Source organism: Paraburkholderia rhynchosiae, assembly GCF_002879865.1.
Taxonomy (GTDB): Bacteria; Pseudomonadota; Gammaproteobacteria; order Burkholderiales; family Burkholderiaceae; genus Paraburkholderia; species Paraburkholderia rhynchosiae.
The window spans coordinates 57,672-115,342 of sequence record NZ_PNXY01000022.1; the positions used below are offsets into that span (position 1 = coordinate 57,672).

Here is a 57,671-nt window from a genome sequence, read left to right on the forward strand (position 1 = left end):
TCCCTGGTTGCGCCCGCAGAGAAACGACGCAAGCTGCTACTCGGTCATAGAGCGTGTTGCTGCGGCAATGTCATCTGCCAAACGTGCCAATGCACGACTGTGGGCCATCATGATCGCGTCATAGCCGGACTCATCGTGCATTAACTCGCGGGCTGTCGTGCGTCCGTTGACCGTCCTCGTAGCCGAGCGCACGGACCAGGCGGCGACGAGAGTCATGCCTTGGGTCGTCGCCTGTCGACCAACTCGGGGACCGTGACAGCACCCATTGCGATTTCGATTGCGCCCGGACGGACGCTCTTCTGCTCCTGCGCGGCGCCCTCCACCGCGGTCAACGTATAGAGCGTCGGACTGGGCGACGTTGCGCATCCTGCTAAGAGTGCCGGCACCATAGCCGTTAAAGCCAACAAATGGAACCGGCGCATCATTTGTCTCCCGTCTTGCCGCGAATCAGCGATTCTGGATGGCGCTCGAGGTACTCCGCTAACGAGCGGATCGACACTGCAGCTCGCGACAATTCCCGCATCGTATCGGTAGTGCTTTGTTGCAATGGCGAGTCGCTTTGCAGCGCGCGATTCGCGGACGTGAGCGCCTCGCGCGCCGCGGCCAGCGTTGCTTTGGTGTCGGGAGCGAGATCGGTGTTAACCGTATTCAGCAGCGCATCTGCGTCATTGAGCGTTTTGCGCAGATCCTTGCTGATGCCTTCGAACGGGATCGCGTTCAGCCTCGCCACCAGCGTCGTAATGGAATCCTGCAAGCCCTGTAGATTGCCCGGCACCGTGGGCAATTCGGGATGTTCGTTACTCCAGTTCATCACCGCTTTGGGCGCGTTCGGAAAGAAGTCGATCGCGACGTAGAGTTGGCCGGTAAGCAGACTCGCGGTCCGCAATTGCGCGCGCATTCCCGTCGATACAAGGTAGTCCGCCATGAGTTTTCGTTCGGATGGAACACGCTCCGCGCTCGTTTTTCTGTCGTCAGTCGAAATCAGACGCTCCGGAAAAATGCTGACGTGGACCGGAATGCTGAATTCCTTGGTAACCGGATCGAAGTGCGTGCGAATCGCAGTCACTTCACCGATCACGATTCCGCGAAAATCGACCGGCGCACCCACGGTCAAACCGCGCACCGACTCCTTGAAATTCAGCACATATTGATCGACGATCGCGTCGTGCGTTTTCATCGCCTCGGTGCGGTCGGAGAATAGCCGATACGAATGCCGCGCCTTGGCCGGTGTTTTGTCAGTGGCTTGTGGCGAATCCTCGAATGCAAGTCCGCCGATCAGTACCGACACCAGCGACTCGGTATTCACCTTGACGCCGCTCGTATCGAGCGTCACATCAACGCCGCTGGCCTGCCAGAACCTCGTGTCGTTCGTGACGTATTTGTCGTAGGGCGCATTGACGAAGATATGAATCGTCATTCCCGCGCCGTCGGCATCCAGTGCATATGACACGATCTGACCGACCTGAAGGCGTCGAAAGAAGACGGGCGAGCCGATATAGAGCGAGCCGATGTTCGCGCTTCTGAGCAGGAACTCTCGTCCAGGCGTGCCGGAGGCGAACACGGGCGGCGACTCAAGACCGGCAAAGTCGCGCCGCGCCGTTCGGGATGCACCGGCGTCCATTCCAATGTGCGAGCCCGAAATCAGTGTGCTGATGCCCGAGACAGTACCGCCTGCAATGCGCGGGCGAACGACCCAGAAACGGGTGTCGTCAACGAGCATGTTGGTGGCGCTGCGCGACATTTCCGCGCTGGCGAGCACGGTCTTATGGTCATCGGAAAGCGAGAGACTTTTGATGATCCCAATGTCTACGTTCTTGAACTTGATTTTTGTTTTGCCGGCCTCGATGCCGTCGCCTGTCGCAAAGCTGATCGTAATGGTCGGCCCACGTTGCATGAAAGGCTGAACCGCCAGCCAGCCGGTTATCAGTACGGCGATAAGCGGCACACACCACACGAGTTGCACGGCCCACCGCGGGCGCTTGATGTCGACGGCGAGTGGAAAAGAAGGCGTGCCTGAGTCGTCTCTTTGTCCAGCGGGTTTATTCAACTTCTGTCTCCACTGCGTCCCATATCAGTCGTGGATCGAACGAGAGCGTGGCGAACATCGTCAGCACGACTACCCCGCCGAATGCAATTGCGCCAGGCCCCGCATCTATCGTTGCAACTGAGTCGAATTGCACGACGGCGACGAGAATGGTGATGACGTAGATATCGAGCATCGACCATCGGCCGATAAGCTCGATGAGCCGATAAAGACGCGTTCGCCTGGTCGGTACCGATGGCGAACGCAATTGAGTACTGCAAGCGAGATAAGTCAGCGACAACACCTTGAGCATCGGCACCACAATGCTCGCCATGAAGACAATCGCCGCAAGCAACCACGATCCCGAGGACCAGAGATAAACAACGCCACTCAGAATCGTGTCGGACTGCGCGTTGAACAATGTGCCCGTAACCATGATCGGCAGAAGAAGCGACGGAATATAAAGAACGGTCGCGGCGAGAATGAATGCCCACGTGCGAGTCAAACTGTTGTGTTTGCGTGGATGCAGGCTCGAGTTGCAACGCGGACAGCTCCCAGCTTGGCTTTGCAACAGCGGCCTTGCAAGCAGCCCGCAGCCGTTGCAACGATAGAGACCTGCGCGAGCCGCGGTGCGGAATCGCTCGCTCGCGGTGGCGATCCAAGCGACATCGAGATGAACCTCGGGCCGAGCTTCAGGCCGACCTTCAGGCCAAGCTTCAGGCCGAGCGCGGTCGATATGCGCCCATAGATCGAGCGGATCGAAGATAACGGCCACTATTGCGAGCAGCACCATGACGGCGCCCAACGCCCATAGTCCGATGCCGGGCATTACGGTCGCCACATGCTGAAGTTTGACGATCGCGACGAGCAACGCAAGCATGAACACTTCTATCATTCCCCACGGTGCGAAGTGGCGAAGCAGGCGCAGAACGAGTTGCGGCCCCGGCGGAGAGCGGCCGAAATACAACGGCAAAAGCAGATAGATCATGGCCGCCATGTTCAGCGCGGGCATGAGGAATGTCGTGACGAACACAAGGCCCGCAATCGGCCACATACCATCGGCGTAAAGCGACAAAGCCGCGTTGACAAGCGTGGTTTCGACGAGTGCTCCATTAACCCACACGCCGACAATCGGAAAGCAGTTGGCGACGACAAACAGCACCGTAGCCGCCAGGCTGAGCGCGAGTGTCAGGTCGCGGGTCGCGGACGCGCGCTGGGAAAGGGTCGCGCCGCAGCGTCCACACTTCGTGGCGCCGCGGCGGCTGCGGGGCGGTCTGGACTGAAGCAGGTCGCATTCGGGACAGGCAATCAATCTGGTTTCATTCATCATCGGCATCCGATCAATTGCGCGTGGTCTCGAAGAGCGAGTCCGCGTGCGTGCAATCCGCTCGTGGGGCGAGAAGGCTATTTGAATTGCTCTGCAAGCTCGTCGGCGCCTTTATCGATGCCGGTCTTTGCCGCACCCAGCGATCCAAAGGCGGCCGCGAGATTCATCGCATTCGGATACTGCTTCGTGACATAAGCCTGAAGAAGCTGGTTAGTCGACGCGTCGCGCAGTTCCACCGCATAGATCACGTAACCGGAAAACGCGGCTTCACGGCCGCGAATCGCCTGCACGCCGTTGTACAGATTGCCGCCAATATCGAAGTGAGTGAACGGGCCGAGGACCGGCGTCGTCGTGCCGGCGCCCGTCAATGTCACCTTCAACCGCAACGTGCTCGCGCCCGAATCGCTCGCGACTTCAAAGCGCTTTCCGAGCTTCTTTGCGAACGCGGATTGCGCGTAGTTAGCGAGCGTGGTTTTGTCCTGATCGCCCATGTCGCCGAACTGATCGTCGGCGCCGCGATAGATCGCGACCGGATCAATAACGATCCGTTTGTATCGGCGCCAGTCCACTTGCGTCGCATAGCGATACGGCATGCGGACCGAGCTGTTTTGCGGCTCGGTCTTCAATTCCGAGGACGACGCGAGTCCGGAATACGCGACCGGCTGGACGCTCGAACATCCCACCAAAGCCATGCAGAGCGTTGCAACTGCGAGTGTATGGGCGTTGCTAAACCTGTTCATTCAAAGCTCCATTTCGGATGACGCGCGGTTCGCCGCGCGGAAGTTGTCCACCGTGCATTGCAAGCGAACACGATCTGGCTATTAAAGACCGAACGTACGGTTTGTTTTAGAAACGGGCCTTGCCGTAGCATTTGACCCATGGCCGGGCAGGCGAATCCGGACGCGACCGGGACTGTGTTCTGAGCGGCCATTCCCCTGTTCAAACACGACAAAGCCGAGCGGCGCAAACCACCCGACGCCGCGAGGTCGCATTCAGCGTGCTATGCCGTGTGTTTTCCGGCGAATCGCCGCTGACGACACGCAAGTGCCCGATTCGGAAGCGATCGTAGCACCGTCGTAAACACAAGTAAACAGAACGTCCGGTTTGTTTATGGCTTAATCTGACCACGGACCTCTAACCGCGACGAACTGCACCGCACCTGGTAGACAGCTCGCGAGACATCAGCGTGTCGAAGCGTCATTTGAAAAAGCGGACGGCATGACAAGCAAAACCGAGATCATCCTCGCGGTGGCGGATTTCTTCGCACTCAGCGCACCGCCTGCGCTAATGGTCGCGCTCGTGTTCGCCGCGGCGTATCTGCTGATTGGCGTTCCGCTTCATTTCTGGCGTGGAGCCGTCGCCCGCGATACGTGGGGCACGCTTGCCGGTCTGTTCGCGGGTCTGCTGTATATGGCGTTTATCTTCGGCATCTACCCGAATCTGCGTGACGACCTGCATGTCATCGACGCGAAGGCGGCAAGCGCGCATCAACGGCAATGAATACGTGTCCAGCTAGCGAAAGGCAGACGGCACTGAGGCCGTCTCCGTTTGCATTTGAAAGCGCTTTAAAGGCGTTTAGAAAGGTTTGAAGATGTTTAAAACGTATCCCAGCCGTCCGTCCCCGTTGCCGCCGTTGCGACCCTTGCCGCCGTTGCGGCCGCTGTGGGGCGCAAGGCCCGCGCCGCAGCGCGTTTGCCAGCCACGCCGCCTGCTTTGCTGACAGAGGCGGTTCGCGCACGCGGCACCGCAGATTTTGCAACGGACGAAACCTGCGGCGCCGAAATCGCAGTGCCGTCCAGGCGGAAGAACGACACCGATTGATTCAACTGTCGGCCCTGATCTTCGAGCGACTTCGACGCGGCCGCTGCTTCTTCCACCAGCGCCGCGTTTTGTTGCGTGACCTCGTCCATCTGTGTGATCGCCAGATTGACCTGTTCGATGCCGCGACTCTGTTCTGCCGACGCCGCCGCGATTTCTCCCATGATGTCGGTCACGCGCGCGACGGCCTGCGTGACTTCGGCCATCGTCATTCCCGCTTTGTCCGCCAACGACGAGCCGTCATGAATCTTCTGCACAGACGTGTTGATCAGATCCTTGATCTCTTTTGCCGCGCTGGACGAGCGCTGCGCGAGACTGCGCACCTCGCTTGCGACCACCGCGAAGCCACGGCCCTGTTCGCCTGCGCGCGCCGCCTCGACGGCCGCATTGAGCGCCAGGATATTAGTCTGGAACGCAATGCCTTCGATCATCCCGGTGATTTCGGCGATTCGTGTCGAGTTCGCGCTGATCTCGCTCATGGTCCCCACCATTTCGCCGACCACGCCGTTGCCCTTCATTGCCACTTCCGATGCATTCGCCGACAGGGTGCTCGCCTGCTGCGCGTTCTCAGCGTTCTGCTTCACGGTAGCGGTCAGCTCTTCCATGCTCGATGCGGTTTCCTGAAGGGATGAAGCCTGCTGTTCGGTGCGCGACGACAGATCGACGTTGCCCGACGCGATTTCGCTGGAGCCGGTCGCGATGCTGTCCGCCGCATTGCGGACATTGCCGATCAGGCGGACGAGGCTCGACTGCATCTCAACCATCGATGCAAGCACGCTGCCCGCTGGCGCGTTGCTCGCGCCGGGAACGGAGCGCAGGTCGCCTTCGGCGACGCGCCGTGTTACTTCCGCGAGCGCGACGGGTTCGGCGCCGAGCGCACGCAGCAAGCCGCGCGTAATGATGATCCCGGCCGCGACTGCCAGCGCGATCGCGCCAAAACAGAAGGCGATCAGCAAATTGCGCTGATGTGCGAACTGCTCTTTCGACGCCTGCGCCATCTGCATGGCGCGTTCATGTGTCACGTCCACATATGCGTTGGTCGCCTTGATCAATGCAGTCAGCAACGGCCGGCATTTGCTGGCGATTGCCGCGATCGCCGCATCGCGTTGCCCACTCGCGGCCAGCCCGTCGATCTCCAGCGCGACCGGTCGATAGAGCTGTTCGATACGCGATATCTCGCCCGCGAGAGTACGCGCGTGATCGCTCATGTCCTGGGCGCTCGCGACCATCGCATTGAATTTTTCCAGGCTGCTCTCCACTCGCTTCTCCGCGTCGAGCACGGCGGCTTTTTCAAGCTCGATGTCGGCAGGCGACGAAACCAGCACGAGATTGCGCACCGCCATCGCGCGGTCGTCGACGGCGGCTCGCACCGATTCGGCCATTTGCGCGCGCGCATTGATGCCGCTGACGAAGCTGGCAAAACGTTGGTTCTCGTCGTTGAGCGCGTTCAGCGATATGGCGGAGACAATCAATACGACGACCGCGAGCGAACCGAACGCGACAGTCAGTTTTGCCTTTTCCGACAGGTTATTGAAATTCATGATTTTTGCTCCAGTCGCCACTTTTGCCCGAAGACTATTCAAGGGCTTTGGATGCCCGGAAAAATGCCGGGGATCAGCAGCACGCGATCGAAACCAGTTTGCGCCGGTGCTAAACGCGATAACGGCCCGCCCACCCGTTGCAGTAGGGCGGTTAGCCCTTGCACTTCGGGCGCAAAGGTTTGCGCATGATTGAAATTGGCTATGAAGCAGTCGCTCAATGGGGAATTGCCGGGTACCGGCGGTCATTGCACCAATACGACGTTCGCGTGACCTCATAATGGCGGCCATCGCGAGTTCATCTTCGGCTGGTAAATTGCGGGGTGTGATAAATCGGAAGCGGAAGCAAGCACTGAAAGACTTATGAAATCTGAACTGCTGATGCAAACCTATGGCTCGGATTCGTCCGGCATCGTGTGCGGCTTTATTTTTTCGCCCACGCAGCCGGGCCGGCCCATTTCCGCCGATGACGCGCTCGAGTGGCTGCATGCGCGGCAAAGCGCCGGCACCGCCACGCAAGCCGACGAATTTCTGTGGCTCCATTTCAATCTCGCGCATAGCGCGAGCGAGCGCTGGATGAGAGCGCAGCTCGACTTGCCCGAGACGTTCTTCGACGCATTGCGCGAAGGCTCGCATTCGACGCGCATCGAGCAGGCGGACGGCGCGCTGCGCGCCGTGGTCAACGACGTGATGTTCAATCTCGAGTTCACACCGTCCGAGATTGCGACGTTATGGATTTACGCGCATCAGCGGATCATTGTGACGGCGCGTTTGAAGCCGCTGCGTTCGGTGGACCGGCTGCGCGCATCGGTGAAAGAAGGGGAAATTTTCCGCTCGCCGGCAGAACTGCTGGTTCACCTGATGCGCGACCAGGCCGATCTGCTGATACAGATTGTCCGCCGCACGAGCGCCGATGTGGACCGTATCGAGGACCGCTTTCTCTCGCAGCGTCCGACCCAAAACCGGCTCGACCTCGGCGCGATGCGACGCATGCTGACGCGTTTGCAGCGGATGCTCGCACCGGAACCGGGCGCGATCTTCCGCTTGCTGGCAAGACCGCCTCGCTGGCTTCAACAGGAAGACGTGCAGGATTTGCGCGAGTCGACGGAAGAGTTCTCCGTAGTGCTCTCGGACATGGCGGGTCTCATCGAACGTGTCAGGCTGTTGCAGGAAGAGATTATTTCGCGGCTGGAAGAGCAGAACACCCGCACGCTGTTCACGCTGACTCTCGTCACGGTTCTCGCAATGCCGATCAACATCGTCGCGGGCTTCTTCGGTATGAACGTGGGCGGCATTCCGTTTGCCGAAAACCGTCACGGATTCTGGGTGATGGTGGTGCTCGTTGCATGCTTCACAGGACTGACCGCATGGTGGGCGTTTCGTCGAAGGAAGGAACGATAGCGTGGGGACCGTATGCGATTCGCGCGTACTGTTCGCGATGCCGCGCGCGAATTAACATAGTGCGACGGCACCAAGGAGTTTGTCCGTACGGGGGCTTTGCCAACGGACGCTATAGCTACATAAAGGCCGCATGTTCGCGCCAACAATAACGCCAAAAGACCATGTCCAGCTCTCTTGCGCTGCTTGCCACCGTATTCGTGTCATGCCTTTCCAGCGCGGCCGTGCTGGGCTACCTTGCACGGTATAGGGTCGCCGGATTGCGTCGCTGGCTTGCCGCGCATTGCCTGTTCGCCGCCGCATCGGGCGTACTTTTCCTCGCGCACGCTCGTCCTTCCACCGGTGCGATGCTGGCGTCGTGCATGTTCGTGCTTGCCGGCGCATGGCTCATGTTGCAAGGGTGCCGCGCATTCGTCAGTAAGCCGCCGTCAAAAAACTATGAGCACGTCGCCTTGGGCCTGTGCGTGTGTGCCGTTGTCTACTGGACATGGCTGTCGCCGGACGTCAGTGCCAGAGCCGCGATCATGTCGTTTGCGCTTGCGTATGCCCGCATTGCCGTAGGTTGGACGATCTGGAACTCGCGTGTGTGCGACCGGCGGCAATACGGTCATTGGCTGGTGTTTGGCGCGGCGCTTGTCGGTGGCATCGTCTATTTCGCACGGGGCCTACTCAACGCTTTTTTCGCCGACCCTTCGATGAAGTGGCAACACCACCAAACGCCGGATCTCGGCTTTCTCGGCATCAGCATTCTTTCGTTGCCGATTCTGTCGATCGGGCTCGTGATGCTGGCCAACGACCGGATGATGCAGCAGGTCGAGCACCTCGCCACTTTCGACGACTTGACCGGCGCATTGGTCAGGCGCGCGTTCATGACTCGCGGCGAGGCGCTTTTGCAAACGGCACGTGCCGCGCACGCCGAACTATGCGTTGCGATCATCGACATCGACGATTTCAAAACCATCAACGATAGACATGGGCACGCTGCCGGCGACCGCGTTCTGGCCGGCTTCGGCGCCGAAGTGCATCAGCACATTCGGCGCGGCGATGTGTTCGGTCGGCTGGGCGGCGAAGAGTTCGCGATACTTTTTCCGCATACGTCGGCGGCGGACGCGGCGGAAATCGTCGGTGAAATGCTCGCCGCGGTCACGTGCCCGTCGCCGGCTGGGAGCGGCAAATTGGCGTATGCGTTCAGCGCCGGCATCAACGAATGTGCTCTTGCACAGAGTCTGGGCGACGCGCTGGCCGGCGCCGACACGATGCTTTACCGCGCGAAAAGAGCCGGCAAATGCCGGATCGAGTTGGCGCGGACCGAACGCGTTCGCCACACCGCGAGCGACTTGGCCGGCTCGGCGCATTAAGGCGGCGCACGCGCTGACCACCGTCGTATTCCAAGCGAGAAAATGGGCAAGCTGACGCCCGTGGGCGGGTTCTATCGACGTGCTCGATGCGACGCCTTATTGTTCGAAACCCCGCTAAACGGCGCACTCTTCATCGCTTGCACCATCGGCGATCATCGACTGCCGGCATTCCGCGGCGCCGCAGTGACACGCATAGTGAGCGCGAATATCCTCATCCACTTCGCCGTCGACTGAAAGACCATAGTCGATAAACAGCTCGTCGCCGGGCAGAATGTCTCTGAGCGCGTAAATGAACACACGATTCCCGGCTTCGATCGCTTCACAGTTCGGGACGCATGCGTGGTTCAGGAAACGTGCGCTGTTGCCGTGTCGGCTGCCGTCGATCACGCGCCCGTCCGAAAGACCGAATACGAACGTGTGGCCCGCTTGCGACTGCTGCCGGGCCGCCGCGCGTCGCCAGCCGGTCAGTTCGCCCTTGTATTCGATGATCCGCTCTCCGGCAGCGATCTGCCGTAGCGCAAACACTCCCTTTCCATGAATGGTTGAGTTTCGGACAGCTATGCGTCGCATCTCGTGATTCTCCCCGGCTCGGATGTCTGTTGGTAAACCATTCGTCACCAGGAAGAAAGCATACCGTCGCAGTCGCACAGATTCAATCAACCCGGCGACGGAAAGTGATGGCAGAACGTTTTGCTCTCACACGCGCGGTGCCGACACCATCATCGCGGCGCCGTTGCGCTTCACTCCGCGTGCGGCGACGCGGCAGCTGGCGACAATTCGGCCAGCAGCGACATCAGATATTCGATGTCGACCGGCTTGACGAGATGATGATCGAAGCCCGCCGCCTGGACGCGCAGATGGTCGTCGGCCTGGCCATAACCCGTCACCGCGATCAGCATGGGTCTCGGCTCGCCCTTGAGGCGAATCATTCTGGCCAACTCGTAGCCGTCCGTATCCGGCAGGCCGATGTCGAGCAACGCGGCATCCACGGGCTCGGCCTCGGCTTTCGCCAGCGCGTCGTCGGCGCGGTACGCGACATCGACGTGATAGCCCTCGCTTTCGCAAAGCAGCGCGAGCGAGTCGGCGGCGTCCTTGTTGTCGTCGACGATCAGCACATGCAGCGAAGCACGCTCAGCATGCGACGGTCCCGCCGCGGGCGGCGCTTCATGCAATGTCGGTGGCGTTTCGGGCGGAACAGCCAGCGGCAGCCTGATCGAAACCGTTGCGCCGCGGCCGGGCCCGGGACTTGTGATGTCGATGGACCCGCCATGCAATTCGACAAGCTTCTTCACCAGCGACAAGCCAATGCCGAGGCCGCCGTGCGCCCGGTCGAGCGTGCGCTCGCCTTGCGCGAACAGGTCGAAGATATGCGGCAGAAGATCGGCGGAAATGCCGCTGCCGTTGTCTTCAATGGTGACGGTCGCGAACCGTTCGTCGGCAAGCGCGGTCACGCACACGTTGCCGCCTGGGTCGGTGTACTTGCACGCGTTGTTCAATACGTTGACGAGAATCTGCGAGAGACGCAGCGCGTCCGCGTGCAACCACACGGGTGCGGGCGGCAGTCGCACGGTGAGGTGCTGGCCGCGCGAAGTCGCCATCGACGACACCGTTTCCAGCGCGCCATATACCGCGGTGCCGAGCAGCAGCGGCTCACGGCGAAGCATGATGCGGCCATGCGTGATGCGCGACACTTCGAGCAGGTCGTCGACGAGCCGCGCCATGTGATCGACTTGCCGGCTCAGCATGCCGACCAGCTCGCCGGACCTCATGCCTGCCTCCTTCTCCCGGCGCAGTAGCGCGATTGCATTGCGCATCGGCGCAAGCGGGTTGCGCAGCTCGTGCGCGAGCATGGCGAGGAATTCGTCTTTGCGGCGGTCGGTTTCGCGCAATGCGAGTTCCAGCGTCTTGCGCTGCGTGATATCCACCGCGCTCGCAATGACGCGCCACGGCTTGCCGTTGTCGTCGCGCTGCAGCACGGCCTGGCTTTGCAGCCAGCTTTCCCTGTCACCCATGACGATGCGAAATTCGAGCGGCTTGTCGAATTCACCCGTGAGCGCGACGCGGCGCATCGCGGCGTCTACCACCGCGCGGTCCTCCGGGTGCACGCGGTGAAGCGCCGCGTCATAGCGCAACGCGGTCGGCGCGGCTTGCACGCCGGGCACCGCGTCCTCACTGTCCCAGCAGGCAGTCCATGAATCGAGCGACAGATAACCGATCGTCATTCTCGCGGCGCGCATGGCGACCTGAAGACGCAGGTTGCGCTCCTCGAGCGCGGCCGCGGCGGCGCGTTCGGCGGTCACGTCGGTCGCCATGCAGAACCATTCCCGCAAGGTGCCGTCGTCGTCGTGCAATGGCGCGGCTCGTGCAACCATCGTCCGCCAACTGCCGTCTCGCCGGCGAAGCCGGAAAGTCATCGAGCCTGGCACTTGCGCCCTGACGATTTTCGACCACTTCTCGCGCGCACTGTCCTGATCGTCGGGATGGACGAGGTCGAGCCATTCGCCGCCCGCATCCAGGCCGCCCTGCGGCGCGAACGACTGCCAGTTGCCGAGCTGATTTGTATGGCCCGCCGCATCCGCAATCCATGTCAGTTCGGAACTCGCTTCGACGAGCGCGCGATAACGCTGTTCGCTGCGTTCGCGTTCGGTCTGCGCATCGTGCTGTTCGGTGATGTCGTACGTCACGCCGAATACACGTTCGATTTCCGAGCCGGTCCCGCAGTCGGTTTCGCCACGGGTTCGTAGCCATAAGCGCCGTCCGTCTTCCAGCTCGATAGGAAAATCCAGCTCAAAGGGCACGCACTCGTGCAAGCGGCCGGTCAGTTCGCGCGCGAACCAGGCTCGATGGCTTTCGGGGATTCTGTCGAAGAGCCATTGCAACGGCACTTCTGCCTGCTGCGGATCGAGGCCGTAAATCTGCGCCAGTTGAGCGCTGATGCGCGCTGTGCGGCTGCCCATGTCCCATTCCCATGCGCCGACGCGCGCCGCGTCGAGCGCGAAGCGCAGCCGTCGTTCGCCGATCTCGTAGGCTTCGCCGGCCTTCACGAAGTCGTCGATGTCCATTGCGATGCCGCATGCGCCGGAGAGAACGCGCGCCTCGTCGAAGATCGGCTGTAGGCGTAGCTTATGCCAGCGGTATTTGCCGTCGAACCGCTTGAGGCGGGCGTTGACCTTCACGCTTTCCCCGACGGTCAGCGCGCTGCGCCATGCATCGAGCACCTTCTTGACGTCGTCTTCGAGAACGAATTGATCCCAGTGCAGCGTGGTGTTCGGCGCAAAGGGATTACCGAGGTACTTGCGGCTGGCAAGGTTGGCATAGGTGACGATCCCGCGCGCTTCCGCGGTCCAGACGAGAGCCGGGACGTGATCGGCAATATCGTTGTTGCTCATTGCGTTATCAATCGCACTGTTTGTACCGCTTGCAAGGGGACGCCTGATTACATCGTAAGTGAGATTGAAGCGCCGCGCTGCCTGTGCGCGGCGCTGCAATCCTCGTGTGCAGCCTGCTTTGCCGCTATTGGGGAAACCATGGGATTGCGCGGCGTTGCGGCTGGCCTCCGGCGGCAGAGCCTGGCGCGCGCTCGCCGCCAGTGCCGTGGCCAATTCCGCAGACCTTTAGGCGCAATACGTCGATATCCCGGTCACGTCGCATCATTGTGCGCCCGAAACCGGCTGCAATAATACGGGCGTGCGCGCAGCGGGGCCGGCGCGGCACAGTTGCATGACAGCGAGGCATGCGGCGCCCCTTGCGTGGGACAGGAGACGTGATGAACAGGACTGCATCGGCATCATATGTTCAAGATCGCTCACGTACGCGCGACGCGCGCCGAGCGCTGACGGCGCTGCTGCCGCTTGCCGCCGCCGTCCTGTTCTGCGTCGCTTCAATGGACGCGCGGGCCGCGGGTGCGCTGCCTGCCGGCGGACGCTTCGTCGGCGGGAGCGGATCGGTCGGCGGCGACGGCACGACGCTGACGATCAACCAGAGTTCGAGCCGGGGCGTCGTCGACTGGAACAGCTTTTCGATCGGCGGCAACAACCGCGTGGTGTTCGCCAACAACAACGGCGCGACACTCAACCGCGTCACGGGAGGCTCGCCGTCGGCCATCCTCGGCACGCTGACGGCAAGCGGCAGCGTGTATCTGATCAATCCACAAGGCATCGTTGTTGGACCGAAAGGCGTCGTCTTGACGAACGGACGGTTCGTCGCGTCGACGCTCGACGCCGTGGACACCGACGCCTTCATGAACGGCCGGCCGCTGACGCTCTCGGGCAACTCGACTGCAAGCATCGTCAATCTCGGCACGATTGCGTCCGGCGCGGGAGACGTGTTCCTTATCGCGCGGCAACGGGTGGGCAACGCGGGCACTATCAGCGCGCCGAACGGCACAGCGGAACTGGCGGTCGCGCAGCAGGTGTTGCTACAGGATTCGTCGTCGGGCAGACAGGTGTTCGTGCAGGCCAGTCAGGACAGTCAGGCCGGGCAGACGGGCAGCGGCGGCACGCTCGTCAATCGCGGCGTGATTCAGGCGGCGCAGGTCAGCCTGCAAGCCGCCGACGGTAACATCTACGCGCTTGCGGGCAACCATGAAGCAATCCGCGCGACGGGTACCGCCATGCGCGACGGCCACGTCTGGCTGGTCGCCGGACACGGCACGCTGCGGCCGGGCGGCTCGATAGAGGCAGCGGGCGGCACCGTCGACATGAGCGCGGACACGCTGTCGTTCCCGGCTGGCGGGACCACCGTGCGCGCCGGTCAATGGAACATCGCCACGCCGGCCTTCACCGTCGAGGACAGCGCGGCGCGTGCGCTTTCGACGAGTCTCGGCGCAGGCACTTCGGTCAATGTGCAGACGACGGGCGCCAACGGCATCGCCGGCGACATCGACGTGAACTCGGGAATCGGCTGGCAAGGGAACGCATCATTGACGCTCGCGGCGTATCGCCACGTCACGGTCGCGGAAGGCGCGACCATCGGCAATCGGGGCGGCGGCAACCTGACGTTGCGTGCCGATGCCGCAAGCATCGACAACGGCGGCGGAATCGCGAACCATGGCGTGATCGACTGGTCGGGCAGCACGGGGCTCGTCAGTGCGCTTTACGACATGAACGGGACTTACAGCGCTGGCACGTTGCTGGGCAATCCGGCATGGACAGCCGCGCCGGGCAGCGGCCGGCTCACGCAGATCACCGCCTACAAGCTCATCAACAGCGTGGCGGATCTTCAAAACATGTCGCAGGACCTTGCGGGCAACTATGCGCTGGGCACCGACGTCGACGCGACAGGCTATACCTTGACGCCGATCGGCGACCACACGACGCCCTTCACCGGCCAGTTCGACGGCATGTGGCACAACGTGCGCAATGCGAAGATCGTGATCGCCGACTTCAGCAAGGATTATTCGTCGGGACTCTTCGGCGTGGTCGGGCTGGCCGGCGTGCTGCGCGATGTCGGCGTGGAGAACAGCTCTGTGAGCACCAGCTACTTTGGCAGTGGCCTCCTCGCCGGCGTGAACCAGGGAGTCATTGCGAACGCTCACTCGACTGGCGTGGCCATGGAAGTCTTCCAGGACGGCACCACTTTCGGCGGACTAGTGGGCCGCAATGAAGGCGCCGTCGAGCGCTCGTGGAGCAGCGCCGCGGTATCGGGCTCGGACGCAAACGGCGGGCTCGTCGGCTACAACCTGGGTTCGATCGCGCAGTCGTATGCGACGGGCAGCGTCAGTCCGGTTTTCTCGACGGGATATGGCGGCGGACTTGTCGGCATCAACGATGGAACCGTCACACAGTCGTTCGCGACAGGCGCGGTCCAAACCAGAACCATGCCGACGCATGGTGTGATCGCGTTCGGCTCGGGCACGCTTGCGCCGGACGTTTACTGGAACAGAGAAACGACAGGGCAGGCCGTGAGCGGCGGCAATCTGCCGGCATCGAACGGACTGAGCACCGCGCAGATGAGCGACGCGGCCAGCTTCGCGGGTTACGACTTCGGACCGAACGGCGTGTGGGCGATGCCGTTCGCCGCGACGCACCCCGTCTTGCGCTGGCAGCTTGCGCATTAAGCGGCGCCGTTCATCCGCGGACGAACCGGCATGCGCCTCGCGCGTGCGTTGGGCGCTGCTGGCGTCATGCGTGGCGGTGGCCGTTCAGCCTTTGCCCGTCTTCGCGCAAGCGTGGCGCGACGTTGCCCCGCAGCCCGCGCCCCCGACTCCGCGAAGCGCGCCGCCGCAGCCTTCCGCGCCGCCCGATGCCAATTCCGCGCAGATTGCGGTGAGCAGACTCGAAGGCCTGGTGTTCGAAGCCGCGGGCGCAAGCGCGTCGGCAACGGCCGCGGCTAAACAACAAACCATTACCGCCGAAGCTCTGCCCCTACTCGACGCAGCTTTTCTGCACACGTTCGACGCCGATCTCGGCAAGCCGTTGACTTTCGGCCGCCTTGCTGAAATCCGCCGTGCGGTTGTCGAGCGTTATCGTGCGGCGGGCAAGCCACTCGTCGATGTCTACGTGCCCGAGCAGGACGTGAGCGCGGGAGTCGTTCACATCGCGGTCGCCGAATTCCGCCTCGGACAAGTGCGCACGAGCGGCAACCGCTTCTTCTCCGACAAGCTGCTGAAGCGCGAGATGCCGCTTGAGGCGGGCGGGCCGATTCTGCAATCGGACGTGTCGCTGGGACTGGCCGTGCTCAACGCGAATCCGTACCGGCGGGTGGATGCGATCTTGGCGCCCGGCGAAACCGCGAATTCGACCGACGTGATCTTGCAGACCGACGACCGCTTGCCATTGCGCGTGAACGCCGGATACGACAACGCGGGCGTGCGCGACCTCGGTCGCGATCGCTTTTTCGCGGGCATCGACTATGGCAATCTGTTCGGACTCGACCAGCACATCGCTTATCAATTCACGGCCAGCAACGATTTCTTCAGCGGCAATCCGGAGATCGAGGGCCGCGCGAACCGCGCGCGCTTCGCGGCGCATGCAGTGAGCTACATCGCACCGCTGCCGTGGCATGACAGCATCGAACTGTTCGGGGTCTATGCGCAAAGCACGCCACGTCTGCCGGACAGTTATGGGCAAACAGGCATTTCTGCGCAGATCAGCGTTCGCTACGACTGGCGTTTGCCGACCACGACCGATACCGCGCAGCTCGTCCAGTTCGGCTACGACTTCAAGCGCAGCAACAATGATCTGGAATTCGGCGGCTTTCAGGTGTTCAACTCGAACACGCACATGCATCAGTTCGTGCTGACCTACGATCTCAGCAAGCCGGGCGACGCGGGCGCAGGGCATGCGTCGGCGACGCTCGTCGGAAGTCCCGGCGGATTGGACAGCGCCAACAACGACCCTGCTTTCGGCGCCGCGCGGCGAGGCGCGACCGCCCGCTACGCGTATCTCCTACTCGCCGCACAACGCGCGTTCGCGCTCGGCGGCGGCTTCATATTGACGGCGCGAGGCGCGTTCCAGTGGACACCGAACACATTGTTGCCGAGCGAAGAAATGGGCCTGGGTGGAGAGACGAGCGTGCGGGGTTATGAACCATATGTCGTGCTAGGCGATCGGGGCTGGAATGTGCAGACGGAATTGCGCGCGCCCGCGCTGCCGTTCGGCATGAACAGCGCGGCGCTTCAGCCCTTCGTGTTTGTCGACGCCGGACATGTGTGGAACCGTATCGATCAGCCCGCGGAAATCAGTCACGGTTCTCTCGTCAGCATTGGCGCGGGCGTGCGCCTTCAATGGTCGCGCTTTGTCGATTTTCGCTGCACGTACGGCGTGCCGCTGCGTGCGCCGACGCCAGGTGGATCGAAAGCGCCGATGGTGCTTCTCTACGTTTCGATCGGCAGTTAAAGCGCGCCGAAGCCCTTCATAAATTTTTAAGTACACCGCTCGCGAGCTCACGCAGTTCGTCGAACTGGGTGACGAGTTCGAGGCAAAGAACAAATGCCAGCATCGCGGACGGTGCCGGGTAGCGTTCCATCCATCGCAACAGTGGAGTCGCAAAGCGCGCACGAACGACGTCCCGTGTCATGACATAGGCAATGGCGATTCCCACGGCGGCACCCACCAGCAAATCAGTTGGATAGTGAAAGCCGAGATAGGCGCGCGGAACGCAAATGACGAGCGTGGTGTACAGAAGCGCCAGCACGCCGATTCCCCGCCATACGCAGAAGATGCCTGTGGCGATCGCCATCCATAGCATCGCGTGATCGCTTGGAAACGAACTCCATGCTGTGAGCAAGGCGTCCTTTGTCGCACCAGTCGCAAAGTGCAGATGCAGTTCGGGGCTGTAGACAGGGCGCACTCTGAATGGCAATAAATGAGTCAGCGCTCTTCCCACGACGAGCGCCATGAGGCCGCTCGCGATTGTTGCGATGACCATTTCGCGCCGCCATTGGCAACGCTCGCCCGGTTCAAACCACATCCACCACAACACGGGAATGAGCACGAGGCCCTTGAATGTGTACAGATCGGCGACGGCTCGTATCGCACGCGTCATAAAGAAACCGAAGTGCAGGTTCGAAAGATATATCTCGATGACAGTATCGAAGTTATTCATTTTTGTGGGTATGTAAGAACTTGTTGCGAACAGAATAGAACTTCCTCCCTTTCTTGCTGGCAACTGGCCGGCAAGGCGCCCCGGCAAGGAAGCGGCAGCCAAAGCATAAACCATTCTTCGCAACACGCTTTTTCCCAAGGCACCGACTGGTTAGCGTACCTGATGACTAGCTATCGACGATTAATCACTACGTCCGCTGCCTATACTGGGGTTACGCGCCGGATGGCTACCAAGGGGCGCGAGCGCGGAGCGTTCGCGTTCGTCCTGCGCGTCTGAGTCCCGAGTGGAGGTAAGGGGAAACGTCATGGCGACTTATATCGTTCTTGCACAGTTCACTGACCAGGGCATTCGCAATATAAAAAATAGCCCGCAGCGCGCCGGTCAGGCGGCGGAAATGGCCAGGAGCTTCGGTTGCGAAATGAAGGAGATCTACTGGACGATGGGGCAATACGACATTGTCACTATCGTGGAAGCGCCGGATGAGCAAAGCTTCATGTCATTCGGTTTTGCGCTCGGCTCTGCGGGCAATGTCAAAACGCAGACGTTACGTGCGTTCACGAAAGAAGAATTCGGCGCGTGCCTCGGCAAGCTTCCGTGAACGGTGAGCTGCGCGATGATGCCAACGGGAGGCCTGGTTATCGGCACGTCAGCTGCATGCCAGGCGGGTGCGATGCGCGGGCGGTGCATCGCATTCAACAGTCGTCGCATTGGTCTTTCCAGGCAGGGAGATAGACGCAGCCCGGAGGGAACGCGTGCTTCCGTCGCGCAGTCACGAGTTTTGCTTCCTCGGCATGTTCATGGCCAACGGCGCGCGGCCGCTCTCGGGCGCCACATGAAAGGAGAGGCAAATGCTCACACAGAGAACCAAGGACGTTGTAAAAGCTACGGCACCCGTGCTGGCAGAGCACGGATTGCCGATCATCAAGCGCTTCTACACGAGATTGTTTGACGCGCATCCCGAACTGAGAAACGTATTTAACATGGCTCATCAGGATCAGGGGCAACAGCAGCAGGCCCTTGCCCGTGCCGTGTATGCCTACGCGGAAAACATTGAAAATCCGGCCAGCCTTGCGGCCGTGCTGAAAAACATCGCCAACAAACATGCAAGCCTCGATGTACGGCCGGAACATTACCCGATCGTCGGCGAGCATCTGCTAGGTGCGATCAAGGACGTACTCGGCGACGCCGCCAACGACGAGATTATCTCGGCCTGGGCGCAGGCTTACGGCAATCTCGCGGACCTGTTGATGGGGATGGAAAGCGAACTGCGCGAGAACTCGACGCAACGGCTCGGCGGCTGGACCGGCTGGCGGAACTTCGTGGTTAAGGAAAAGCGGCAGGAGAGCAGCGTCATCACGTCCTTTGTGCTGGAACCGTCCGACGGGCAGCCCGTCGTCAACTTCGAGCCGGGCCAGTACATTAGCGTCGCCGTAGACGTGCCCTCGTTGCACTTGCAGCAGATCCGCCAATACAGTCTGTCCGACATGCCGAATGGGCACAGCTATCGCATATCCGTCAAACGCGAGCATGGCGACGCTTCGCGGCCGCCGGGCTATGTGTCGTCGCTGCTTCATGATCATTTAAATGTTGGCGACGAAGTAAAGCTCGCCGCGCCTTACGGCACGTTTTATATCGACGTCGATGCCACGACGCCGATCGTGTTGATCAGCGGCGGCGTCGGTCTGACACCGATGGTGAGCATGCTCAAGCGCGCGATTCAGGACCCGCAGCGACAGGTCGTGTTCGTGCATGGCGCACGAAATGGCGCGGTGCATGCAATGCGCGACAGGCTCAGGCAGACTTCGGCGATGTATGCGAACTTCAAGGCGGTCGTCTACTACGAGAGCCCGCTGCCGGGCGATATCGCAGGACGGGACTATGACCGCTCCGGCTTTGTGAAGCTGGACGAGCTGCGCGAACTGATTCTTCTACCCAACGCGGACTACTACATCTGTGGGCCTATTCCGTTCATGCGTTTGCAGCATGATGCATTGCGCGCGATGGATGTCCCCGAGTCGCGGATACATTACGAGGTCTTTGGGCCAGACCTTTTCGAGGAGTAAGAACGGTGCTTTATTAGCGAACGTCATGGTCCGCTAATACTTCGGCACGTCCGGATAATTCTCGAAAGTGTCCTTGATGAGGTGGCGCAACCAGACATTGGCCGCGTCTGCGTGAAAGCGGGAATGCCAGTGCTGCCGAAGCGCGAATGGTGGAAGCGCCACCGGTGTCGGCAGGATCTTCACTGTGCCGAGCCTCGAAAAAACAGTCCCGAGTTCGAGCGGCACGGTTGCGATCAGATCCGGATGCGCGTCGATCAGCAGGGGCACGGCAAGGAAGTGCGGTGTCGTCAGATAGATGTTTCGTTTAATGCCGTAGGCGTCGAACGCGCTGTCGTATGCCGCATTGGCTCGTCCCGTCAATGAAACGGCGATTTGCGGCATCGATTCGAACTGTTCCCGAGTCAGCGTTTTTCCGACCTTGCGATTGCGCGCGCTGACTACGGTCACAAACGTGTGCATGAACAGTTGCTGCTGAAAGAGCCCTTCGGGCGCAGCATAAATCGATCCGAGCGCGAGGTCCGCTTCGCCGGAAGCGAGCAGGCCTTCGATCTGTTCCAGAGGGACCTGTATCGAACGCAACGTGCAGTGGGGCGCCAACTTTCTGAGGCGCCGGATCAGCGGCGGCAGAAAAACCAGTTCGCCCATATCCGTCATGGAAAGGACGAACGTGCGCTGCGCCGTCGCCGGGTCGAACTTCGCCTGCGAAACGACTTTTTCGCGCAGCGCTGCAATCACCTCGGTAATCGTCACTCCAAGCAGTTCGGCCTTGGGCGTCGGCGTCATGCCATTGGGCGCCTTGATGAACAGCGGGTCCTCGAAGAAAAGGCGCAAGCGGTTCAGCGCGTGGCTCATTGCGCCTTGCGTCAGACCGATGTCGTTTGCCGCGCGGGTCACGTTTCGTTCCCGCAGCAGCGCGTCGAAGATGACGAGCAGGTTGAGGTCCAGTTCTCGTATATGCATGTGGTGCATTCCTTGTATGTCCGCCATTAGCTTGACGCATGATGTCGACAAACCTATCTTGCCGTCAAGTAGCCCCGTTCGTGCACCGGGGCGCCGCTAAAACGTCAGGAGACACGCAATGCTCATCGAGAATACGTGGTACGTGGCCGCCTGGTCACATGAGGTACCCGACGGCGCCATGTTTCCGCGCGTCATTACCGGTCTGCCTATCGTGATGTATCGCAAGGCGGATGGCGAGATCGTCGCGCTCGAAGACCGCTGCTGTCATCGTGGAGCGCCGCTGTCGCTCGGAAGGCGGGAAGGTGATTGCGTGCGCTGCATGTACCACGGTCTCAAGTTCGACAGCGCGGGAACGTGTGTCGAAGCGCCCGCGCAGCAGCGCATTCCGCCGCGCGTCAAGGTCAGAACGTTTCCCGTTGTCGAGCGGCATCGGTGGATCTGGATCTGGATGGGCGATCCCGCGCTCGCCAACCCCGATGCAATTCCCGATACGCATTGGCTCGACGATCCCGCCTGGCGCAGCCTGCCTGGATATATCCACTACGGTGTGAACTACCTGCTCATTTGCGATAACCTGCTCGACTTCTCGCATCTGCCGTTTGTCCACCCGACTACGCTCGGCGGCTCCGAGGACTATGCGACGGTGCAGCCAAAGATCGAGCGGCTCGACAACGGTGTACGCGTTACGCGTTGGACCATTAACACGGATGCGCCGCGGTATGCCGCCGCCGTGAAAGAGTGGCCGGGCAAAGTGGACCGCTGGAATATTTACGACTTCACGTTGCCCGCCGTTCTTTGCATGGACTCGGGCATGGCGCCGACCGGCACGGGGGCGCCCGAGGGCACCCGCGTCAATGCCGCCGAGTTCCGCGGCTGCCAGGCCCTCACGCCTGAAACCGAAAACTCCACGCATTACTTCTTCAGTCATCCGCACAATTTCGCTATCGATCAGCCGGAGGTCACGCGATCGATTCATCAGTCCGTAGTCGATGCATTCGATGAAGACCGCGAGATCATCACTGCGCAGCAGAAGAACCTCGCGCTCGACCCCACCTTCAGGATGACAGCGTTTGGAATCGACTCGGCGCTTTCGCAATTTCGTTGGGTCGTGGACCGCCAACTGGCTGAGGAGCGCGAGGCGCGTCAGCAATTGACCGGAGAGCGCTGACATGATCGAAGTCGTGGTCACTGCGCTCAGAGATGAGGCGCAAGGCGTCCTGGGTATCGAACTGCGCGCGGCTGACGGTGCGCTTTTGCCGCCGTTCGAGCCCGGCGCGCACGTCGACGTGCACTTGCCGGGCGGACTGACGCGCCAGTATTCGCTGTGCAACGATGCGTCCGAGACAGCGCGCTACTGTATCGGCGTCGGACTGTCCGCATTGTCGCGAGGAGGATCGGCGTACGTCCACGAGAAGCTTCGTGAAGGCGACCGGTTGATGATCGGCGAGCCGCGAGCGCTGTTCCGCTTGTCGCCGGATGCCGCGCGGCATCGGTTCATTGCAGGCGGCATTGGAATCACGCCGATACTTGCCATGATCCGATGGTGCGCGCGTCACGCGCTTCCATGGGAATTGCACTATTGCGTACGCTCGCGTTTGAATGCGGCTTACCTGCATGAGCTCAGTCTATTGGGCGGGCATGTGCACCTTTATGCCGACGACGAGGAAGCAGTACATCTCCCGCGCGATGTGGGCCCCATGATGTGCGATCTCGATCCGACAGAGCATGTCTACTGTTGTGGACCGGGCGGTCTGATGGATGCGGTTGCCGCGCAGGGAGAGCGGCTGGGCCTGCCGCCGCAACGCCAGCATTTCGAGCGATTCACAGCACCCGTGTCCGCTGTGCAGACGAGCAGCGATAGCGCGTTCACTGTTGTCCTCGCCAGGCAAGGGGTGCGGTGCAATGTCGAAGCGGACGAGTCGATCCTGGGCAGTCTTGAGCGGCACGGCATATGTCCGCCGTTTTCGTGCAGGGAAGGTCTATGCCGAAGCTGTGAGGTAGTGTTGCTGGCGGGAGAGGCCGATCATCGCGACTACGTTTTGAGCGACGACGAACAACGGCTGAACAAGTCGTTGATCATCTGCGTATCGCGGGCGAATTCGCGGGAACTCATAATCGATTTATAGAGCTTGAGGCGAGGGCGCCGAGCTTCCGGATAACAGATCGAAACTTCGATTAGCCACCTGGTGGTTCGCGCTGGTCACGAGACAATAGTTGCGCACAGCTAACGCTATTCGTTTGATGCTTGGCCAAAGCAATACCTGGCATCTCATCCCTTCTTTCCCGACTGCACAAGAAATAGCCGCACGGAATCTCGTTTCGCATCTGCCTGACCGTTCTCGGCGAGAAAAAGCTTTCGGGAGCGAACATCGCCGACAATTGATTGCCGAGATCTTCGGCCCCCTTTGAGTCCCCAGTAACACGTGGACATACCGCTACCGGCGAGGCGCGCCGCAGATTGACCGCCAGACGATAAAAGATCAGCAATTTCCGAGGGGTATGCACACGTGATGTTGAAGCGAATCATGGTGGTGGGAGGCAACATCGCCGGCCTGAAGGCGACGGAGACGCTCCGTCAACAAGGCTTCGATGGGGAAGTATTCCTCGTCAGTGCCGAAGCTCACACGCCGTACGACCGTCCGCCGCTCTCCAAGCAGATTTTGACGCGTGAGCTTGAACCGGCCTCACTTCACTACCGGGACATGTGTTGGTTTGCCGATAATCGCATCGAACTGCTACTGGGAAAACGAGCCAATCATCTTGACTTGAACGCAAAGACATTGACAGTTGATGGCGAGCAGCGCACGTTTGACGGCCTTGTCATCGCCACCGGAGCGCGAGCGCGCGAATTTCCGACGGCGCTCGCGGGAATCCATACTCTACGCACTCTCGACGACGCTTTGAGGTTGCGAGACGAGCTAGTGTCGGGGGCGCGCGTGGTCGTAATCGGCGCGGGATTTATCGGTGCGGAAGTCGCGTCGAGCGCGCTCGCTAACGGTGCGAAGGTTACGATAATCGAGGCTGCGAGCGCACCCCTCGCGCGCGCGTTGGGCGTCCGCTTGGGGAGACTATTCGGCGAGATTCATGCACAAAATGGAGTAGAACTAACTTGCTCCGTGCAGGTATCCGGATTACGAGGTGTGGACAAGGTGAAGTCCGTGCTGCTGTCCAACGGTAGCGAAATTGCCGCAGACGTCGTGGTAATTGGCATTGGCGTCGTTCCGAACACTGAATGGCTGGCGGACTCAGGTCTTGAGTTATCGAATGGCCTCGCCTGTGACGCAACGCTGAATGCCGGCCATGAGTTCGTCTACGGCGCGGGCGACGTTGCACTGTGGCCGAATGCCTGGACCGTCACGATGATGCGCGGCGAGCAGTGGACAATTGCTGCAGAGCAGGGAAAACATGCTGCTCTTAATCTGCTGGCGGGTCGGGATAACGCAACTCCATTCTCGACTATGCCGTACTTCTGGTCAGATCAATACGGTGCGCGGATCCAATCGATGGGACGCACGGATTCCGAAGTAATAATGCTTAGAGGGTCGCCTGAATCTCGCCCGTTCATTGGTGTATATCGTGACGGGTATCGACTGGTTGGGGTCGTGGCTATAAACGCTCCTAAGGCATTCACTATTCTGCGCAACAAGCTGAATGGGAAGGCGTCGTTCGAGGATGCCGCTAGAAGCGTCGAAAAATTTATGGGTGCGGTGTAGTGTCGCCGAGAACGGCATACATCGTTTGAGAGACTGCCAAGCGGACCGTCTGAAGTAGCGCGCCCTCAACTGTGCACGCACTACGCCGAACAACGTCGATCGATCGCTAAAGCCTTGTGCGCTTCTGCTTGAAATTGCGTGGGCGTCACACCCGTCTGCTTGCGGAAATACCGGCTGAAATAAGCAATGTCGGCAAAGCCCAAACCATGCGCGATCTGCTTCACCGACATATGCGAATAGACGAGTTCCCTTTGCGCCTCGCGCACAAGATGCTCGTTGATGACGGCGAGCGGCGAGCTGGAGATTTCGTCGCGACAGATGCGCCCGAGTTGCGCGACGGTCATGCCGAGCTTCTGCGCATAGAAGTCCACGGGCCGATGTTCACGAAAATTCGCGGCGACGAGTTCCCTGAAGCGTCTTAGCTGCGCGGCGCGCCGCTCCGTGGCCGATACGCTCGCGGCGGCAGTGGAGCGTGCGGCCGAAGCATGCTCGCACAAGCGCGCCACATACACGAAAAGTGCAATCAATAGCGGCAAGCCTGCCGCCATATGCCCGCGGTCGGTCGCGCGATATTCCTTTTCCAGTAATTCGACGAGCGGCATGAGCGCACTATTTTGTGCCGCCTGAGGATTGATGCGTGTCACGCCGGCACGCTGCAGTACCGGCACGAGCGCTGGCGCGACCATCGACGCAAGCGCTTCGAGTGAACGCTGCGCCGCCGTCACGACGAGGCCGTCCACATCCGGCGCGAAGTTGAAGCCGTGCACAGTCTGCGCGGGCAGGACGATCACGCAAGGCGGCTCGATGCGAATGCGAGTGTTTTCGATCAGCACGTCGCCGTTGCTGCCGCCGCCGCGAATGTAGAGAAACTGCAAGAGCGCGTCGTGACGATGCGCGTCGATATGCCAGTCGTTCGGCGCGCTGCGCTCCGCGATCCATTCGAAGTTGAATGCGTCGTACCAGGGCGGGCGCGCGGACTCGCCATAGAGGTTGTAGTTGGGGATATTCCTTGGCACGTCCCGTCTCCTTTGCACAAATTGTCCTGTCGTCTGCTGCCTTTGTCCAATTCTTTGTGCGAGGCCGTGAATATACTTTTTTCACAGGAAAGGCGTCATGCGGCAGCGCGGCAGACGACTTTCTATAAAGCTATCAGGAGACAAGGATGACTAATCAGCTGACGAAGGATCAGAATGCGGCGCATTGGCTCGGCCTCGAATCGAGCGTATGCGTCGTGACGGGCGCGGCAGGCGGCATCGGCCGTGCGATCGCCGCGACGCTCGCGGATGCAGGCGCGAGCCTGGCACTGCTGGATCGCGATGAAGCGGGCTGTCACGAGACGGCGCAAGCGCTGCACGCACGCGGCACGCGAGCGCTTGCCGTGGGCTGTGATATCAGCGATGCGGCGAGCGTCAATCGCGCATGCGAACAGGTGGGGCGCGAACTAGGCCATGTCGACGTGCTCATCAACAACGCGGGACTACTGCGCGCGGGCGGCATCGAGGATATCGGACTCGATGATTGGAATGCGATGCTCGCCGTCAATCTCACCGGTTACATGCTGTGCGCGCAAGCGTTTGGGCGCGGCATGCTCGCGCGCAACAGGGGCTGTATCGTGCACGTTGCGTCGATCGCTGCGCATCATCCGCAGACATGGAGTGGCGCATATAGCCCGAGCAAGGCCGGCATTGCGATGCTGTCCAGGCAGATCGCCGCGGAATGGGGACCGCGCGGCGTACGCAGCAATACGCTTTGCCCAGGCATGATCCGCACGCCGCTTTCCAGGGCCTTTTACGAACAAGGCGATGTGGAAGCGCGCCGCAGCGCGATGACGGCAAGCCGGCGCATCGGCGAGCCGAACGATATTGCCGAAGTCGCGGCCTTTCTGGCCAGCAAGCGCGCGGCTTATGTGAACGGCGCGGAGATCGCCGTCGACGGCGGTTTCGAATGCATGTTGATGGACCTCGTGCCGCGCCCCGGTTACGAAGCGAAACGCGCGGCATAACGCGCCCATCTGCGGGCGCATCCGCGCTCTTACTTACTGCTCAAAGGACACGATGATGACTACCGTGACACGGTCGTCCGATCTCGCTTGCGATGTGCTCGTGATCGGTTCGGGTGCAGGCGGTCTTTCAACCGCCATCACAGCGAAGAAACAAGGGCTCGACGTGATCGTCGTTGAGAAGGAGGAACATTTCGGCGGCACGACCGCGTTTTCGGGCGGCGTGTTGTGGATTCCCGGTAATCCGCACGCAAAAAAGACCGGCGTCGCAGATACGCGTGAAGCCGCGATTGAATATTTGCGTCATGAAACCGGCGCGATGTTCGATCGGGCCGCGGTCGACGCGTTTCTCGACAACGGCCCGCGCATGATCGAATTCTTCGAACGGGAGACGTCGGTGGAGTTTATGCCGACGCTCTATCCCGACTATCACCCCGACGCGCCCGGCGGTGTCGATGTCGGGCGCTCTGTCGTCGCAAAGCCGTTCGATGCACGCGCGCTCGGCGCCGACATTGCGCGCCTGCGTCCGCCGCTCCAGACCATCACGTTCATCGGCATGATGTTCAATTCGTCGAGCGCGGATCTCAAGCATTTCTTCAACGCGACGAAATCATTTGCATCGGCGTGGTATGTCGCGAGACGGCTGACGAGCCATCTCAAGGAACTCGCGCTCTATAAGCGCGGTGTGCAGGTCACGAGCGGCAATGCGCTTGCTGGACGTCTCGCCAAATCCGCGCTCGATCTCGGCATTCCAATTCGCACCGGAAGCGCAGCCAGGGAACTCGTGACGGTCAAAGGACGTGTCACGGGCGCGGTAGTCGTCGCCAACGGATGTGAGACGCGCATTACCGCGCGCCGTGGCGTCGTGCTGGCATGCGGCGGCTTCTCACACGATGTCGCTCGCATCGCGTCGGCTTATCCGCATGTGCGGCGCGGCGGCGAGCACGTGTCGCCCGTGCCGGCAGGCAATACCGGCGATGGTGCGCGCATGGCCGAGCGCGTGGGCGGACGCGTCGATATTCGCTATCCGCAGCCCGCCGCGTGGATGCCCGTATCACGCGTGCCGATGAAAGACGGTCGGTTCGGCGTGTTCCCACATCTGCTCGACCGTTACAAGCCTGGCGTGATCGGTGTGACGCGCCGCGGCGTGCGCTTCACGAACGAATCGAACTCGTATCACGATGTCGGCGCGGCAATGATCGAAGCGTGCCGCGACGAGCGTGAAACCGCAATGTGGCTGATCTGCGATCACGCGACGATGCGCAAATACGGGCTCGGCTTCGCGAAGCCTGCGCCACTCTCACTGAAACCGCATCTGAAAAGCGGATACCTCGTAAAAGGACGCACGCTTTCTGAGCTGGCAAAACGAGCGGGCATCGACGGCGCTGCGCTGGAGGAAACCGTGCGCGAATACAACCGCGATGCATCGCTCGGTGAGGATCGCGCATTCGGCCGCGGCACGACTTCGTTCAACCGCTATCTCGGCGATCCCACGCACGCACCGAACCCGTGCGTCGCGCCGATCGGCAATGGACCGTACTACGCACTCAAACTCATGATGGGCGATCTCGGCACCTTCGACGGCATCGCGACGAACGTGCACGGACAGGTGCTGAACGGCATGGAACCTATCGCGGGCCTCTACGCAGTCGGCAACGACCGCGCTAGCGTCATGGGCGGCAATTATCCCGGCGCGGGCATCACGCTGGGTCCGATCATGACGTTCGGCTATCTCACGGGACTGCATCTCGCCGGCCGCATGGATGCAAGCAGCAAGGTTAGCGAACTGAGGAGCGCAGCATGAGCAACAAGCTTTTTATCGATCATCGTATCTACACCATCAAGCCGCGCGGCATGGCTGAGTTCATCGATGTGTTCGACCGTCTCGCGATGCCGGTTCAGCTCAAGTATCTCGGTGCGCCCATCGGCTTCTATATGAGCGATATCGGCGCGTTGAATCAGGTCGTGCATCTATGGGGCTACGAGAGCATCGCGGATTACGACCAGCGCCGCACCGCACGCGACAACGATCCAGAATGGCCCGCGTATCTGCAGGCGTCGGCGCATCTGATCGTCGCGCAGGAGAGCCGCATCATCAAGCGCGTCGAATTCAGGAGTCTGTCTGCGGCGGTTCGCTAGATCGCCACGAGAAGAGGTGGCCCGGCATAGCGATTCACAGAAAACCGCATGTCCCTGCACCCGGTTGAACATAAATGAATGGAGACGAACCGCAATGAATACGCACAGCATCGAAGTGCAGAGCTTCATCGATAATCAGCGCTTCTCGCCGTATCAATGGGTCGTTCTGATCCTCTGCTTTCTCGTGGTCGCCGCCGACGGCTTCGACACGGCGGCCGTCGGTTTCATCGCGCCTTCGCTGACCGGCGAATGGGGCCTCACGCGCGCCGCCCTCGGTCCGGTGATGAGTGCGGCGCTCGTCGGTCTTGGCATCGGGGCGCTCGCGGCGGGCCCAGTTGCGGATCGAATTGGACGCAAGGCCGTGCTTGCGTTGTCGGTATTCTTCTTCGGTGTATGGAGCCTCGCGTCGGCGCAGGCGAACTCCATCGAATCGCTCACGGCATGGCGCTTTCTCACAGGTCTCGGACTTGGCGCGGCCATGCCGAACGCAGTCACGCTGATGTCGGAATACGCGCCTGCACGCATCCGCGCGATAGCCGTCAACGCAATGTTCTGCGGCTTCTCCGTGGGACTTTCTATCGGCGGCTTGTGCGCGGCGTGGCTGATTCCGCATTTCGGCTGGCAGAGCGTTTTGCTGACCGGTGGCATCGGGCCGCTCGTGCTCACGGTGCTACTGATCGCGTTGTTGCCCGAGTCCGCGCAATTCATGGTCGTGCGTAAGCGTCCGGCGCAGAAGATTGCGCGCGTACTGCGCCGCATTTCTGATGATCCGCTTCTTGCCGATGGCACTGCCGTTCATTTCGTTGCCGCCGACACGCGCATCGCAACGGAAAAGAAGTCGTCCCTGTCGATCATCGTGTCGAAGCGCTATCGGTTCGGCACCGCGATGCTGTGGCTCGCCTACTTCACCGGCCTGATGATCTACTACCTGCTCACCAACTGGCTGCCGACCCTCTTCAAGGACGCCGGCTTCACGGCGCAAGGCGCGGCGCTGACCACCTCGCTTTTTCCGCTCGGCGGCATTCTCGGCAACCTGGGTCTCGGCTGGGTCATGGACCGCGCCAATCCGCGCCGCGTCAATGCATGCGCGTACGTGTTGTCGGCGGCGCTTGTGCTGACCATCGGAAGCGGCGTCTCGGACCGCTTCTGGCTCTCCGTTCTCATATTCCTGAGCGGCATTGCGGTGACTAGCGCGGTGACCTCCATGTCCGCGCTCGCCACCGCCTTTTATCCAACGCAAAGCCGGGCCACGGGCGTCGCGTGGATGCTCGGCATCGGTCGCATGGGCGCCGTAGCGGGCGCGCTGACGGGCGGCGCAATGATGAGCATGAACCTGGAATTCGGCGCAGTGTTCGAACTGCTGGCAGTGCCCGCAATCATCGCGGCATGCGCGCTGTTCGCGCTTAGCCGCCGCGACGAAGGGATGAAAACGAGTTCCGCGCCGACGAGGGCAACTGTACCCATGGATTAATGCATTCGCCATTGCGAATCGGCAATGGCTTCCTGCGCCATGCAGTTTCCTGCATCGATACAGTTGTTATGGCGCGGCTGTCACCTGTCCGCTTGTCCCGTGCCGTGCTCGCCGGAAAGGTCGGTGATCGCGATGTCGCGGAAAGTCGCCGTGCCGTTGTCGGCGAAAAGAGCGACGCGGTCGTCCTCGCGTGCGGGAAAGACAAGATCGGTGATGACGGTCGCACCGTCATTTGCAAAGACCTCCACTGAGTCGCTGTCGGTCACGACCCTGATCCGCAATGCGCCGTTCGTGAGGTCCACGTTGACGATGTGCTGCTTGCTGAACGCAGGCGAAAATCCGGTCACCCCGGAGTTCGACCGGTCGAGCGTCAACGTGTGCAGACGCGCGTCGTACACGATGCGTGTTCCGGTCTTTCCATCCGTCGAGGCGCGCACGATGAGTCCCGCGCGCTCGGCTGACTGCGGGCTGATCGTCAGTTCGATGTCTTGCACGACGCCGCGCGTTGACGGCGCAAGAGCCTGAGTGCCTGAACTGACGCTGAGTTCGCCGATTCTCGCCGTGGTGCTCGCACGCACGAGCGCCGCGTATTGGGTAACGGGCTCGAAGGTCAGCTGCGGCGTGCCGTTAATCGTCTTGAGCGCGAGCTTGCGCGGCAATGCCATCGCGCCTTTCCACGGCGTGGTCGGGACGCGGTCCGCATAATCCCAGTTGCTCATCCAGCCTATCGTGACCGGCGCGCCGCCAGGTGCGCCCGCGAACGTGCCGGCCGCGTAATAGTCCGCGCCGTGATCGAGCCACAGATAGCGTGACGGGTCCGAACCCGCGGGCGGCATATGCTCAGGCTTGAACGTCTTGCCGTCGAAATCGCCGACGAAGTACATCGCGCCCGAGCCGCCCGCTATCGACCACGGGTTGACGTTGACGATCATCACCCACTTCTGTTTGCTGCTATCGCCATCGAGCGGAACAGGAAACAGGTCCGGCATTTCCCACAACGCCTCGCGGTGCGGAGTGTCGGGAAGCGAGAAGTCGCTGAGAAACGTCCAGTCGATGAGGTTATCGGAACGGTACATCTTCACCACATGCGCGTCTGCCACAACCGCGCTCATCAGCCAAAAGGCTCCCGGTGCATACCACGACACCTTCGGATCGCGAAACTGCTTCGACTCCGGCGCGAGCGTGAGCACGGGGTTGCGCTTGTACGGCTGCCATGTCTTGCCATCGTCGAGGCTATACGCAAGCGATTGCGCCTGGATGCCCGGTGCATGTCCGGAACCTTCCTTGTACGCGCTGGTGTAAAGCGCAACGAGCGGCGGCGAATGAGGCGCGCCGAGGCCGGACGAGTTGCGCGCATCCACGACGATCGAACCCGAGAAGATTTCCTCGTTCGCATCGGCATGCATGGCGACGGGGTGTTCCCGCCAGTGCAGTAGATCGCGGCTGGTCGCGTGCCCCCACGACATGTTGCCCCATGCGTTTCCGGCAGGGTTGTACTGGTAGAAAAGGTGATAGAGGCCGTTGTGGTAGACGAGGCCGTTAGGATCGTTCATCCAGTTGCGCTGTGGCGTGTAGTGAAGCGCGGATCGCCATTGCGAGGTGCCGTCTTCGACGCGGTCCGAAGAGGCCGGCGATGCAAATGCGCGGCATGGGGCAACGCAGGCCACGATGGATGCGCTCAGCAAGGCGAACAACCAGGCAGGCCGCAAGCGCGGAATGAAGTTGGGAAATCGTTGCAGCGGGTGCATGTATTGTCTTGTCCGGTGATGGACGCAGGCCTTTCGGGACTCTCGTGATTCTCGTCGGGCGAGGGCTGCACGTTGTGCTACGAAGGACCTGAGCGAAGGCACGGTGCGAAAGACAGTGCGAAGTAATGGTGCGAACGAGCGCTGCATCAGCGCCGCCTCACGCAGCGCTAACAACGGCCGGGCATATTCCCAGGCCGAGCACGACGGTGCCGTTGCGCGTGTTGGCGGCCGTGAGGCCGCGACGCGCCGTCTCACGCATCGCACGATTCACGGTGTTGACATTCAGGCCGAGGAAATCGGCGAGCACACGCTGCGACGGCAGGCGGTCGCCGGGCTTGAGCCGGCCCCTTGCGATGGCGGCCTCGACTGCCGCGACAACTGCGCGGTACGCTGGGCCCCGATACTGATGCAAGTCTGGAATCCACCAGCGGTTCATGGTCACATTCCAGGGTGCGTAATCTGCGTGTTTTCCGTCGATCAGGCGCTTTCTACGGTGCCGGTGCCGGCGCAGTGAACCGGTAAGAGGGCGTGACAGCTGAACCTTGTCCGCGCCGACTTCCGTTCACTGGCCATGCGTTGCAGCGCTATGCAATGGTCGTCCTCAGCGCTGCAGACCGTGTGCGATTTTCAGTTAGTGATCGCCGGAATTGCCGCGGCCGGCGTCCAGGTTGGCCGGAATGTCGCCATAGCCGCCGAGTCCGCCGTTGCCATACGTCCTGTCGACGGACGTGGACGCGCCCGAGATGTTCAGCTTCACAGTGGGCGCCAGCGTGCCGCCGCGCCGCGGGCCCACCGCGTCGATGAACGATTCGACGAGGCCGCCGGGCATCACGTAGTGCGAGTACGACTGGAACGCGCGCGGGATCTGATTCGGGTCCAGCGCATACGGCGCACCGATCGGCTGATCGAAGTCGGTCGGATTGCCCAGCACCAGGCCGCTGCCCTTGTTCAGCGGAAGGAAGTCGCTGCGAATGCCGTTGCCAACGAAACCATAAACCCCGTCCGGCCCGTCGACGCCCGCTGCATAGGTCGGACGGTGACTGATCGTGAACAGGTAGTACTTGCCGTCCTTGATGTAGATCTGCGGCCGCTCGGTCTGATCGTTCACGCAGTTCGCCGACAGAATGGGCGGCAGGAACTTCCATTGCGTGAGGTTTTCGTTCGTCGCGACGGCGAGCCCCACGTTCGCCTTCTGATACGTGGCGCCCGAGTTCATCACGGCGTTCAGGTCTTCGCGGTAAGGGTCGCCGGGCGCATAGCCCAGATCGGCCTCGGTGCACGTGCGCGCGCCGCGCGGCCCCGCCGTGTTGCCTTCGAACACCATGAATGTCTTGCCGGGATGCGCGGGATCGACGAACACGAACGGATCGCGGAACGAGTAGTAGCCGTTCTGATCGCGCGACTGATACAGCTTGCCGTCGGGTTCGAGCAAAGCATCGTGCTTGTCGAAGCCGTCGAACCACACGTGTTTGTCGTCGGCGTGAATGTGGCCGTCCGTGCGCGAGATGATCGCGATGGGTGGCGTGATGTCCTGGCCGCCCTCGGCGGTGCGATTGAACGACAGCGCCGTGTAGTACAGGCTCACGTTATTGCCGTTCGTCAGGCGCGCTGAGCCCGACCATTCCGCGTTCTGGGTCATCGGCGCGGTGCCGAATACCCTCACGCTGGAACCGTCCGGAAACAGATGCCCGCCGTAAATCCAGCCGCCGTTGGCCGGGCGCTGCGGGGCCGGAATGCCCGCTTTGCGATAGAAGAATCCGATCCGCGCATGCACATGGCGGTCGTCGAACGAATAGCCTGCATGCGGATCGGCCGTCAACGAAAAGATGACTTCCCAACCCTTGAAGCTCAGGTTGTTCGCGCGAACGTCGGACAGTGGCCAGGTATCCCATACCCACACGTCCGGGTTGATCAGCGGGAAGTTCGATGCAATGTCCGGCATCGTCAGCGAGGCGGGCAGCGAGTTCTTGTCCGCGGCCGTTGCCGTATGCGACTGAGCCTTGATCTGGCGCACATCCGCGCGGGTCCAGCGCATCGTGAAGGCGCTTTCGGGGTCGTAAGCCTGCTGCGAGTGCGGAGTCGGGGCAGGGGAACCGGGAGCCGACTGGGCGAGGGCGGGCGCGGCGCTAGCAGCGAGTAAGGAACCTGCGACGACGCTCGCTCGCAAGCGAGGACGCACAGGCGTTGGGAAGAACGGGAGCAAGGTCATATGGCCGCATCCAGAAGAGTGGAGAAAAAGTTGCAGTCGAGGTTCGTCCAAACCGGTTTGGATCATAACCAAAACCGGTTTGGAACGCAAAGAAAGTTCTGTGACACGTTACAATCATGCGGTTTGGCGCAAGTCCTTCGCGACGCGCTGCGCCCCAGCTTTGCAAGGTGAACAGTGAAGGTGAAGGTGAATCTGAAGACGCTGTCCGACTCGCTCGGCCTTTCAAGGACGACGGTGAGCCGTGCGCTCAACGGTTACGACGACGTGAACGAAGCCACCCGCGTCCGCGTCAAGGCGGCCGCGGCGGCGCTCGGCTACCATGCGGACCCGACCGCGCGTCGGCTCGCCACTGGGCGTGCGGAGGCGGTCGGCATCGTCTATCCGTTCGGCGCGGGCGATCTCGGCGACCCGCGCTTTGGCGAAGTCGTTGCAGGCATGACGGAGGCGCTAGCGGAGAATGGGCTCGATCTCATCATCGTGTCGGCGCGGCCAGGCGCGGAACTGGATTCATATCGCCGGCTCGTCGGTAGCAAGCTGGTGGATGCGCTCGTCGTTGCGCGAACGCTCGTCGACGATCCGCGCATACGTTTCCTGCAGGACCACAAGTTTCGTTTCGTCGCGTACGGCCGCACGAACACTTCGCAGCCTTATCGATGGTTCGATTTCGATAACGAGGCGGGCGCGCGCGCGGCGACCGAACGTCTGATCGGGCTCGGTCACCGCCGCATCGCAATGGTCAGCGCGCCGCTGTCTATGAGCTTCGCAGCGCAGCGTCGCGAAGGTTTCCTGGCCGCACTGCGCGATGCCGGAATCGAGCCGGACGCTTCCCTGCTGGTCGAGACGTCGTTCGACAGGACAGGCGGCCATGAGGCGATGCGCGCGTTGCTGGGCCGCGCGCAACCGCCCACCGCCGTGCTGGTCGACAACAACATTGCAGGGACGGGCGTGTACCGCGCGCTTGTGGAGAGCGGCAGGAAGGCCGGCACCGAGGTCTCGCTGATCGTGTATGACGGCGTGCCGCCGGATGTGGCGTTCCCTCACACTGTCACGGCCGTCGTGCAGCGAACTGGTCAGTCGACCGGGCACATCATTGCGGAGCTCGTGATGGATGCGATCAACGACCGCAAGAGTTCCACACATCGACTCGTGCAGCCGACCGTAGAGCCGGGCGATACCGACGGGCCGCCTGTCTGACCGCGCGCACTTACTCTGCCAGATTGACGCCTGGACGACGTCGGCGCGAGTACATCAAAGAAAAGTCTCTACGCGCACCTCAATGCTTCCCATACGTAGACAAGTACTGCGCCAGTCCCGTCCACTGGGGCGAGGTGAGCAGTTGCGGGTGATCCCGCGCCACCTGAAGGGCGACGTTATGAAAGCCTTGCGACGTATCTGAAACGCCCGCTTGCACGGCCCCCTTGAATGCAGCCGCCGCTGCGTGCATCGGCGCACCCGCCAACGTAGGCGCGGGTTGAGTCGCAGGCTGACCGCTCAGAGCACTTGAAAGGCGGTCAAGCTGTGCACTGCGAGCGCTGACGGCAGTGGAATAGACGTTGTGCGAATCGAATTTCTCCGCGAGCATCTGAAGTACTGCGGTATGGTCGAGTTTTCCCGAGAAGACACTCCCCGGAGTCACATACGGTGAGACAAGAAACGCCGGCACTCGCAGACCGGTAGTCTTGAAAGAATACCCGCCGATGTCGACCGCAATGTCCAAAGGCGGTACATGATCGAAGAAGCCGCCGTGCTCGTCGTACGTGACCACAAGCAGTGTCTCTTTCCACCTGACCGGATTCGAAATCAACGTCCGGTAAATATCGGCGATGAACGCCTGACCGCCAGCCATCCCCGTGGGACAGTGATCGTCGTTTGCGGTGTTATGAGGACCGTCCGTGTATTCCGGTTCGATGAAGATCACTTTGGGCAAAATGCCGTTGCCCTGCCAGTCGTCCTGAAACCGCGAGTACCGCCGGAAGTTTCCGCCCGCCTCGTCGAGCGGCAGGGTCAAGGACAGCAGGATCTCCGGAAGCCATTCCTTCATCAGGCTGAAGAACGGAAAGAAGCTCCCCGACTGATAGACACACCAGGGTATGCCGCGCTGGCGAAGCCAGTCATATACGAGCGGCTGATCGGGCAAAAAGCTCAGCCCATGCACGTTGTCGCTGATCCGGCTCTCTCCTGCCATCGCCATCAGGCGGTTCGCCTGCGTGCCGGACGGTAACGGAGCAAACCAGTTGTCGCACACGGTGAAGTGTTTCGCGAGGAAGTCGAAGGTCGGTACGGTGCTAGCGTCGTAATAACCCATCACATCTGCCAGATTCGACGGTGCGGGTGTGCGAGTTGCGTAGCTCTGCACGAACCCGCCGAGTTCCGGACATCCTCCGGCCGTACATGGCGCGCTGATCTGCGTGGCAATGGGGCCGCGGTCGTGAGGCGGGTCGGATATGGGCGGCCCATTCGGGCTCAATGGATGAATGGGATATTGCTTGCCGTTGTATTCGTTGATGAAATTCGCCTGCCAGGTCGGGTCCGCGGAGAGACCGTTGACCTGGCCGCCGTTCAAGCTCAGATAGCCAAGCGCGTGATCGAAAGAACGGTTTTCCATCATGACGATCACGATGGTGTCAATCTGGTCCAGAACAGTCATCGAAGCTCCTTGAGCACCCGGCCGGTTATTCGTATCGGAAAAGCTAGGCGAAAACCACTGCTTTCGCGTCTCAGGTAATTCCCCAGGGCAACGCATGAAATGTTACGCGTTGTCGTCACCGGGCACACTTTTGGCGGCTGACGGCGACGGCCACCGCGTACGCGTGAACGTGAGCGGCGCATGCGCGATTTGCGTGTGACAGCGACGGATTTTCCCAGCTGCAGCGTTCAAGAAGAAACCAAGCCGTGCCGCGCTTCGATACTCAATGAATGGGAGAAACCAACATGACATCGACAAAGCCGCTTCGCGTTGGAGGCTACGTGCTTGCCGCCGCGCTGACCTGCACTGCCGCACTGACAGCCGCGCCCGCCTTCGCGCAGGCAGTGATCGTTGCGCCCGTCGCGCCGCCGCCGCCCCGCGTGGAAGTCATGCCCGCGCCCCGAGCGGGCTACGTCTGGGACCAGGGCCGCTGGCGTTGGCACCACGGTCGTTACGTGTGGGTGCCCGGCCACTGGCAGCCGGTTCGTGCCGGTTATCACTGGGTGCCTGGACATTGGGTGCAGCGCGGTCCGAACTGGCGCTGGGTAGCAGGTCATTGGGCGTGAAGGGCTCGCATGACTCAGGGAGACAAGCTGCCATGAAAACGCTCATGATATTGCTGCTCGCGGCCTCGCTCGCCGGTTGTGTGGTCTACCCGGCGCGGCCTTTCTACTATCGTCCGGCAGTCGTCGTATATTGAGCAAACGGCGTGAGCAAACCTCGTGAGCAAACCACGTGAGCGACCGCGATCCGCCTTTCACTCATCGATCGAATGATGCACGCCCAACGAACCTACGACGATGAAGCCGACGTGAAGTGCATCGCATGTATGCGGTGGGGCGCCGCGTCTTGAGCGAGCACGATCCCGACGCGGAATTGCTCGAGCAGGTCGGTCGGCACGATCCGGCCGCCGTGCGCACACTCGTTGCGCGCAAGCTGCCGCGTCTGCTCGCGTTAGCCACGCGCATGCTGGGCGATCGCATGGAAGCGGAGGACGTCGCCCAGGAAGTGTTCGTGCGAATCTGGAAGCAGGCCACGCGCTGGCGTGAAGGCGAGGCGAAATTCGACACCTGGATTCATCGCGTCGCGCTCAATCTCTGCTACGACCGCCTGCGCGGCCGGCGCGAAGATCCGCGCGATGACATGCCCGACGCGATCGATCCCGCCGCGTTGCCCGATGCGCGGCTCGAAGCGCGCGCTCGCGACGAGCGGGTTCGCGAAGCACTCGCCGCATTGCCCGCACGGCAACGCGAGGCACTGGTGCTCAGCTATTACCAGGAGATGTCGAACACCGACGCCGCAGCCCTGATGGGTGTCACCGTGGATGCGCTGGAAAGTCTGCTGGCACGCGCGCGCCGCAACCTGCGCGCTCAACTGGCCGACAGCGGCCTTAGCAAGGACAAGTCATGACGCCCGAAAGATTCCATCAGATCGTCGAAGCTTATGGCGCCGATCCGCGCCGCTGGCCGCTACACGAGCGCGCAGCTGGGCAGGCGTGGGCGCAGCTGCATCGCGCGGAAGCGGATGCATGCCTCGCCGAAGCGGCCGGCCTCGACGCGTGGCTGGCCGCTGACCATGTTGCGCCACCGGACGCGGCGTTGCAGCAGCGCATCATCAGCGGCGCGCCGGTGCGGCGGCGGCCCGCGATGCAGCGGCGCGCATGGTGGTGGTCTGGCGCGGCGGTCGCGGGCGTCGGGTTGCTCGGCGGCCTGGCCGGCGCTGTGGCCGTGTCGTTTTTCGTATTGACGGAAGCGGTGCCGCCCGTGCACGAGTCTTCTTATTTGACGTCGAGTTTCGGTGGATCCTCCGCCGATTGGAGCAGCGAATGAACAGCCGGTCATGGAAAATCGTGCTGGTGGCTTCACTCGTGCTCAATGTGTTCCTGCTGGGTGCGATTGCCGGTGGCGCTTATCAATGGTTTGCGGCACGCGGGGCGACGGCTCCGCTTATCGCGCAGCAGCGCGCGCTGCGCTTCGCCGCGCAGACGCTCTCCGCCGAGCGGCAGAAGGACTTTGCCGACAGCCTGAAGAATGGGCGCCGCGAGGGACGGCAGTTCGCGCGCGAGGCACGCGAAGGGCGGCGCGAAGTGTTGCGTCTGCTTGCCGCGCCGCAGTTCGATCGCGCGGCGCTCGAGGCCGCTTTGGCCCGCACGCGTGCCGCCGATAGCAGCCTGCGCGCAAAAGTGGAAAGCAGCGTGGCGGATTTTGCGGCGACGTTATCGCCCGATGAGCGAGCCAAATTCGCCGACAGCCTGCGCTTGCGCGGGCAGTGGCGCGAGCCGCTGCCCGGCGCCAATGGCGCAAAGCCGGCGAGCCCGGCGTCTTCGGGTGATTAAAAAAACAGACAGGCGCGACGGATATCTATCGCGCCGCACGTTCAAGCTATAACTAACGCCGAAGAGGATGGCATGGCTACGTCGTCGAACCTGACTGCCGCTGCAATCGCGCTGAACCGTTTCGGCCTGGGCGCCCGCACCGACGATACCCCGCCCGCCGATCCAAAGGCGTGGCTGCTTGCCCAGTTCGACCAGTATCAGCCGAGGCCAGCGGCGTGGGCGAGCCAGCCGGACTCGCTGGCGCTATCGAGCGAACTGGAGCAGCAGCGCATGCAGTGGCGTCAGCGGGCTCAGCGCAATCCGGGCGATGCCAGCATGCCGGCACAAACCAATGCTCAAGCCAACGAGCAAGCGTCCTCGCAAAGCAACGCGCAGAAAGATAAGGAAGCCGAACGAAAAGCCATTCGAACGGAAATACGCGACACCTACCGTTCGTCCGTGAATGCGCGAGTAACGAGCGCATTGACCACGCAGACGCCCTTCGTCGAGCGGCTGGTTCATTTCTGGGCGAACCACTTTGCGGTGTCGGCGGAAAAACCCGCTGTATCCGCGCTCGCCGGCTCATTCGAAGCCGAGGCGATCCGCCCACATGTGCTCGGCCGTTTCGAAGACATGCTGATGGCAGTCGAACGTCATCCGGCCATGCAACTGTTTCTCGATCAGACGGGTTCGGTAGGACCGGACAGCGTCGCGGCGATGCGAGCCGCGCAGCGCAATCCCGAACGCAAGCGCGGCCTCAACGAGAATCTGGCGCGCGAAATTATGGAGTTGCATACGCTGGGCGTGCGCAGTGGCTATAACCAGGACGATGTCACCGAATTCGCCCGCGCGCTGACCGGCTGGAGTCTCGCTGCGACTACCGGGAATCCCGCCAATCCTGGCAGTGCAGGCAAACCGGCAAGCCCGCCGATGCAACCGGCCGCCGCGCCAGGCAGTTTCGTGTTTCGCGACGCGCTGCATGAGCCGGGTTCGCGAATCGTCATGGGCCGCCATTACGATCAGCGAGGCGAAGAGCAGGCGCTCGCGATCCTCCATGACCTCGCAAGCGCGCCCGCGACAGCGCAGCACATTGGCTCGAAGCTGGCTCGTCATTTCATCGCCGACAATCCGCCGCCCGGCGTCAGCGAGCGGCTCGCGAGCGTGTTCGAGCGCAGCGGCGGCGATCTGCCGTCCGTCTACCGCGCATTGCTCGACACGCCGCAAGCGTGGTCGCCCGCAGCCGTGAAGTTCAAGACGCCATGGGAATGGGCGATTTCGTCGATGCGCGGGCTCGGCTGGCAAGACCTCGGCAACCTGCAGGCAGCTCCCATCCTCGTGCAACTCGGTCAACCCGTATGGCGGCCGGGCTCGCCCGCCGGTTACGACGACATTGCTGCAAGCTGGGCTGCGCCCGATGCCCTGGTGCGCCGCGTCGAAACGGCGCAGCGCTTCGCGGCGCGCGTCGGCGATCGGCTCGACGCCCGCTCGCTGGGGCCGGTCCTGCTCGCTGGATCGCTGAGCGCACCGACCGCAGCGGCCGTATCGCGTGCCGAAAGCGCATCCACGGCCATCGCGCTGTTGCTGGTCTCGCCGGATTTTCAACGGAGATGAACACCGTGTCCTCACGCCGTCAATTTCTGCAAATCGCTGCCGCCGGTGCGGGTGCGATTCTCGTATCGCCGCGCATTGCGTTTGCAAGCGTTGCCACGGATCGCCGTTTCGTGTTCGTGATCCAACGCGGTGCGGCCGATGGGCTGAACATCGTCGTGCCGTACGCCGAGCCTGCCTATGCCACGTTGCGCGGCGCGCTTGCGATCGATACGTCGAGCGCGCGCCGCCTGGACGGCAGCTTCGCGCTGCATCCCGCGCTCGTACAAATCGGCACGATGTACGCGGACCGTCAGGCGCTGTTCGTGCACGCGGTGGCATCGCCTTATCGCGACCGCTCGCATTTCGATGGGCAGAACGTGCTGGAGACCGGCGGCGCGTCGCCGTATCAGGTGAAGGACGGCTGGCTGAACCGGCTCGTCGAGCAACTGCCCGCCGTGCGCGAAAGCGCGATTGCCTTCGCGCCGACGGTGCCGATGGCGCTGCGCGGCAACGCGAAGGTGAGTTCGTACGCGCCTTCGGCGTTGCCGCAAGCGCCGGATGATTTGCTGACGCGCGTCTCGCAACTGTACGAGCAGGATGCGCAGTTGCGTCCGTTATGGGCATCCGCGATGACGGCACGCGGCCTCGCAGGTCATGCCGGCGCGCGCCAGGACCCCGCGAGCCTCGGCAAGCTGGCCGCTGGTTTCCTGTCGCGCGACGAGGGTCCGCGCATCGCGATGATCGAAACCGGCGGCTGGGACACGCACAGCGCGCAAAACGCGCGCCTTGCGAACCAGTTGAAAGCGCTGGACACGATGCTGGCGGCGCTGCGCGACAACATGGGCCCGGTGTGGAGCAAAACCACGGTACTGGTGGCGACGGAGTTCGGCAGAACCGCGGCCGCGAACGGCACCGGCGGCACCGATCACGGCACCGGCTCGGTGGCGATGGTATTGGGCGGCGCGGTCTCGGGCGGACGAGTCATCGCGGATTGGCCCGGTCTTGCGCCTCGCGATCTTTACGAAGCGCGCGACCTCAAGCCGACCACGTCGCTCGACGCGCTGATTGCCGGCGTCGCGAGCGAAAGCCTCGGCCTCGATCCTGAGCGCACGGCTCGCGCGCTGTTCGGTCAAACGGTCGCCACCAGGCCGCTGACGGGTATCGTGCATACGTAGTCGGCCGGCGCCGCACACGCATCACGACTGGCTTGAGCAACGCCGGCGCGCTATGCGCCGCGCCGGCTTGCGGCCCGGTTTCAGCACACTCAGCGGATACGCAAGCGGTGCAGAAAGCGTTGGGCGACAAGTCGCCGGGCGATGCATCGGCGCTGAAAGACGCTGTGCAGAAGGCCGAGAAAGCCAACGCGCAACTGACCCGCGAAGCGCTCGCGCGCGAGGTCAGCGTTGGCTTTGGCGCGGCCTGCGCGCCCTCGTGATCGAGTTGCGTATCGCCGAAGGTGAATAGAGCCGTTTGCTCTTCGCCCGTTTCGCTTATTGATTGCGGGAAAACTACGAACTATCGTGGCGCGATTGCGATGGTATTCGATGCATGAAGCATGCAGCGCCAGAACGCCCCGACGTAACGGGAAGCGCTCTGAATGTGGGCGCAAGCATAAAGTTATCCGCCAGTTTGTCGATAGAACAGCGAGGAGCACGCGCCGCGCGCTGATACGGCGCGGCTCGCCGAAGCAAACCACAAGAAAAATCAGTCGCATAAGGCTGATACTAAAAAAGAGAGAGGGCCGATGACTGGTATCTACAACCCGCTGCTGGTCTGCCTGTCGCTGGTGGTCGCATTTCTCGCGTCCTACACGGCAGTGGAGGTGTCCGGCGGCCTGAATGCGTTGGCGAGCGCGAAACGGCGGCCGCTGTGGCTCGTCGGTGGCGCCGTGTCGATGGGCGTCGGCATCTGGTCGATGCACTTTATCGGCATGCTCGCGTTTTCACTGCCGATCCAGGTTGGCTACGATTTCTCCACTACCGCTGCGTCGCTGTTCCTTGCGATCGGCGTGTCGCTGATCGCGCTTGCCACCGCGAGCCGCGGCGTGCTGTCGTACAGGCGTTTGTGCGTCGCCGGGACAATCATGGGCCTCGGCGTGGCCGCCATGCACTTCACCGGCATGCACGCGATGCAGATGTCGCCTGCAATCGAATATACGATCTGGAAAGTCGCGCTCTCGGTGGGCGTGGCCATCGCCGCGTCGATGGCGGCGCTTTGGCTCGCCTTCACGCTGCGCGCGTCGGACCTGGAAAACCTCGTCGTCAAGCGGCTCGGAGCGGCCGTGATCATGGCGGTCGCGATCACCGGAATGCACTATCTCGGCATGAGCGCGGCCAACTTCGCCGCCGGCAGCCTTTGTCTGTCCGGCGGTAAGCTCGATGCGAACTGGCTCGCGCTCGTGGTCACGGCGACGTCGTTCACCGTACTCGTCGGCACGCTCGCATTGCTCGGCTTCCATACGAGCAGCCTCTCCATCTCGCTCAGGCGCGCGAACCGGCAACTGCATTATCTCGGCACGCATGATGCGCTGACGAATCTGCCGAACCGTCAGCAATTGTCGTTGCATATCGCGCAGGCGGTCGACGAATGCGCACGCAGAGCATCGCCGTTCGCCGTGCTCTTCATCGACCTCGACGGCTTCAAGTCGATCAACGATTCGCTCGGCCACGGCGTAGGCGACGACTTGCTGCAGGTGTGCGCCGAGCGTCTGCGCCAGGACTTGCGCCATACCGACATGGTCGCGCGGCTCGGCGGAGATGAATTCGTGATCGTGGTCGAGAACGTGGCCGAAGTGTCGTCCGCGGTGGCGGTGGCCAATGGCGTCCTGCAGCGGCTAAGTCAGGAGATCGTCGTCAACGGATTGCCGCTTCGCGTGAGCGCGAGCATCGGCATCGCGTTCTATCCTCGCGACGGCGGCAATGTCGACGAACTGCTGCATAGCGCGGACGCAGCGATGTACGCGGCCAAGCAAAGCGGGCGCAACACGTTTCGCGTGTTCGAACCGCAGATGAACCACACCGCGCTCAAGTCGCTGGTCCTGCAACGCGATCTGCATCGAGCGTTGAGCGACGGCCAACTCAGTATGTCATTCCAGCCGAAGTTCAGCGTTGCATCGCAGTCGGTGACGGGCGTCGAGGCACTGATCCGCTGGCGTCACCCCGAGCTCGGCGAGATTCCTCCGCTCGAATTCATCCCCATTGCGGAACGCTCGGGGCTCATTGTCGAGATCGGCGACTGGGTGCTGCAGGAGGTCTGCCGCAATATTGCGGTGTGGGACGCGCAAGGGCTGCCCGCGATCTGCGTGGCGGTGAATCTTTCGCCGATCCAGTTCAGCGTGCCGGACCTGGTGGCCCGCATCGATGCGCTGATCGGCGCAGCCGGCGTCGATCCGTGTCGCCTGATGTTCGAGATTACGGAGACGACGGCGATGCAGAACATCGAGAAGACGAGCCGCACGATCGAAGCGCTGCAGTCGCGCGGCTATACCGTCGCCATCGACGATTTTGGCACCGGATATTCGAGCCTGGGTTATCTACAGCGCTTCAGGTTCGATCAGATCAAGATCGACGGTTCGTTCATGCGCGATCTCGACGACGGCGGTCAGCGCGGCAGCGCCTTGCTGTCCGCCGTCGTGACACTCGCACGCGCGTTGCAGATCGAGGTTGTGGCCGAAGGTGTCGAGACTGAGTCGCAATTCCGCACGCTCGGCGAGCTTGCCTGTGATCAGGTGCAGGGCTTCCTGTTGAGCCGGCCGTTGCCCGCCGCCGAGTTCCTTGCGTTCCTGCGGTGCGCCGCGGACCGGATCGTCGCCACCGAGCGCGCCTGCGCCACGCCCACAGCGTGAGGGCGGGCGGCGGTCGCGACCGACCGCCCTCTCTCCAGCCTGATTTAAAAAACGGCCCAGCCAGCAGTCGAATTTGATGCGATGTCCCTCCCGACAGAGCAAGCGGTCACGTGGACCTATACTGGGGCATCTGGAGGCTCCAATGGCAAATCACGACAGGCTGCATCCGCTACGTCCGCTCCTAAAGAACTGGGTCTGGGAGCATGGCCGAATCGGTACTCGATATCTCGACTGCACCGATGGCGAAATCAAGTTTGACGAAGGCAAGAAGTCGCGCTTCGCGGCCGAAGAATATATTTACGTGCCACTCGAAAAAGATGCTGGCGACGATGCGTCTATAGAAGGTCCTGCGATCCAGGAGGCGGGGCTCGCCCGCTTTTTGAGGGCAGCACAGTTAGGCAAGCCCGAGGAAGCCGGCACTATCGCGGAGGTCCAGCGCGCAGTGCAGGACTGCATCGAACTCGGCCTGTTTAGCGCATACCAGTTCGGCGCGCGCGAGGCCCTTGCACGCTATGCGCAGGAACCCATGTTCGAGGACGAAATCCGCGCTGCGGTGGTCGACGATATCCGGCGCATCTACTCGGGCATCCGCGAGCAATTGGCGCTGTACGATTTCAGTGTGCTTTACGGCTTGCCCATGCCGCTACTCATCAGCGAGGCGCCGTTCATCGACTGGCGCGTGCAGGCTAGCCCGGCGCTTCCGTTTGTCTCGCTTCCTCTGGGGCCATACTGCCTGCTGGTGGGTGCGCCGTCGGGCAGGAGCAGCCGAATCGGCCCCGTGGTCTGGAAGTCCGCCGCGGCGTTGGGTCCGTTGAAGGACCACAATCGCCAGATCGCGGAGCACGCACGGTTGTGGCTCGTGGCGACCACTGATGACCAACTCGCCGCGGTGCAAGGCCGCTTTGCTCAGGCCAGGAACCCCAAGTCAGGGGACGCGAAGCCTTGACCGCAGTCGGTGGGAAACGCGCGGCTGGCGCCGCTGCGCTGTGATTTATATCAAAAGGTGATATATTCTGAAGTTGCACGGGCTTGTCATTGCGATGCGTTTCTCGCAACCACTGCATGGCCGTGTAATGAACAGAAAAGGGGGCGACATGCCGGCCTTCAACCGCATTCTTCTCTGCTACGACGGAAGCCGCGAGGGGCAGCATGCGCTGACGGACGGCGCCCATCTCGCGCAAGATCTCGGGGCGCAGGTGCACGTCCTTTCCGTGATTAACAATCCTGCATGGGCGCAAGGTGCGGACATCACCTGTGCGGTGCCAGCTGATATCGTCAGCGATTCGGTCAAGAGCGTGCTCGAAGAAGGCTTGAGGAAACTCGCAGCGCGGGGAATTCACGCAACCGGGCACTTCGCTATCGGTGATCCGCTGGATCAGATTCCGTTCTTTGCCAGAGACCTCAACGTCGATCTGATCGTCGTGGGACATCATCGAACGAGCAGGTTCGCGCGGTGGTGGGGCGGCAGGACTGACGGTCTGCTGCTCGACCGGGTCAGTTGCAGCGTGCTTGTGACGATGGGCCCGGAAGAGGGTTCTGACAACTTGACAGCTGAGGATTCCGCTGTCCGCAAGACGGAGTCGCCGGTCGAGCACTTGTAACCCATGCCGGCGGGAGGTAGCCCCGAGCCCTGGCAATCGCCGAAGCGCAGCCGGGCGAAGACGGCCACCGCAGCGTTGACCCTACAGATCCGGACGACACGACACCGCCCGTGTGCCGGCTACAACTGATGCAGATGCCGGCGCTACAGTTGACTTCAACGGCCATTTCAACGGCGACGCATTGATGAGAACAGGTGCTGCTCACCAGTTCTCGTTCCCCTCCGACTGCAAGATGTCCCCGCCTTTTCCGAGTATCGATGGCAGCGGTGAAGGTGCTATATCGCGCCTGTTCGGCGTATGAAGGTCGGTTCTCGTCGGCGCGCTTAGAGCGTCGATTTGGGCTGCCGTGCTTACGTCGACGGAGCATCACAGGGGCATTTCGGCCAACATTCAGCGACACCGGCCAGACACTCACTGAATGTGCGCAAGCGCGCATTACAGAGCCGAAGCCGCGCAACCCATGGTGGTAGATAACATAATCTGAGTGTATTGCGGACGGGACACAGCGACTCGTCGGACGAACGAAATCCCGCGAGACGGTGATGCCGTCGTATCCCCATACACGCCAAACTGCTCGACCAAATGAACAGCTTCGATACAAGCATCGAGACTTTTCTCACACAATTCAATCTTTGTACCCCGTGTAACCATGTCGTACAGGTCATCGCGGACATGTACACGTTCAAGGGCCTCGTGCTGATTCCGGTTTTATGGTGGATATGGTTCCAGTCGGCCGAGCGTAGGCAATGGAGGCGCGAAATCCTCATCGCCACAACCGTGAGCGGTCTACTGGCTCTTTTTGTCGGAAGACTTCTGGCGCATTTCCTGCCGTTCCGGACGCGCCCCGCATATTCTCCCGAACTGCACCTCCATTTCCCATTTGTGCCGGCCGCGGAGAGCATGCTATCAGGGTGGAGTTCATTTCCAAGTGATCACGCAATGCTCTGGACGTCGGTGGCGGTGGGGATTTTTATCGTCTCCCGCCGGATCGGCGTGCTGGCGCTCCTGTATGTCGCAATCTTCATTTGCGCCCCGCGGGCTTACCTGGGCTTTCACTATCCAACTGACCTGCTGGCAGGGGCCGCAATTGGCATTGCCATTACCTGCATCATGACCCGGGATTTTGTCAGAAGACTTTACGCCACCGATGTATTGCGTTGGATCGAGCGTTACCCCGGCCCATCGGCGATGCTGGGATTTGTGCTGTGTCTGGAACTGGTAACCCAGTTTGACGAAATAAGGACATTCGCCAGTTCTGTTTTTAAGCACGTCTGATTTATTTCGGTTTCCTTACATTTCCAACCATTGATGCGAGGGATCCTTGCGAACTCGCTATCGCCGACGTGGCGGTCCGCAACCATCGCGACGGGAGGTTGCAGGAATGCGGCATCTGGCTGCATCCACTTACGGAGCGAACGGACCATCGTCTTCTGGGGCAGAAGTGGTCGCCAGCAAGCCTGATCGCCAGAGCAACATCTGTTCGCAAGGGGCAACTAGTCATGCAATTCTGTTTCCTGTTTCTGAGCGGCACATGCAGTGCGCTGGCCAGCATACTTTTGCGTCTCGCGGGACAAGTTGTTGTGAGCAGCGATGTGTTGGTGCTCGGTATGAACGGCCGGCCCTTGCTGTATCGACTGGGCGCGATTGGTGCTTACGGCGCCGGGTTCGCGTTCTATGCGCTGGCACTGAGGCGCGTTCAACTGAGCGTCGCCTATCCGCTTATGGTTGCGGTGACTATCCTTGAAATCGTGATGTTCGGCGTTGCATCTGGCGAGACGATTTCGCCCCGTATCGTTGCTGGAGCGGGGCTACTCCTTGTCAGTGTAATACTGCTGTACCTGCCGGCAACATCAGGGGCGTGAAAGACACGCGGTTCGACAAGAAACGTTGAGTTGCCTGGGAGGGGCTTTGATGATCGTACGAAAAGGAGCGGCACCCGGTGTGCCGCCATTGCATGTTTGGGGCCTCTGGCTAATTGGGACTCTGGTGGCGTCGGTGCCGCTGTTCGTTACGTCAATTCCGCCGCTTGGGCAGCACTTTTATAATATCGTCCGAATAGACATCCTTTCGCATCCGGCATCGTACGCTGGAAACTTCATCGTTCGATGGGACACCTTGCCGGATCTCGCGATGGATCTAACGGTCCCGTGGCTGGCGAGCCTGTTGCCGGTGGAGTGGGCGGCGTGGCTATTTGTCGTTGTCGAGCTAGCGCTGCTGACATCGGGATGCCTGGTGCTCAGCCGTGCCGCCAATGGCCGCTGGTCGTGGTTGCCGTTCGTCAGTTTCCTGCTGCTCTACAACTGGATCCTGATACGCGGTTACGACAACTACCTGTTTGGCCTCGGCCTTTGCTTCTGGGCTATTGCCTTACATGTGTCGCTTCGCCAGGCTACGCTTGCGCGGATCGCTGTGTCATCGTGCACCGCGCTTTCCATATATTTCTGTCATCTGTTTCCGTTAGCCGTTTTTGCGCTGGTCACAGGGACGTGGGAACTTGGCTGCCTTCTTCAGGAAGGGGAAGTTCAAATCCGCTCGCTGACTCGACATGCGGCCGCGAGCCTCGTTCCGTTGATCCTCCCCATCGCACTGTTGGCTCACAGCAGTACCGGTGGCCTTGGCGGGTCCATCGACTTTGGCGTCATTCATATATTCGCAAAAATCAGTCGATGGCTCGATGTCTTTGCTGTAGGCAACCCAGCAGGCGACGTGGCAATACTGGCAAGTCTAGGTCTGACCTTAGCCGTTGGCTTTCTACTGAGGTTGTGGACGTGCAAGCCTGAGTTCCGGATAACGATTATGGCGCTACCGGTCGTAGCCTTGTTTGCGCCGTTCACCGCGTTCGCGTCATACGGCGTTGTTGAGCGCTGTGCGCTGAGCTTCGCGTTTTTGCTGACTGCGCTGGTTGAGGTACGGCATTCTGCTCCCCGTGTTCAACGTGTCGGCGCACTGGTGCTCGTACTTGTGTTCGCGTTCCGGATTGCGACCGTGACGGCCGACTGGCGGGCGGCGAAGCCTGCCATTCAGGCTTATCGCGATACCTTCGCGTCCTTGAAACCGGGCTCAGTTTTGCTCCAGTACAAACAGGACACCACTTACCCGTCGCCAAGGACGGCCCCCCGCCGGTGGAACCCGTATCTGGACAAGGTCGTCGCTCTCGCAACGCTCGACGGCGTTCTCGTTCCCGATCTCTATCTCAAAGCTGGCCACCAGCCGGTGCTTTACCGCGGTGAGAACGCAGCGTTGAGGGAGTTTCAGGACGACATCGAAAACGGAGACAAGGCATTCCGGGCAGACGATCGTATGTTGCATGCCTGGACAACCGAACTGCAATACCGGTTCCCGGATCTCCAAAGCCGGTTCACTGGGGTTTATCTGGCCGTGTTCGATCCGTCGCGGCGCCTATCGGAAAGTCTGTCCGGCTGGCAGCTCGTCGCGACCTTGCCGGAACATCGACTCTATGAACTGCTTCCACGATGACCGCGGTTGCTAGTAGCGCTTGAACCCGGGTTCCGTCAATGGTCAGCGGATCTTCAGGTAAAAAGTACGTAGGAATGCTACCTACCGTACACAGGAATAAGCCTTTGGTAACGCTTCTGATGTAGACGCACGCCTGCATCACTCCGCATGTTGTTCAGGACGCGGTGCGACGGATAGCGACAGATTTTTGTCCGCCGCATGTCCGCGAGTCAGCGCAGTATTGACGAAGGGGCGTTCACTGTCGTCCCCGTGCCTAAGCAAAAGCAGGGGAGTCTATGTCGGATACGGTGACTTTGCGATGCGGCCACCAAGGCGGGCGGGCGCAACTATCGATGACAACGGATTCGCAAGTCCATATCGTTCCAAACGCGCTCATCTACATCGACGAACAGAGCGCGGGAAGTCCCAACTGCAGGCGTCGCAGTCCTTTCTGTTATCTGGAGCAGGCCATTACCCTCAACCGCAGTCTGCTTGCTCTGGGTCTGCCGCGGTTGACGATCGTTACGAACGTTCCCGACGAGATCGAACGTCAGCTCATGAAGTTCGGCCAGGACACACCTCCCTGGATTGTGCCGGTCAGCCCGTCAATCACGCTACCCAGAAGCACGCGTTTTTACAGCGCACATTTCAAGCTCGACCTGCTGGAGCAGGCTGGGCGCCGGCTTCCAAAAGACGCGCTCCTGATGCTGCTTGATACCGATATGGTTGCGCTGCGGCCATTGGATATGGACCTGCTGCGACGGTGCCAGGCGACGGGCGTCGGTGCATTCGACATCTCGGACCAGGAGTTTTCGGCGTACGGCGACGCGCGCGTCATGGCCGATCTGGAAACAGTCGCCGGCAGGCGCCTCGCCAATCCGCGATGGTTCGGCGGCGAACTTTTACTGGCCTCAGCCGGCTTCATTGAAGAACTCGTGCCGTGTGCGCGTGAGTGCTTCCATCGATATATCGGGTCCATGGCGGAACTGAACCACCATGGCGACGAGGTGTTCATGTCCGCCGCACTCAATCTTCTGTGTGAGCGCGGGCATCAGATTGTCGACGTGGGCGCGCACCGGCTAGTTGGCCGGCACTGGTCAGGCAACACACACCGGGATCTGCGATGGTTCAGGGGTTGCTCGCTGCTTCATTTGCCAGGCTGCAAGGAACTGCTGGAACGGCAGGCCCGCCGCGGCACTTTCAGTGCCGCCCAGCTGTGGTATCAACTTGCGGTGACGCACACGTTAAATCGCTTCATCTGGCCGCTCCGGCAGGGGATGCGCGCCCGTCGCCGCTGGCACTATGCCCGGGACAGGAAAGCCAGGGCTGAGGGTCAGCCGACATGAGCCGCTTCGCGTTGAATACGACCCGATTACGACAGGTCGCTGTGGGTAAGGCGTGGGCGAGCGGCAGCGACGAACTGGCGTTGCAACGATTCAGAGACGCGTTCTCCGTTTGACGCGCAAAAAGCGGAGTGCGCGAAGTCTTCATCGTGCGCGATCGGATCACCCATCACCATTCCCGAGCCGTCTGCTTGGGGCATTTCCCAATCATTGCAGAGGTTTTTTCATATGCTGAACATCGCACTGCTGGGTGCCGGCCGCAGCGGTCAGATTCACGCCCGATCGATCGCCGTCCACCCAGACAGCCATCTCGCCGCGGTGGCGGACGTCGTCGCCGATGCGGCAAGGAAGCTCGCCGCTGCCTATGGTGCTGAGGCCCGTTCCGTCGATGACATCCTCGCCGACCCGGCGATCGACGCCGTCCTCATCGCGACATCGACCGACACCCATGCCGACCTGATGGAACGCGCGACGATCGCGGGCAAGGCGGTGTTGTGCGAGAAGCCCGTGGACCTGTCGCTCGAACGCGCGCAGGCGTGCCAAGCCAGCGTGAACCGCACAGGCAGAACCGTGATGATCGGCTTCAATCGCCGTTTCGATCCCAATTTCGCCGCGCTGAAATCTGCACCGGACGCCGGCGAAATCGGCAAAGCCGAGTTGCTGACGATCACGTCATTCGACCCGGCGCCGCCGCCTCTGTCGTACATCAAGGTATCGGGCGGCCTGTACCGCGACATGATGATTCACGACTTCGATACTGCCTGCTGGCTGATGGGCGGCGCGCCGACGAGGATCTTTGCCACGGGCGCATCGCTCGTCGACCCGCAGATCGGCGCCGCGGGTGACGTGGACACCGCGGTTGCGACGCTGTTCTGGGAGGACGGGCGGATCGCTGTGATCAAGAACTCGCGCCGCGCCGGCTACGGGTACGACCAGCGCATCGAACTGCTCGGCTCGGGCGGGCTGCTCTCGGCGCAGAACGTGTTGGAAAATACCGTCGAAAGGATCAGTGAAGCAGGCGCGGGCGCGGCCAAACCTGTCCACTTTTCTTGAGCGCTATCAGCGCGCGTACGAAGCGGAATGGAGCGTGTTTGTTGACGCGGTGAAGGCTGGACCGCGCACGCCGGTGACACTGGCAGACGGTGTGCAGGCGCTGGCCGGTGCCGAAGCTGCGAGGCGCTCGGCAAAAACTGGCGAAGCTGCGGCTATCACGCCGGAGGTGCCGAGCATGTGACGTCGTGCAGTAGCTGCAACGAATGTCAATCCTGGTAGAGCGCGCGACGGCAGCTGGAGAGGGCACTCGCGGCGTAGTTTAGTGGTGCGGACAGCAACCGGGGTGCGGTAGTAGACACTACTTCAATGGACTCAGCGAACGGTTCATCGCGATGACGTCGTCGTGACTGGGGTTGCTCCCTAGCTTCGCAAAATGCTCCGGCATTTGATCACGTGTCTTGGCGGTTTGCCCTTTGATGGCTGAAGCAAGTGCTCGGCGCATTGTTTCGGCGTCGTAGTCGCAGCAATATGCTGGTGTAGATGGTTGTTGGCGCCACGAATCTTCGAGCGAGCCGGCATCGACGGGATCAAAGCCGGCCTCATCGACGAGCGACGTCACGATCTGCTTGGACCGCGGATCGTCCCCAGCTACGGCCATGGCCAAGCGCCCGGGCTGGCCTTCCGGCCGCCCAAGCGCTGATAGCGTGTATGCCAGCACATTGTTGAACGCCTTGATCACGGGGCGCCCGAGTTGCTTGGAAACCCACACGCTTTCTGTCATCCCATCATCGATCTCTGGGATTCGAGCGTCACGAAAACCGGGGTAGTAATTGCTCGTGTCGATGACCGGTGTCTCCCGCGGCACCGCGTCGAGTAGGTCGGACGGAAGTTTGCCAATGGCCGGCAGCGGGATGGACAGCACGATGACGTCGACGCCGTCGACCGCCCCATAGATATCCGTCGCTGTCGCGCCGATTTCGTCCGCAAATCTTTGCACGCCTCCCACCCCGTGTGAATTGGCGACATATACGTCATGTCCCTCTACTGTCATTTTGCGGGCGATGGCGCCGCCGATGTTACCTGTTCCGATGATCCCGATCTTCACGATAACTCCCTTAGCTGAATACGTTAGCGAACTGTCATTCTAGGTCGTTCATGCCATAATCGTAAGTACCTACCAAAAAGTAAGTAACATACTGATGCCGTTATGACGACAGATCGCGACTGGAGCTGCAACGATCCGCAGAAGAGAATTGAATGGGCTGCTGCGACGACGGAGGCTCTTCGCGTCTTAGAAGGCAAGTGGAAAATCATCATCCTCTGTCAGCTCTTTGCTGCGAAGGGACCGCTGCGTTTTTCCGAACTGGAGCGATTGATCGAGGGAGTTAACCAGAAGATGCTCATCCAACAGCTCAAGCAACTGGAAAAGGATGACATCGTCCGACGAACGGTGTATCCGCAGGTGCCCCCTAAGGTTATATACGAGCTAACGGAAACCGGTTTTGCGCTCGGACCGTCCATAGCGGCGCTGATCGATTGGGCGGAAATGAAGCGTCAACGCACAGTTCCCACTCCCGCGGACTGTGGCTGAATGACCGATGTGACCAAGTCGGCGATGCGCGCCGTTGCCCCAACCAAGCGATCTTCGCGACTGGAAAAGCGGCGAGATATACAGCCGGTCTCAACTGCTTTTCTATGCGGGAATTTGCGTCGGATCCATGTATTCTCGAATAGACGATACCTTTTCATTCCTTACCTGAATCAAGAAGTGGTACGTATTGCGGTACGTTCTACCATCGTGCCACTCGCCTTCGGCTTCCAACTCCACCGCGACTCGATCTGATTCCGCGGTGACGCCCAGGACCCGATGCTCCATCCCATACGGCAATACTTTGTGCATGTTTGTCATCATGCGGCGTGTTCGTACAGTGTCCTTGGGGCCCGCGACCTTGACCCGCGCAGGGTCGCCGATCACCCACCAGGTTGCATCATCGCAGAGCAATGACATCGCTTCTTGCATTTTCATTCCGAAGGCAAGCGCAAGGAAACGGAGTGCTAATTGCTTGTTAGCATCAAGCTCATTGCAGGTCATGTTCTTAGGCTCGCAGATAAGTGGCGCTTCGATTTCGGTGATCAATGTACGACGGACGAGATGATCTATTGAGACTTGATTCAGTCGAAGCTACGGCGTTGCTTCCCAATCGCGGCCTCAATCCCTTTACGGAAGTCATCCGTTGCGGCGCATTGAGCGACGGCTGTCGCTTCCTCGACTAACTGGTCATTGAAACCGCTGTACGCGGCATGATTGAGAAGCGCCTTTGTTTTCGCCATCGCGGTTGCAGGGCCTGCACTCAATCGTCGCAGGAGCTTTTGAGTGACGTCCTGGAGATCCGCCTCACTTACCACTTGTGTAACGATGCCTAAGTCCATGGCCTCCTTCGCGCTAAAGCGCTCGCCGAGCAGCGCCAGGCGCTTCGCGGTCTTGATGCCCATCGCGGCCGTAAGCATTCCGCTCAAGCCACAATCCAACGACAGTCCAACGAGGATGTGCGCGGCAATAAAATACGTGCTTTCTGTGCTGATGACGAAGTCGGCGGCCAGGCAAAGGGCGAGCCCTGCGCCGGCGACTGCTCCACGTGTGGCAACGACAATCGGTTTTGGCGATTCAAGGAGTACCCTAGGTAATCGGTTTCCGACCAACAGTTTCTGTTCGAACGCATTGAAACGTCTGTCCGAGGAGAGGTGCAGAAGCTCGCTGAAACCTTTGACGTCGCCGCCGGCACAAAAAGCTTCGCCTTCGGCCTGAATCGAGATGCATTTGACCACTGGATCTGCGCTCGCGAGACGTATTTTTTGAATCAGCTCGTCAGCGAGTTCCGGGTTCAGCGCGTTACGCGCTTCAGGCCGATCCAGCGTGATCGTTGCAATCCGTTCGTTGACGGTGAACTTCACGTATTCCAGCATATTCAGTTACTCCTTCGAACTGGGAGATCCAGACGACAACGGGCCCTGGTCGGGAAGGTGTCTATGGCCTTCTTTTAGCCGCTGTTCGGCGCCACCAGTGACGGTCGCATGTAGTCACGGTTGATGGAAATACGCTGCTTCAACTTCGGCGCGGCCGTTGTTGAGGACGACAACATCCCGTTCAGCCACGCGCGACCGGAAGCTGACGATTCGACCGTCGCGCCAAATCTCGGTGATGACCGTCTCCCCAGGGTAGACAGGCGCCGAGAAACGCAATTGCATGGTGCGTAGGCGCTCGGGGCGACTGTCGCAGCATGTCTGCAGGATGGCCCGCGTGGCAACGCCAAATGAGCATAGACCGTGCAGAATCGGCCGATCGAAACCGGCCTTCTTCGCCAGTTCCGGGTCGGCATGAATCGGGTTATAGTCACCCGACAGGCGGTAGATCAGCGCAGCTTGGGGCAGGGTGGCGATGGCACATTCGAAGTCTGCCGGACGCTCGGGAACGGAGTGGATGGGCGGCGTGTTAGCAATCGTGCTCCCGCAACCTCCGTCTCCGCGCAGAACATAAGTTGAAGTGACCGTACCGACTATCTCTGCTTGATCTTTTTCGCGCAGCTCTTTTTCCAGGTATAGCATCGCTCCTTTGCCCACGCCCTTATCGATGACCCCGGTGATGCGGTATGAGCCGACGTAAGTCTTCCCTGGTTCGAGGGGGCGGTGAATGGCAAACGACTGTTCGCCGTGCAGTAGCTTCACCCAATCCACCTCGAACTCGGGTTCCTTGATCCAGGCACCTGGATGGCTGATCACGTTAACCATGGAGGGGAACACCTTAAGTCCATCCTCATAGGTGAACTGCAAATGATCCCGGTCATCCGGCGTCGCGCCAACACCTATTCCGAGAGAATAAAGAATGCAGTCCCGCGGACTAATGTGGTGGGCAATAAGCGGAAACCGCTTTGCAAGCAATCGTTCGAGGTTCATGGGTACCTTTCCTTCGGGAATTCAGACCGGATCCCAGGTAAATACATCACGCGACCGGTCCAGCGGAAAGAACGAACCGCGCAGCATCGGGATAGCGCGCTCAACGCAACTTTCGACGGTCCACCCGTCGCTCGCGTGCGCTGTTCGAATGGGTCGAGGTTGCGAGAATAGATAAATTTCGTTGCTGCGCACTCCGAAGATCTGACCGGTGACGTCTTTTGCACCGTCTGTGAGAAGAGCGCAGGTAAACGGGGCGATCTTGGCCGCTTCCATTCGCATGTTGATCTTGGTACGTTCGATCCCTTCCGGGGTGTCGGTAGGAATGGTTCCCACCATACGGGTGAACGCGAAAGGAGCGATACAGTTGGACCGGACGTTAAATCGTTGCATGTCCAACGCGATTGCCTTCGACATGCCAACGATGCCCATTTTCGCTGCGCAATAGTTGACTTGTCCGAAGTTGCCGATCAGGCCGGATGTGGACGTCATATGTACGAACGCGCCGCCTTCTTGAGCCTTGAAATGCGGTGCAGCGGCACGTGACATGTTCCAACTGCCCTTTAAGTGCACCCGTATCACAGCGTCAAAATCATCCTCGCTCATCTTGTGAAAGATGATGTCACGAAGGTTGCCTGCGTTATTCACGATTCCATCGACGCGCCCGTATACGTCGATAGCTTGTTGGATGATGGATTGAGCAGCCTCCCAATCGGACACACTATTCGTGTTGGCGCTTGCGATGCCACCGAAGCTTTCAATCTCTCTGACCGTCTGCTGCGCAGGGCCGGCATCGCTGCCCGAGCCGTCGATGCTGACGCCGAGGTCGTTGACGATGACGCTCGCACCTTGGCGAGCTGCTTCAAGGGCAATGCATTTTCCAACGCCCGCTCCGGCGCCGGTGACGATGATGACTTTTCCTTCCAGAAGGTGTTCCATAGGAAGATGCTCTCGACTTTAGATTGCGGTTAGGCGGACGTTCCCGACTCGGGAACTCTAGTGACTAGACTGCATGGCTATAATATGCATCAATACTAAGTATGCCGCGCGGTCTTCCGGTCGTCAACCGTCGAATCCGTGCTGATTCGAGGCTCCGATGCCTGGTGGGGCCGCGGCAACGTAGACCACGTCCTCGATAAAGTAGTCCACGTCCTCTAAGACCCACCGCGCGCTGCGCAGGAGATTGTTCATGTCGTCGCAACAGACTGCACTTGCTTGGAACGATGCGTTTTTGCTCGGTTATGGTCCGATGGATGACACGCACCGCGAGTTTATCGATTGCATTGATGCGGCCCTCGGGGCGAGCGACGGTGAATTCGTGATCGCTCTTCACGCCCTCGTTGAGCACTTGGAGCAACACTTTTCTAGCGAGAAGGAGTGGATGGAATTGACGGAGTTTCCCGCCGCAGATTGTCACATTGCGGAGCATGATGCAGTTCGGCGTTCTGCTCACGAAGTAGTTGGCCGCTTAAACAATGGTCGGGACGTCCAGCTTGGTCGGTCGTTTGCCCGTGAACTCGCTCGCTGGTTTCCCAGCCACGCCGACTACATGGACGCCGCTCTTGCGCAGTGGATCGTAAAGCGA

The 57,671-nt window shown here is 61.1% G+C and carries 50 protein-coding genes and 1 pseudogene (1 of these 51 only partly in view); 32 read left to right on the plus strand and 19 right to left on the minus strand.

The genetic code is table 11. The features are described from left to right. Nucleotides 1-36 precede the first annotated feature (36 nt). The 4 genes from C0Z16_RS39620 to C0Z16_RS25920 form a co-directional block, all read right to left on the minus strand. Entirely contained in the window at nt 37-366 is a 330-nt protein-coding gene (locus C0Z16_RS39620; RefSeq protein ID WP_102634915.1) for an ABC-type transport auxiliary lipoprotein family protein, read from the minus strand. Between the two features lie 55 nt (nt 367-421). After that, nucleotides 422-2,047 carry a PqiB family protein gene (locus tag C0Z16_RS25910; RefSeq protein ID WP_102634916.1) on the minus strand — a complete coding sequence of 542 codons (1,626 nt, stop codon included), beginning with the start codon at nt 2,045-2,047 and terminating at the stop codon, nt 422-424. Next, a complete protein-coding gene (locus tag C0Z16_RS25915; RefSeq protein WP_102634972.1) occupies nt 2,040-3,350 on the minus strand; it encodes a paraquat-inducible protein A in 1,311 nt (436 codons plus the stop codon). Before C0Z16_RS25915 ends, C0Z16_RS25910 begins: the two co-directional genes overlap by 8 nt. A gap of 77 nt (nt 3,351-3,427) precedes the next feature. After that, a complete protein-coding gene (locus C0Z16_RS25920; protein ID WP_102634917.1) occupies nt 3,428-4,090 on the minus strand; it encodes a DUF3313 domain-containing protein in 663 nt (220 codons plus the stop codon). Between the two features lie 478 nt (nt 4,091-4,568). On the opposite strand from C0Z16_RS25920, the gene C0Z16_RS25925 reads away from it, so the two are divergent. Next, the gene (locus C0Z16_RS25925; protein ID WP_102634918.1) at nt 4,569-4,850 is read left to right on the plus strand and encodes a hypothetical protein; all 282 of its coding nucleotides are present in this window, start codon (nt 4,569-4,571) and stop codon (nt 4,848-4,850) included. 95 nt (nt 4,851-4,945) lie between these two features. Here C0Z16_RS25925 and C0Z16_RS25930 read toward each other — a convergent pair whose 3' ends face one another. Further along, nucleotides 4,946-6,709: a methyl-accepting chemotaxis protein gene (locus C0Z16_RS25930; protein ID WP_102634919.1), complete on the minus strand. Its 1,764-nt coding sequence runs from the start codon at nt 6,707-6,709 to the stop codon at nt 4,946-4,948. A 360-nt stretch (nt 6,710-7,069) separates the two neighbouring features. Between C0Z16_RS25930 and C0Z16_RS25935 the strand changes: the two genes are divergently transcribed. Together C0Z16_RS25935 and C0Z16_RS25940 are read left to right on the plus strand one after the other, a co-directional pair. After that, complete coding sequence (locus C0Z16_RS25935; RefSeq protein ID WP_102634920.1) at nt 7,070-8,107, plus strand: transporter; 1,038 nt, start codon at nt 7,070-7,072, stop codon at nt 8,105-8,107. A gap of 161 nt (nt 8,108-8,268) precedes the next feature. Continuing rightward, on the plus strand, nt 8,269-9,462 hold the full coding sequence (locus C0Z16_RS25940; protein ID WP_102634921.1) for a GGDEF domain-containing protein: 1,194 nt from the start codon (nt 8,269-8,271) through the stop codon (nt 9,460-9,462). A 114-nt stretch (nt 9,463-9,576) separates the two neighbouring features. Here the strand turns inward: C0Z16_RS25940 and C0Z16_RS25945 are convergent, their stop codons facing one another. Together C0Z16_RS25945 and C0Z16_RS25950 are read right to left on the minus strand one after the other, a co-directional pair. After that, complete coding sequence (locus C0Z16_RS25945) at nt 9,577-10,032, minus strand: SET domain-containing protein (RefSeq protein ID WP_102634922.1); 456 nt, start codon at nt 10,030-10,032, stop codon at nt 9,577-9,579. A 170-nt stretch (nt 10,033-10,202) separates the two neighbouring features. Beyond that, on the minus strand, nt 10,203-12,851 hold the full coding sequence (locus C0Z16_RS25950) for a PAS domain-containing hybrid sensor histidine kinase/response regulator (protein ID WP_102634923.1): 2,649 nt from the start codon (nt 12,849-12,851) through the stop codon (nt 10,203-10,205). 377 nt (nt 12,852-13,228) lie between these two features. Here C0Z16_RS25950 and C0Z16_RS25955 point away from each other — a divergent pair, with 377 nt between their 5' ends. Next, nucleotides 13,229-15,520, plus strand: a complete 2,292-nt coding sequence (locus tag C0Z16_RS25955; RefSeq protein ID WP_102634924.1) for a two-partner secretion domain-containing protein — start codon at nt 13,229-13,231, stop codon at nt 15,518-15,520. Nucleotides 15,521-15,563: 43 nt separating this feature from the next. Further along, nucleotides 15,564-17,300 carry a ShlB/FhaC/HecB family hemolysin secretion/activation protein gene (locus tag C0Z16_RS25960; RefSeq protein WP_244201364.1) on the plus strand — a complete coding sequence of 579 codons (1,737 nt, stop codon included), beginning with the start codon at nt 15,564-15,566 and terminating at the stop codon, nt 17,298-17,300. A 16-nt stretch (nt 17,301-17,316) separates the two neighbouring features. On the opposite strand, the gene C0Z16_RS25965 is transcribed toward C0Z16_RS25960, so the two are convergent. Then, nucleotides 17,317-18,009, minus strand: coding sequence for a phosphatase PAP2 family protein (locus C0Z16_RS25965; protein WP_102634925.1), 693 nt, complete (start codon nt 18,007-18,009; stop codon nt 17,317-17,319). A gap of 304 nt (nt 18,010-18,313) precedes the next feature. On the opposite strand from C0Z16_RS25965, the gene C0Z16_RS25970 reads away from it, so the two are divergent. Beyond that, nucleotides 18,314-18,607: a GYD domain-containing protein gene (locus C0Z16_RS25970; protein ID WP_102634926.1), complete on the plus strand. Its 294-nt coding sequence runs from the start codon at nt 18,314-18,316 to the stop codon at nt 18,605-18,607. A 250-nt stretch (nt 18,608-18,857) separates the two neighbouring features. After that, the gene (gene hmpA, locus C0Z16_RS25975) at nt 18,858-20,072 is read left to right on the plus strand and encodes an NO-inducible flavohemoprotein (protein ID WP_102634927.1); all 1,215 of its coding nucleotides are present in this window, start codon (nt 18,858-18,860) and stop codon (nt 20,070-20,072) included. 33 nt (nt 20,073-20,105) lie between these two features. Here the strand turns inward: hmpA and C0Z16_RS25980 are convergent, their stop codons facing one another. Then, nucleotides 20,106-21,032: a LysR family transcriptional regulator gene (locus tag C0Z16_RS25980; RefSeq protein ID WP_102634928.1), complete on the minus strand. Its 927-nt coding sequence runs from the start codon at nt 21,030-21,032 to the stop codon at nt 20,106-20,108. A gap of 118 nt (nt 21,033-21,150) precedes the next feature. Between C0Z16_RS25980 and C0Z16_RS25985 the strand changes: the two genes are divergently transcribed. The 3 genes from C0Z16_RS25985 to C0Z16_RS25995 all read left to right on the plus strand — a co-directional run bounded on the left by C0Z16_RS25985 (nt 21,151) and on the right by C0Z16_RS25995 (nt 24,745). Then, nucleotides 21,151-22,200 (plus strand): aromatic ring-hydroxylating dioxygenase subunit alpha, encoded by a 1,050-nt coding sequence (locus C0Z16_RS25985; protein WP_102634929.1) that lies wholly within the window; start codon nt 21,151-21,153, stop codon nt 22,198-22,200. 1 nt (nt 22,201) lies between these two features. Then, nucleotides 22,202-23,158, plus strand: a complete 957-nt coding sequence (locus C0Z16_RS25990) for a PDR/VanB family oxidoreductase (RefSeq protein WP_102634930.1) — start codon at nt 22,202-22,204, stop codon at nt 23,156-23,158. A 384-nt stretch (nt 23,159-23,542) separates the two neighbouring features. After that, the gene (locus tag C0Z16_RS25995) at nt 23,543-24,745 is read left to right on the plus strand and encodes an NAD(P)/FAD-dependent oxidoreductase (RefSeq protein WP_102634931.1); all 1,203 of its coding nucleotides are present in this window, start codon (nt 23,543-23,545) and stop codon (nt 24,743-24,745) included. Nucleotides 24,746-24,825: 80 nt separating this feature from the next. Here the strand turns inward: C0Z16_RS25995 and C0Z16_RS26000 are convergent, their stop codons facing one another. Then, nucleotides 24,826-25,761 carry a helix-turn-helix domain-containing protein gene (locus C0Z16_RS26000; protein ID WP_102634932.1) on the minus strand — a complete coding sequence of 312 codons (936 nt, stop codon included), beginning with the start codon at nt 25,759-25,761 and terminating at the stop codon, nt 24,826-24,828. 146 nt (nt 25,762-25,907) lie between these two features. Between C0Z16_RS26000 and C0Z16_RS26005 the strand changes: the two genes are divergently transcribed. From C0Z16_RS26005 to C0Z16_RS26020, 4 genes are all read left to right on the plus strand, one after another. Then, nucleotides 25,908-26,747: an SDR family NAD(P)-dependent oxidoreductase gene (locus tag C0Z16_RS26005; RefSeq protein ID WP_175130730.1), complete on the plus strand. Its 840-nt coding sequence runs from the start codon at nt 25,908-25,910 to the stop codon at nt 26,745-26,747. Between the two features lie 55 nt (nt 26,748-26,802). Then, nucleotides 26,803-28,548 (plus strand): FAD-dependent oxidoreductase, encoded by a 1,746-nt coding sequence (locus C0Z16_RS26010; protein ID WP_102634933.1) that lies wholly within the window; start codon nt 26,803-26,805, stop codon nt 28,546-28,548. Then, nucleotides 28,545-28,883, plus strand: a complete 339-nt coding sequence (locus C0Z16_RS26015) for an NIPSNAP family protein (RefSeq protein ID WP_102634934.1) — start codon at nt 28,545-28,547, stop codon at nt 28,881-28,883. Before C0Z16_RS26010 ends, C0Z16_RS26015 begins: the two co-directional genes overlap by 4 nt. 94 nt (nt 28,884-28,977) lie before the next feature. Beyond that, on the plus strand, nt 28,978-30,354 hold the full coding sequence (locus C0Z16_RS26020; protein ID WP_102634935.1) for an MFS transporter: 1,377 nt from the start codon (nt 28,978-28,980) through the stop codon (nt 30,352-30,354). A gap of 80 nt (nt 30,355-30,434) precedes the next feature. Here the strand turns inward: C0Z16_RS26020 and C0Z16_RS26025 are convergent, their stop codons facing one another. From C0Z16_RS26025 to C0Z16_RS26035, 3 genes are all read right to left on the minus strand, one after another. Beyond that, a complete protein-coding gene (locus tag C0Z16_RS26025) occupies nt 30,435-32,102 on the minus strand; it encodes a glycoside hydrolase family 32 protein (RefSeq protein ID WP_102634936.1) in 1,668 nt (555 codons plus the stop codon). Between the two features lie 157 nt (nt 32,103-32,259). Continuing rightward, nucleotides 32,260-32,538, minus strand: a complete 279-nt coding sequence (locus tag C0Z16_RS26030) for a GntR family transcriptional regulator (RefSeq protein ID WP_102634937.1) — start codon at nt 32,536-32,538, stop codon at nt 32,260-32,262. A gap of 195 nt (nt 32,539-32,733) precedes the next feature. Next, entirely contained in the window at nt 32,734-34,311 is a 1,578-nt protein-coding gene (locus C0Z16_RS26035; RefSeq protein ID WP_102634938.1) for a glycoside hydrolase family 68 protein, read from the minus strand. 180 nt (nt 34,312-34,491) lie between these two features. On the opposite strand from C0Z16_RS26035, the gene C0Z16_RS26040 reads away from it, so the two are divergent. Next, nucleotides 34,492-35,505 (plus strand): substrate-binding domain-containing protein, encoded by a 1,014-nt coding sequence (locus C0Z16_RS26040; RefSeq protein ID WP_102634975.1) that lies wholly within the window; start codon nt 34,492-34,494, stop codon nt 35,503-35,505. Between the two features lie 79 nt (nt 35,506-35,584). Here C0Z16_RS26040 and C0Z16_RS26045 read toward each other — a convergent pair whose 3' ends face one another. After that, nucleotides 35,585-36,958 carry an alkaline phosphatase family protein gene (locus C0Z16_RS26045; protein ID WP_102634939.1) on the minus strand — a complete coding sequence of 458 codons (1,374 nt, stop codon included), beginning with the start codon at nt 36,956-36,958 and terminating at the stop codon, nt 35,585-35,587. A gap of 284 nt (nt 36,959-37,242) precedes the next feature. On the opposite strand from C0Z16_RS26045, the gene C0Z16_RS26050 reads away from it, so the two are divergent. The 15 genes and pseudogenes from C0Z16_RS26050 (at nt 37,243) to iolG (ending at nt 52,379) form a co-directional block, all read left to right on the plus strand. Next, on the plus strand, nt 37,243-37,563 hold the full coding sequence (locus C0Z16_RS26050) for a YXWGXW repeat-containing protein (protein ID WP_102634940.1): 321 nt from the start codon (nt 37,243-37,245) through the stop codon (nt 37,561-37,563). 259 nt (nt 37,564-37,822) lie between these two features. Next, nucleotides 37,823-38,407, plus strand: a complete 585-nt coding sequence (locus tag C0Z16_RS26055) for an RNA polymerase sigma factor (protein WP_322788912.1) — start codon at nt 37,823-37,825, stop codon at nt 38,405-38,407. Beyond that, entirely contained in the window at nt 38,404-38,826 is a 423-nt protein-coding gene (locus C0Z16_RS26060; RefSeq protein ID WP_102634941.1) for a hypothetical protein, read from the plus strand. Before C0Z16_RS26055 ends, C0Z16_RS26060 begins: the two co-directional genes overlap by 4 nt. Further along, nucleotides 38,823-39,332, plus strand: a complete 510-nt coding sequence (locus C0Z16_RS26065; RefSeq protein ID WP_102634942.1) for a periplasmic heavy metal sensor — start codon at nt 38,823-38,825, stop codon at nt 39,330-39,332. The genes C0Z16_RS26060 and C0Z16_RS26065 overlap by 4 nt, the downstream gene beginning before the upstream one ends. Before the next feature lie 72 nt (nt 39,333-39,404). Then, nucleotides 39,405-40,922, plus strand: coding sequence for a DUF1800 domain-containing protein (locus tag C0Z16_RS26070; RefSeq protein WP_102634943.1), 1,518 nt, complete (start codon nt 39,405-39,407; stop codon nt 40,920-40,922). A 5-nt stretch (nt 40,923-40,927) separates the two neighbouring features. Next, complete coding sequence (locus tag C0Z16_RS26075) at nt 40,928-42,076, plus strand: DUF1501 domain-containing protein (RefSeq protein ID WP_102634977.1); 1,149 nt, start codon at nt 40,928-40,930, stop codon at nt 42,074-42,076. A 107-nt stretch (nt 42,077-42,183) separates the two neighbouring features. Continuing rightward, nucleotides 42,184-42,336 (plus strand): hypothetical protein, encoded by a 153-nt coding sequence (locus C0Z16_RS37835; protein WP_158244521.1) that lies wholly within the window; start codon nt 42,184-42,186, stop codon nt 42,334-42,336. Between the two features lie 309 nt (nt 42,337-42,645). Further along, a complete protein-coding gene (locus C0Z16_RS26085; RefSeq protein ID WP_102634945.1) occupies nt 42,646-44,745 on the plus strand; it encodes a putative bifunctional diguanylate cyclase/phosphodiesterase in 2,100 nt (699 codons plus the stop codon). A 142-nt stretch (nt 44,746-44,887) separates the two neighbouring features. Then, nucleotides 44,888-45,691: a hypothetical protein gene (locus C0Z16_RS26090; protein WP_102634946.1), complete on the plus strand. Its 804-nt coding sequence runs from the start codon at nt 44,888-44,890 to the stop codon at nt 45,689-45,691. Nucleotides 45,692-45,839: 148 nt separating this feature from the next. Continuing rightward, a complete protein-coding gene (locus C0Z16_RS26095) occupies nt 45,840-46,346 on the plus strand; it encodes a universal stress protein (protein ID WP_102634947.1) in 507 nt (168 codons plus the stop codon). A 582-nt stretch (nt 46,347-46,928) separates the two neighbouring features. Continuing rightward, complete coding sequence (locus C0Z16_RS26100) at nt 46,929-47,621, plus strand: phosphatase PAP2 family protein (RefSeq protein ID WP_102634948.1); 693 nt, start codon at nt 46,929-46,931, stop codon at nt 47,619-47,621. Nucleotides 47,622-47,845: 224 nt separating this feature from the next. Continuing rightward, a complete protein-coding gene (locus C0Z16_RS26105) occupies nt 47,846-48,208 on the plus strand; it encodes a DMT family transporter (RefSeq protein ID WP_102634949.1) in 363 nt (120 codons plus the stop codon). Between the two features lie 49 nt (nt 48,209-48,257). Beyond that, nucleotides 48,258-49,823: a hypothetical protein gene (locus C0Z16_RS26110; protein WP_102634950.1), complete on the plus strand. Its 1,566-nt coding sequence runs from the start codon at nt 48,258-48,260 to the stop codon at nt 49,821-49,823. A gap of 332 nt (nt 49,824-50,155) precedes the next feature. Then, entirely contained in the window at nt 50,156-51,148 is a 993-nt protein-coding gene (locus C0Z16_RS26115) for a response regulator receiver protein (RefSeq protein ID WP_102634951.1), read from the plus strand. A gap of 225 nt (nt 51,149-51,373) precedes the next feature. Beyond that, nucleotides 51,374-52,379 (plus strand): annotated as a pseudogene (gene iolG / locus C0Z16_RS26120) (inositol 2-dehydrogenase). 117 nt (nt 52,380-52,496) lie between these two features. On the opposite strand, the gene C0Z16_RS26125 reads toward iolG, so the two are convergent. After that, nucleotides 52,497-53,243: an NADPH-dependent F420 reductase gene (locus C0Z16_RS26125; RefSeq protein ID WP_102634952.1), complete on the minus strand. Its 747-nt coding sequence runs from the start codon at nt 53,241-53,243 to the stop codon at nt 52,497-52,499. A gap of 102 nt (nt 53,244-53,345) precedes the next feature. Here C0Z16_RS26125 and C0Z16_RS26130 point away from each other — a divergent pair, with 102 nt between their 5' ends. Beyond that, complete coding sequence (locus tag C0Z16_RS26130) at nt 53,346-53,729, plus strand: winged helix-turn-helix transcriptional regulator (protein WP_102634953.1); 384 nt, start codon at nt 53,346-53,348, stop codon at nt 53,727-53,729. A gap of 102 nt (nt 53,730-53,831) precedes the next feature. Here C0Z16_RS26130 and C0Z16_RS26135 read toward each other — a convergent pair whose 3' ends face one another. From C0Z16_RS26135 to C0Z16_RS26150, 4 genes are all read right to left on the minus strand, one after another. Then, complete coding sequence (locus C0Z16_RS26135) at nt 53,832-54,275, minus strand: nuclear transport factor 2 family protein (protein WP_146014352.1); 444 nt, start codon at nt 54,273-54,275, stop codon at nt 53,832-53,834. A 35-nt stretch (nt 54,276-54,310) separates the two neighbouring features. Continuing rightward, nucleotides 54,311-55,102: an enoyl-CoA hydratase/isomerase family protein gene (locus C0Z16_RS26140; protein WP_102634955.1), complete on the minus strand. Its 792-nt coding sequence runs from the start codon at nt 55,100-55,102 to the stop codon at nt 54,311-54,313. Nucleotides 55,103-55,216: 114 nt separating this feature from the next. Then, nucleotides 55,217-56,089 carry a MaoC/PaaZ C-terminal domain-containing protein gene (locus tag C0Z16_RS26145; protein ID WP_102634956.1) on the minus strand — a complete coding sequence of 291 codons (873 nt, stop codon included), beginning with the start codon at nt 56,087-56,089 and terminating at the stop codon, nt 55,217-55,219. Between the two features lie 21 nt (nt 56,090-56,110). Next, nucleotides 56,111-57,025, minus strand: coding sequence for an SDR family NAD(P)-dependent oxidoreductase (locus tag C0Z16_RS26150; RefSeq protein ID WP_102634957.1), 915 nt, complete (start codon nt 57,023-57,025; stop codon nt 56,111-56,113). Nucleotides 57,026-57,275: 250 nt separating this feature from the next. On the opposite strand from C0Z16_RS26150, the gene C0Z16_RS26155 reads away from it, so the two are divergent. Beyond that, a protein-coding gene (locus tag C0Z16_RS26155; RefSeq protein ID WP_102634958.1) for a hemerythrin domain-containing protein crosses the window boundary here: on the plus strand, nt 57,276-57,671 show its 5' portion. It continues 51 nt past the right edge of the window; the window shows 396 of its 447 coding nt (coding positions 1-396); its start codon is at nt 57,276-57,278; its stop codon lies beyond the right edge, outside the window.

Bases quoted from the DNA above. Each gene is read 5' to 3' on its own strand.
- C0Z16_RS26050 (WP_102634940.1), top strand. From the start codon at position 37,243: ATGACATCGACAAAGCCGCTTCGCGTTGGAGGCTACGTGCTTGCCGCC.
- C0Z16_RS26140 (WP_102634955.1), bottom strand. From the start codon at position 55,102: ATGCTGGAATACGTGAAGTTCACCGTCAACGAACGGATTGCAACGATC.
- C0Z16_RS26085 (WP_102634945.1), top strand. From the start codon at position 42,646: ATGACTGGTATCTACAACCCGCTGCTGGTCTGCCTGTCGCTGGTGGTC.
- C0Z16_RS25995 (WP_102634931.1), top strand. From the start codon at position 23,543: ATGTTGAAGCGAATCATGGTGGTGGGAGGCAACATCGCCGGCCTGAAG.
- C0Z16_RS25965 (WP_102634925.1), bottom strand. From the start codon at position 18,009: ATGAATAACTTCGATACTGTCATCGAGATATATCTTTCGAACCTGCAC.
- C0Z16_RS26030 (WP_102634937.1), bottom strand. From the start codon at position 32,538: ATGAACCGCTGGTGGATTCCAGACTTGCATCAGTATCGGGGCCCAGCG.
- C0Z16_RS26035 (WP_102634938.1), bottom strand. From the start codon at position 34,311: ATGACCTTGCTCCCGTTCTTCCCAACGCCTGTGCGTCCTCGCTTGCGA.
- C0Z16_RS26015 (WP_102634934.1), top strand. From the start codon at position 28,545: ATGAGCAACAAGCTTTTTATCGATCATCGTATCTACACCATCAAGCCG.
- C0Z16_RS39620 (WP_102634915.1), bottom strand. From the start codon at position 366: ATGCGCAACGTCGCCCAGTCCGACGCTCTATACGTTGACCGCGGTGGA.
- C0Z16_RS26150 (WP_102634957.1), bottom strand. From the start codon at position 57,025: ATGGAACACCTTCTGGAAGGAAAAGTCATCATCGTCACCGGCGCCGGA.
- C0Z16_RS25930 (WP_102634919.1), bottom strand. From the start codon at position 6,709: ATGAATTTCAATAACCTGTCGGAAAAGGCAAAACTGACTGTCGCGTTC.
- C0Z16_RS26100 (WP_102634948.1), top strand. From the start codon at position 46,929: ATGAACAGCTTCGATACAAGCATCGAGACTTTTCTCACACAATTCAAT.
- C0Z16_RS26010 (WP_102634933.1), top strand. From the start codon at position 26,803: ATGACTACCGTGACACGGTCGTCCGATCTCGCTTGCGATGTGCTCGTG.
- C0Z16_RS26060 (WP_102634941.1), top strand. From the start codon at position 38,404: ATGACGCCCGAAAGATTCCATCAGATCGTCGAAGCTTATGGCGCCGAT.
- C0Z16_RS26130 (WP_102634953.1), top strand. From the start codon at position 53,346: ATGACGACAGATCGCGACTGGAGCTGCAACGATCCGCAGAAGAGAATT.
- C0Z16_RS25915 (WP_102634972.1), bottom strand. From the start codon at position 3,350: ATGAATGAAACCAGATTGATTGCCTGTCCCGAATGCGACCTGCTTCAG.
- C0Z16_RS25940 (WP_102634921.1), top strand. From the start codon at position 8,269: ATGTCCAGCTCTCTTGCGCTGCTTGCCACCGTATTCGTGTCATGCCTT.
- C0Z16_RS26095 (WP_102634947.1), top strand. From the start codon at position 45,840: ATGCCGGCCTTCAACCGCATTCTTCTCTGCTACGACGGAAGCCGCGAG.
- C0Z16_RS25955 (WP_102634924.1), top strand. From the start codon at position 13,229: ATGAACAGGACTGCATCGGCATCATATGTTCAAGATCGCTCACGTACG.
- C0Z16_RS25925 (WP_102634918.1), top strand. From the start codon at position 4,569: ATGACAAGCAAAACCGAGATCATCCTCGCGGTGGCGGATTTCTTCGCA.
- C0Z16_RS26105 (WP_102634949.1), top strand. From the start codon at position 47,846: ATGCAATTCTGTTTCCTGTTTCTGAGCGGCACATGCAGTGCGCTGGCC.
- C0Z16_RS25945 (WP_102634922.1), bottom strand. From the start codon at position 10,032: ATGCGACGCATAGCTGTCCGAAACTCAACCATTCATGGAAAGGGAGTG.
- C0Z16_RS25950 (WP_102634923.1), bottom strand. From the start codon at position 12,851: ATGAGCAACAACGATATTGCCGATCACGTCCCGGCTCTCGTCTGGACC.
- C0Z16_RS26110 (WP_102634950.1), top strand. From the start codon at position 48,258: ATGATCGTACGAAAAGGAGCGGCACCCGGTGTGCCGCCATTGCATGTT.
- C0Z16_RS26025 (WP_102634936.1), bottom strand. From the start codon at position 32,102: ATGCACCCGCTGCAACGATTTCCCAACTTCATTCCGCGCTTGCGGCCT.
- C0Z16_RS26145 (WP_102634956.1), bottom strand. From the start codon at position 56,089: ATGAACCTCGAACGATTGCTTGCAAAGCGGTTTCCGCTTATTGCCCAC.
- C0Z16_RS25920 (WP_102634917.1), bottom strand. From the start codon at position 4,090: ATGAACAGGTTTAGCAACGCCCATACACTCGCAGTTGCAACGCTCTGC.
- C0Z16_RS26115 (WP_102634951.1), top strand. From the start codon at position 50,156: ATGACAACGGATTCGCAAGTCCATATCGTTCCAAACGCGCTCATCTAC.
- C0Z16_RS25935 (WP_102634920.1), top strand. From the start codon at position 7,070: ATGAAATCTGAACTGCTGATGCAAACCTATGGCTCGGATTCGTCCGGC.
- C0Z16_RS25970 (WP_102634926.1), top strand. From the start codon at position 18,314: ATGGCGACTTATATCGTTCTTGCACAGTTCACTGACCAGGGCATTCGC.
- C0Z16_RS26020 (WP_102634935.1), top strand. From the start codon at position 28,978: ATGAATACGCACAGCATCGAAGTGCAGAGCTTCATCGATAATCAGCGC.
- C0Z16_RS26090 (WP_102634946.1), top strand. From the start codon at position 44,888: ATGGCAAATCACGACAGGCTGCATCCGCTACGTCCGCTCCTAAAGAAC.
- C0Z16_RS26005 (WP_175130730.1), top strand. From the start codon at position 25,908: ATGACTAATCAGCTGACGAAGGATCAGAATGCGGCGCATTGGCTCGGC.
- C0Z16_RS26065 (WP_102634942.1), top strand. From the start codon at position 38,823: ATGAACAGCCGGTCATGGAAAATCGTGCTGGTGGCTTCACTCGTGCTC.
- C0Z16_RS25985 (WP_102634929.1), top strand. From the start codon at position 21,151: ATGCTCATCGAGAATACGTGGTACGTGGCCGCCTGGTCACATGAGGTA.
- C0Z16_RS26070 (WP_102634943.1), top strand. From the start codon at position 39,405: ATGGCTACGTCGTCGAACCTGACTGCCGCTGCAATCGCGCTGAACCGT.
- C0Z16_RS25990 (WP_102634930.1), top strand. From the start codon at position 22,202: ATGATCGAAGTCGTGGTCACTGCGCTCAGAGATGAGGCGCAAGGCGTC.
- hmpA (WP_102634927.1), top strand. From the start codon at position 18,858: ATGCTCACACAGAGAACCAAGGACGTTGTAAAAGCTACGGCACCCGTG.
- C0Z16_RS26045 (WP_102634939.1), bottom strand. From the start codon at position 36,958: ATGACTGTTCTGGACCAGATTGACACCATCGTGATCGTCATGATGGAA.
- C0Z16_RS25980 (WP_102634928.1), bottom strand. From the start codon at position 21,032: ATGCATATACGAGAACTGGACCTCAACCTGCTCGTCATCTTCGACGCG.
- C0Z16_RS26055 (WP_322788912.1), top strand. From the start codon at position 37,823: ATGTATGCGGTGGGGCGCCGCGTCTTGAGCGAGCACGATCCCGACGCG.